The following is a 57,671-nucleotide window of genomic DNA, read 5'->3' as shown; positions in this document are numbered from 1 at the left end:
CACCGCGCCGGTGTCCGCCTCCGCGCCCTCGGCGGCGGGCGGTCCGGCCTCCGGAGCGGACCCCCGGTCGGGGGTGGAGGTCTGCACGGCGGAGCCGCCGACCGTGTCGCCGGGGTCGGGCATGGTGGGGGCGCGCAGGTCGGGCTGGACCTCCGGGACATAGCCGGTGTCGGGGGCGGTGTCGGTGACGGGGGAGCCGCCACCCTCCCCGCCCGCCGGCACCGACTGGCCGCTCCCGGTGTCGCCGCCGGCCTGTCCACCCGCCTGCCCGCCGGCCTGGGCGCCGGACTGCGCCTGCCCGGAGAGGGCGGGGGACACCGGCTCGCCGCCCGCCATGACGTCCAGGGACACCGGGCCCCCGCCGGTGCCGGTCACCACGGCGAAGGGCGCCGCGACCAGGATCAGCCCGGCGATGGCGGCGCCCGCCAGCATCGGCGCCCCGGGCCGGTCCAGCGCGGGCTCCGCCTCGGCGGCGGCCTCGCGGTCGGCGCCGACCACCGAGCCCACCCGGCGGGCGGGGCCCTCGGGGCCGGGGTCCTCCTGCTCCCGGGGGGCCTCCGGGGCCGGGGCCGCCGCGGCGGCCTGTCCGGCCGCCCTCTCGGCGGCCTGCTCGGCGGCGGGGGCCCCGCCGTTGAGGGCCGCGCCGAAGTCCTCCGCGGCGGACGCCGCGGAGGCCGGGGCGGGCCGGGCGGCCGCGCCCGGCGCCTCCTCGGGGACGGGGGCCCCGGAGGCGGGGTTCGGGCTCATCTGCGTCCTCCGGGGGTGAAGGTCCCGCCGAGGTCGATGTTGGCGTCCTCGGTCCCCTGGAAGCTGCCGCCCATGTCGAGGGTCCCGTCCGCGGCCTGGCGCTGGGCCACGGCGATGAGGTCCAGCAGGGTGTACAGGACCTCCTCCGCCTCGCCGATGTTCTTCTGCATCTGCTCCGCGTACTCGCCCTTGGTCCCCCACGGGACGCCGAGCGGTTCGCGCGCGGCGCGGGTGTGGGCGATGAGCTCGTCCGTGTAGTCGGCCGCGTCGTAGATCCGCGAGCCGTTCCTCCTGATGCCCTCAGGGAAGGCCGACAGGCCTCGTCCCGGTGCTGTCATCGGTTCCTCCTTCGAATCCGTGTCCGGCGGCGCCGGGCCCTCACCCGAGGTCGTCCAGGGAGACGCCCATGCGGCGCAGCGTCTCCTCGGGGTCGAGGTCGCCCCGCATCGCCGCCTGCGTGTCGATGCCCTCGGGCATGAAGGCCTCGTAGGCCTGTGCGACGCGGTCCGCCATCTGCTTCTGCGCGCGGCCGACGACCTCGACGATCGCCGCGGACAGCTCCGCCGGGGCCATGGTCCGGTACCCCTCGGTGTGGAACTTCAGCTCAGTCAGACGACCCGTCCCGTCCACCGTCGCGGCCACCAGCCTGTTCTTGGCCACGGCCTCTTCGGTTGCCGACTCCAGGCTTGCGCTTGCGTCCGAGAGTTCCCTCATCGTCGTGTGAAGCCGTTCCAGTTCGGCCTCCATCTGCTCCCGCATCGATGAGCTCATGGCGCTGGGCCCCCTTCTTCTGCTGTCCGGGCACGGGCCGTCCGAGCGTGGCCCGCTGCCGGTTCTTGTCGGTCCCCCAGACCTTCTCGTCCTCGGAGAGCCAGGTGGTCCGGTTGCGGTCGCGGTTCTCGGCACCGCCGCCACCGCCCATACCGCCCATCGGCGGCATCATGGGCGGCATCATCGGCGAGCCCATCCCGTTCATGTTCTGCTGACCTGCGGCGCCTCCGGGGCCGCCCGCGCCCGCGGCGCCCGGACCCCCGCCCCCCTCGGCCTGGACCTGGGGCCCGCCCGCGCCGGTGGGCGCGGCGAACATCTGGGTGCGGTCCGAGGAGTCGGAGCCGTTCCCGCCCCCGCCGCCGGAGGAGTCGTTGCCGCTGCCGTAGCCGCCGTAGTTGAGGCCCTCGGGCCCGCCGCTCTCGAAGCGCGGCGGCGGGTACTCCACCTCCTCCGACGGTCCCTCGAACCCGCCCTTGATCGCCTCGCCCGTGTCGGGGTCGACGGGGTAGGGCAGCCCGGTGACCGGGTCGACCTCCGCGGGCTCCCCGGTGACGGGGTTGATCGGGACGTCCTCCCCGCCGCCGGGGAAGTTGGTGTCCAGGCCCGGGTCGATCGGCGGCGGGGTGAAGGAGTCGGGCGGCAGCGGCTGCCCGGTGACGGGGTCGACGGGGGCCGGGAGGCCGGTCACCGGGTCGTAGTCGATGGGCATCCCCGTGTCGGGGTTGTAGGGGAGCCCGGTGTCGGGGTCGACCGGGAACGGCCTCCCCGTCTCGGGGTCGATGGGCAGCCCCGTCGCCGGGTCCATGTCCAGCCGCGTCCCGCCGTCGCCGGTGACCGGTTCGCCGGTGACGGGGTCGAGCGGCAGGGGGAGGCCGGTCTCGGGGTCGTAGGTGATCGGCAGTCCGGGGTCGGGGGACACCGGCCCCCCGGTGACCGGGTCCACGGGGTGGACCTGCCCGGTCTCCGGGTCGTAGTCGATGGGCAGGCCGGTGTCGGGGTTGTAGGGCAGGCCGGTCTCGGGATCGACCGGGAAGGGCCGCCCGGTGTCCGGGTCGATCGGCAGGCCGGTCTCGGGGTCGAGTTCGAGGCGGCTGCCCCCGTCCGGGGACACGGGCTCGCCGGTGACCGGGTCGATCGGTGTGACCCGGCCCGTCTCCGGGTCGAAGTTGATGGGCAGGCCGGTGTCGGGGTCGAAGGGCCGCCCCGTCGCGGGGTCGACGGGGAAGGGCCGCCCGGTGTCCGGGTCGATCGGCAGGCCCGTCGCCGGGTCCACCGCCAGGCCGGTGGGCGGCGGGAGGTTCGCCCCGCCGTTGCGGCGGCCGGTGCCGCCGCCCGAACCGGGGCCGTTGAGGCCCAGCGGCGGGGGAGGCGGGATCACGCCGCCCGGGACGGGACCGCCCCCCTGGGGGAAGTCGGTGCCCAGGCCGGGGGGCGGCGGGACGGTGCCGCCGGGTCCCCCCGGGCCGTTGACGTCGCTCGGACCGTTGACGCCGACGGGGCCGTTGACGTCGCCCGGGCCGTTGAGACCCAGCGGGGGAGGGGGTGCCACGCTCCCGGGAGGGGGCACCACACCGCCCGGCGGCACCTCGCCGCCGGGGCCGGTGCCGTCGCCCCCGGGGTAGTCGCTGCCCGGGTCGGGCGGCCCCTCCAGGCGGACGGTCTCGGGCCCCGGCCCTCCGCTGCCGTAGTTCCCGCCGTTGTCGGGGCCGCCCTCGTAGTCGGGCGGGCCCTCCCCGGGACCCTCGTAGTTGAGGTCGTCCGGGCCCCCGTAGCCGGGGGGCGGCTCCTCCATCCAGTCGGGGATGTCGGGACCCTCGCCCCCGGGCGGGCCGTCGCCCCAGTCGATCTTGATCTCCGGGGGACCCTCCCCCTCACCGTTGCCGTCGCCGAACATGTCGTCGTACGGGTTGTCGGTGTCGTTGATGTCGGGGATCATGCTCAGCGGCAGGCCGCCCTTGGGGTCCTCGATGATGTTGAGGTCGGTGTGCGCCCTCTTGTACATCTCCTCCATCTTGTTGTACAGCTCGGACGCGGCCGTGAAGACGCCCTCGAACTGCTCGCGCCACCGGTTCTTCAGCTCGTTGTTGACGTTGCTGTCCGTGATGTCGTCGCCGACGATCCCGTAGACCGGCGGGTCCGCGTGGATGGGGATCTGGAACTGTCCGCGGGCGCTGTTCCACTGCTCGCGACCGGTGGTCACGTTGAAGTACCAGTCGTCCAGGATCCGCCGCATGCCGCTGTGCGGGTTGTTCAGCGCCTTCGTCACCGCGTCCTGGAGCGCGACCGCCTTGCGGCGGATCGGGTCCATGACGTCCTTGAGCGCTTCGTGGTTGTTGTCGACCTGGCGCCTCAGGTCCCGCAGGCGCAGGGCGAAGTCGTAGAGCCGGGCCGCGTAGGCGGACGCCGCCGAACCCGTCATCGGCCCGTCGGGCACGTCGAGCTCGTTGTACGCCGTGCGCATCTTCTCGCTCTGCGTGTCCAGCATGGTGCTCAGCTCGGACAGGTGCGTGACGAGGTCCTTGACCGGCTGGCCGTGGAAGGTGGTGGAACCGGTCCCGGGCATGGAGTTGGGGATGACGCCGGCGAGGTTCGCCAGAGCCGTGCGGAACTTGGACTCGGCCGACTCGGGGCCGGTCCACAGCTCCTCGATCATCGTGTAGCCGGCGTAGTCCCAGCCGTTGGGCATCTGGTACGTGTAGTAGCCGGTCGAGTAGGTCTGGTAGCCGGGCTTGCGCATGCGCCACCAGCGGTTCATCTCGTGGCCGCCGTAGTCGAACTCGAAGCCGACGAACGGCTTGGTGTCCTTGGCGAAGTGGTACCGGCCGTGGTCCACCCAGTTGACACCGCTGCCGATGATCGTGTCCACGCTCGGCATCGGGGGGTGGTTCCCCCCGTCCTCGGCGTCGGCGACGATGTTCATGATCTCGTGCAGTGCGGGCACTCTTCCTCCGACCTCCTCGGGGTCTCGGCGGGTCTCGGCGGCGCTGTCAGGGGGTCGTGGTGGTGGTGCCGCCGCTGCCGGTCGCGCCGGGCGGGCTTCCGATCAGGTAGACCACCTGGCTCGCGTTGAGCTCCTGGTCCTCTTCCAGCTGCTCGAACTCGATGATGTTGACCTCGAGGCGGTCGCTGATGTCGTCGAGCTCCTTGCGGATGTCCTTGATGATCCTGAAGAGGTTGCCTATGGACTGGTCGATGCTGCCGGCGAGGAGGCCCGCGCTGGCGAGCCCGGACGGGTTGCCGAGGAGGGTGACGCCGGTGGTCTGGCCCTCGGTGCCGCTGCCGCCGTAGACGGAGTAGTTGTCATCGTGCGCGTTCAGGGCGGTGTCGAGCCCGCCCACGTACTCCGTCTGGAAGGTCCGCAGGCGGTCGACGTCGATCTTGGTGCCCTGGCCCTCCTTGGGGCCGTCGCCGTTGCCCCCGGTGCCCTCGCCGTCACCGCTCCCGCCGGAGCCCTCGCCGTCCTCTCCGTCCTCGTCCTCCTCTTCTTCCTCGTCCTCGCCGTCCTCCTCTTCGTCCTCTCCCTCTCCTTCGCCGTCCTCTCCGTCCTCGTCCTCCTCCTCGTCCTCCTCCGGTTCCTCCTCCTCGTCCTCCTCCGGCTCCTCTTCCTCGTCCTCGGAACCGGTGCCGGTCACGCCGCCGGACGGCTGGGGGGTCGGGTCCGGAGCCGGCCCGTACAGGCCCTCGCCCCCGATCGGGTCCGGGATGCTGTCCGGGTCGAGGTGGGAGAGCCCTTCCGTGGTCTCCGTTCCGGGACCGGAGGTCTCCCCGCCCGTCGTGGAGTCGTCCTCCCCGCCCGGGACCTCGGTGACGAACCCGGTGCTCTCGGTGGGGTCGAGCGTCGCCGGGTCGGAGGCGTGCTCCCCGGTGATCTCCTCCCGGGGGATGCGCTCGCCCACCACGACCGGTTCGTCCCCGGTCCCGGCGGGGGTGTCCGGAGCGGGCCCGTACATGCCCTCGGTGACGATCGGGTCGGGGACACTCTCCGGGTTCTCGCCGGAGTCCCCCTCCGGGTCGGATCCCGGGTCCGTGGACCCGTACCCCCCGGTCCGGTCACCGGACTGTTCGCCGGGCGTGGGACCGCCGACCAGGACGGGGGTGTCGTCGGCGACGGGGGTTTCCGGGGCGGGTCCGTACATGCCCTCGGGGTCGATGTGGTCGGGGACGCCTTCCCCGTCGTCCTCGCCGTGGTCCCCGCCGGGGTGCGAGCCCACGGGGGTGACCGAGCCGGGCGCCCCGCCCGAGGTGCCGGGGTCCTGGCCGGGGCGGCCGTGCACGCCCTCGTGCCCCTCCTCACTCCCGGGCCGGTCCTCGCCGCCGGGACGGTCCCGGTCGCCGCCGGGCTCGTGGTCGTCCTCGTCGGTGACGCCCTCCTCGTCGCCGCCGGGGCGGCCGCCGTGCTCCTCCTCGGAGCCCTCGCCGTCCCCGCCGTCCCCGGCGGGGCGGTCCTCGTCGCCGTCCTCGGAGCCCCCGTCCTCCGCGTCGTCTTCGCCCTCGTCCTCTCCCACCGGCTCGATGGTGACCAGGCCGGTCTCCGGGTCGACCGAGACGGTGCCGTCGCCGGGGTCGACCGAGACCTCGCCGGTCTCGCCGTCCATGACGATGCGCAGGTCGCCGATCTCGACGGTGACGTCCGCGAACTCGCCCTTGACCGGGTCGACCGCGAGGGTCCCCGTCGCCGGGTCGATCGTCATGACGAGGCCGCCGGCCTCCACGGTGACCGGAGGGGAGTCGGGACCCAGCGGGACGTTCTCGTCCGACGGCTCGATCCTGACCGCGCCGTCCTCGGGGCCGACCGTGATCCGCAGGTCCTCGGCGAGGATGACGGTCTCACCGGTCTCGGGGTCCACGGTGACCACCGGGCCGACGGCGTCGGAGGCCCCGTCCCCAGAGGCCCCGTCCCCGGAGCCGTCGTCCCCGGGGGCGCTGATGGGGACGGCTTCGACGGGGGCGGACACCGGCTCGGCCTCGACCGCGGGGATGCCCGCCATGACGGGCTCCAGGCGGGCCTGCTCGACCATGGGCAGGCCCGCGGACACCGGCTCCGCCTCCAGAGCGGGCGTCGCCTCCACCAGGTCCGACTGCTCGGGCGCACGGACGGACACCACGTGCACCGGTTCCTCCAGCGGTGCGGACAGCGGTTCGGTGACCGCGCCCTCGGTGGTCCCCTCCATGGAGGCGGGGACGCCCTGGGTCATCGGTTCGAGCCGCTGGCCCTCCACGAGGCGGCCGGCCATGAGCGGCGACGCCTCCGCGGTGGCGCCCAGCACGAGGTCCCCGTTCCGCTCCACGACGGAGGAGGACTCGGGGTCGATCACCACGCTCTGGTCCGCCGTGTCCACCTCGACCGTGCCCGACCGGTTGGTCATCATGAGCAGGCCGGTGGCCAGGTTCAGGCTGAGCGGAGCCCCGCCCGTCCCCGAACCGGACCCGGTCTGCTGGGAGGACAGGGTGGTGAGGAGTTCGGCCTGCTCCTCCTCGCCCTCGACGGGCGTCTCCGGCTCACCGGAGAGGGCGGCGCGAAAGTCGTACAGCGATTCGGACACGTTCTCGGTCTCCTTGCCGCCCGTACGGGGGCGTCATCCGAACTAGGGGAGGTGCGGGCCGGACCCGTGGACGGTCGGGTCCGGCCCCGGGAGGCCGGGCGGCGCGATCGCGCGCGCCGCCCGGACCGGTTCGGCTTCCGGGCGGATCAGAGGAGGGAGGCCCAGTTCATGGCCTCGCGGCGGTCCGTGCCGGAGTAGTTGTTGCGGATGTCGTTCAGGGCGTTCTGGGCCTTGCCCAGCAGGGTGCGCATGTCGGCGACGTTGAGCCGCCAGGACTTCACCTTCGCCTCGTAGTTCTCCTTGGTCTCACCTTCGAGGTCGGCCAGGAGCTTCTGCATCTTGGCGTCGAGTTCCTCGATCTGCCGTGCGACCGCTTCGGTCTGCTGGCCCAGACGCATCGTCGCGTCGTCGACATGGCCGTAGCTGACGTCGAATCCGTTCATGGGTTCCGCCTTGCCGTCGTAGGGGTGCGTGGAGGGGGCTCCGGGGACCGCCGCCCGGGGTCAGCCCGACTGGTTCGGGTTCAGGTCGTCCATCCACCGGGAGCCGGTCAGGATGGCCTGGTCCTCGGTGGCGTTCATGGCCTGCACCGTGCCGCCGAAGGTGCCGATCATCTGGTTCATGTCGTTGGTGATGAGCCGCAGCTCCTCCAGCCAGCCCACCAGCGCCTCGCTGTAGCGGTTGGAGGCCGCGCCCTGCCAGGACCCGCGCAGGCCGTCGCGGGTGTCGTCGACGTTCTGGTAGATGTTGTTGCACTGCGTGTAGGCCTCCTGCATCGCCTCCTGGGCGAGCCGGTTGGCCTCATCGGTACTCCGCGTTCTCGACATGTGCATCTCCTCTGGTGTTGGGCGCTAGGGGCAGGTGGTGCCCCCGCCTCGGGGGGAGGACGCCAAGGGGAGCGAGGCGGCCTCCTGGCTCAGCAGCGGCCCGGTGGGCAGGACCCGGAGCAGCGACGTCGGCAGCGGTACCGCCTCGTCCTCCGTGTAGCCCAGGGCCGTCAGCGCGGCGGTGTCGGCGACCGGGTACTTGGCCGCGGCGTCCGTCACCACGTAGTAGGTCGGGGCCGCGTCGGTGCCCGCCACGGGCCGCGCGCGGACCACGCCGCCCTGCCCGGCGGGGATGCCGACGAGGGCGGGGGTGGGGCACCCGGGTTCCACGAACGGGCGCTCCTGGACCGGCCACGCCCGGATGCCGGAGGGCGCGTCCATGGTCATGGCCATCGACCCGTCCGCCTCCCAGCGCAGGCAGGGCACCCCGGCGCCCACCTCCAGCGCGGTGGGCGGGACGGGGGGCAGGCCCTGGGCCGCGGCCGGGGTGGCGGGGTCGGCGGCGAGATTGGCGTGCACCTCGGCCGACGCGAGCGGCACGGGCTCGGGGGAGGCGTCGCCGTAGGCGGGGCCGGAGACCGCGGTGTCGCCGAGCAGCAGCAGCGCCTGGGTGAGCGTCAGGGGGGCCAGCCCGTCCCGGGTGAGCAGGTAGTGCTGGTCCTCCTGGCCGGGCGCGGAGACCGCGAACACCTGGCCCACCGACCGGGTGGAGCCCGCCAGCTCGCGGCCCTCCTCCCCGGCCCCGGCCACCTCGGGGGCGACCAGGTCCGGGCCCTCGGGGACCGTGTTGAGGAAGGCGGAGTCCACCGGCAGCGCGGGGGTCGTCCCGTAGCCGAGGGCCTGCACGCCCCCGGCCTCCTCGTCCATGCGCAGCCGGGTGCCCTGCCACAGCAGGTACGGGGTGCCGTCCGGGCCGGAGACGAGGACGCCGTCGCCGGACCCGACGACCCAGGGGTCGGGCGCCTCGCCGACCACCAGGGCGGTCCTGCCGCGCGGCGCGTCCTCCTCGCCGACGGGCGCCACGGCGCACAGGCGCCAGGTGCCCCGGGTGCCCGCCTCGGGGAGCCCGTCGGGCGCCCCGGCGATGCCCACCGGGCCGCCCATCGTCTCCCCCTCCAGGGACCGCTGGGAGACGAGGGAGGTGGCGGCGCCCTCGCCCACGGCCAGCCTGGCCGACGCCAGGTTGGCGACGGGGCGCAGCACACCGCCCGAGTACAGGTACGTGGCCCCGCCGTCGCGGTCGATGACGATCCGCCCCTCCTGGCGCCAGGAGGTGGCCCCGCCGGGGAAGATCAGGCCGAAGACCAGGAAGCCGATGCAGATCAGCGCCCCGATCGCCATGCCGACGTAGGTGCCGGTGCGCGTGCGGCGCATGGGCGCGTCGACGGCGTCGGGGTCGGCCTCCAGCATCGCCGTCCCCAGCCGGCCCACGGTGAAGTTGTGGGCCATCACCCGGTCGCGTCGTGACTGCACGTCAGCCCCCGATCCCGCGCAGGAGGCCGAACACCCCGAACTGCGCCAGTACCAGGGGCACCAGGGCCACGCACAGGATCAGCTGGATGATCTCCGCGGCCCGCCCCCAGTGCGGCAGGGCCCGCCGCCCCGGCAGGCTCCACGAGACCACCGCGAGGATCGTCGTGGCCGCGAACAGGCCCAGCACGGCCAGGAGGCGGCCCAGGGGCTCCGCACCCCAGGCCAGCGCGATGGCGAGCACGCCCAGGGCGGCCCAGGGCGGGCCCACCATCAGCGCGCGCTGCCAGGCGCTGCCGAGCCCGCGCGACTGGAGCAGCATCACCAGGCACAGGATCAGCACGAACGTCTTGGGGATCCAGCCCGGGGTGAGGGCCAGGACGCACGCGCACACCGTGATCACGGCGCCGGTGGAGGCGTACAGGGCGGTCTGGAACCGGTCGGCCAGGTGCGTCCGGTCCAGCACCCGCCGGGCCGGGAGCGGGTCGATCTCCTCCTGGAGCTGCTTGGGGTTGGCCGGCAGCGCCGGGAGCTTCAGGCCGGAGAGCCGGAAGGCCAGCTGGGGGGCGTAGGTGCCGGTGAACAGCGCCAGCATCGCCACCAGGGCGGCGGCGTCCGGGACGGAGGTGCCCGGCAGGAACATCAGGAGCAGCCCCGCGACGGCGCCCAGCACCTCGACGACGAACAGCCCGGCGAAGAAGGGGATGGAGCCCGCCACCGCGGCGACCCCGAGCACGCTGGCGCCCGCCGCCGTCACCGAGGCGGTCAGGAGCACCGCGCCCGTGAACAGCGTCCCCGGCTCCCCGGTGGGGACCAGCGCCCCCGCCAGCCCCATGGCCAGGGTGGCGCACCCGGCCAGGCCGGTGGACGCGGAGAGGTCGGCCATGGCGCGCGAGGCGGCCCAGGCCGACAGCAGCATGAGGAGCGCCGAGGCGGTCGCGCCCAGGACGGTGAACAGGTTCCGGCCCCCGGCGGTGAGCACGCCGAGCCCGATCAGCAGCACCACCAGCCCCATGACCTGGAGCAGGACGCGGGTGTGGGCGGGCGACCAGCGGTCGGGCCGCTCCGCCATGCCCGTGGCGACCCCGTCGACGATGTCGTCGAAGTGGACCGGGGGCAGCTGCTCGCGCCGGGGCCGCAGGTACAGGGTCTCCCCGTGGCACAGGCCCAGGGACGCCAGGGTCTCGTCCTCGTCCAGGGGCTCGTCGCCCAGCTGCTGGAGGACCCATCCGTCGTGTTCGAGGCCGCTCTCGTCCAGGTCCTCGCCGTCGTCGCCCTCGGCGTACAGCACGAGGGTGGGGATGATCTCGGACAAGGGGACCTCGACCGGGGCCGCGATCTCGAACGCGCGCCCGGGGGCGCGGATCAGGAGGCGGCAGGGGTCGGCGGCGGAGGAATCGGACATCCGGCGGCCGTTCGACGGGGGGCTACGGAACGGCACAGACACTAACACTCAGATATCGGTTTCTGGTGTTGTGTTGGTTTATGTATCCGAATTTGTGACCTTGTTTCGTAACGGTAGCTTTTCCCGTGGCCTGTCGCTCACTCTGCCGTGGTCTCCTCGTTCCGGCATCCGCGAGCGGCCCCGACCGGCCCCACCAAGGAGGACCCACCCCCGTGAGCACCATCCGCGTACGGCGCCCGCCGAGGCGCCCCGGCCCCGACCTGCCCTCGGGGGAGATCACCCTCCAGGAGCCGCCGGAGCTGACCGAGCAGCAGTCCAGCATGTCCTCGGTCTTCATGTACATGCCGATGGCGTTCACTTCACTCGCGATGCTCATGATGTTCATCCGGCCGGGGAGCATGGGCAACAGCGTGATGCCCTTCATCGCGGGCGGCATGATGCTGGCCGGTGCCGTCCTGATGCTCGGCGGGCAGTACCTGCGCGCGGTCCTGGAGCGCCGCACCAAGCTCAACGACGACCGGCGGGACTACCTGCGCTACCTGCGGCAGATGCGCACCCGGCTGCGCCAGGTCGTCACCGAGCAGCGCGACGCCATGCTCTGGCGCGCCCCCGACCCCGACGCCCTGTGGTCCATCGTCCGCACCTCGCGCTTGTGGGAGCGCCGGGCCGACGACGAGGACTTCGGCGAGGTCCGCGTCGCGGTCGGCGAGCAGGCGCTGTCCATGAAGATCTCCCCGGTCGCGTCCAAGCCGGTGGAGGACCTCGAACCCCTCAGCGCGCACGCCCTGCGCCGCTTCATCCGCGCCTACGGCACGGTCGAGGACCAGCCCGTGCAGGTCTACCTGCGCGGCTACGCCCGGGTGACCATGCGCGGCGACCTGGCCGCCTCCCGGGCGCTGACCCGCGCGCTCCTGGGCCAGCTCGCCGTCTTCCACTCCCACGATGAGCTGCGCATCGCCGTGTGCGCCTCGGCGGCGGCCCTGCCCAACTGGTCCTGGGTGAAGTGGCTGCCGCACAACCAGCACCCCACCGTCCGCGACGGCGCCGGGCCGGCCCGCCTGCTCTGCACCGACGCGATCGAGCTGGAACAGCTCCTCGGGGAGGGGCTCGCCGACCGGCCCCGCTTCGACCCCGCCGCGACCCCCGGGCGAGAGGAGCCCTTCGTGGTCGTGGTCGTGGACGGCGGGAGCATCCCGCCCGGCTCCCGGCTGCTCGGCGGCGGGTACCGCAACGCCGTGGTCGTGGACGTCGCCGACCCCATGCCGCCCGAGGACGACCCCTACACCCTCGCGCTGCGGGTGGAGCCCGCCCGGCTGGTCATGCTGGGCAGCGACAACACCGGCCGGGACACCGAGGAGGACCTCGGCCGCCCCGACTCCCTCAGCCTGTCCCGCGCCGGCTCCCTGGCGCGGCTGCTCGCCCCCTACCGGGCCAGCGGCGCCGCCGTGGAGGTGACGGAGCCGCTGACGACCGACTTCGAGCTGACCACGCTGCTGGGCATCCGGGACCTGCGGTCCCACGACCCGGAGCGGATGTGGGGGGAGCTGCACCCCAAGAACCGGCTGCGGGTCCCCATCGGCATGACCTCGGAGGGGGCGCCCCTGGAACTGGACCTGAAGGAGTCGGCGCTGGGCGGCATGGGCCCGCACGGCATGCTGATCGGCGCCACCGGCTCGGGCAAGAGCGAGCTGCTGCGCACCCTCGTGCTCGGGCTGGCGCTCACGCACACCCCCGAGACGCTCAACTTCATCCTCGTGGACTTCAAGGGCGGCGCGACCTTCATCGGCCTGGACGGGCTGCGGCACACCTCGGCGCTGATCACGAACCTGGCCGACGAGGCGATCCTGGTGGAGCGCATGCAGGACGCGCTGCACGGCGAGCTGGTCCGCCGCCAGGAGCACCTGCGGGCGTCGGGCGGCTACAGCTCGGTGCACGAGTACGAGCGGGCGCGCGAGTCCGACCCGTCCATGGAGCCGCTGCCGACCCTGTTCGTGGTGGTGGACGAGTTCAGCGAGCTGCTGGCCGCGCACCGGGACTTCATGGACCTGTTCGTGATGATCGGCCGGCTCGGGCGGAGCCTGGGCGTCCACCTGCTGCTGGCGTCCCAGCGGCTGGACGAGGGGCGGATGCACCAGCTGGAGAGCCACCTCTCCTACCGGATCGCGCTGCGGACGTTCTCCGCGATCGAGAGCCGGGGCGTGCTGGGGGTGCCCGACGCGCACCGGCTGCCGTCGGCGCCGGGCAACGGGTTCCTCAAGACCGACACCGAGACGCTGACCCGCTTCAAGGCCGCCTACGTGTCGGGGGCCTACCGGGTGAGCCCGCGCGCCGTCCGCGTCAGCGGCGCGGCGGAGGCCGACACGGTCCTGTTCACGGACGCGCCCGTCCGGATGTCGGAGACCGTCGCCGAACAGGTCGTGGAGGAGCAGCCGCAGGACGCGCAGACCCCCCTGCTGGAGGTCGCCCTGGACCGCCTGTCGGGGCACGGGCCCGCCGCCCGCGAGGTGTGGCTGCCCCCGCTGGGCGTGCCGCCGCTGCTGGACGAGCTGCACCTCATGACCGGGAGCGCCATCCCCGAGGGCGGGGTGCTCTGGGACGACCGGGGCTCGCTGCGGATCGCCGTCGGAGTCGTGGACCGGCCCTTCGAGCACCAGCGCAAGCCCCTGGTCGCCGACCTCACCGGCGCGGGCGGCCACATCGGCATCGCGGGCGGGCCCCAGAGCGGCAAGAGCACACTGCTGGCGTCGTTCATCCTGGGGCTGGCGCTGCGCAACACCCCCGCCCAGGTGCAGTTCTACGGCATCGACTGCGGCGGCGGCCTGCTCCAGGCGCTCAAGGGCCTGCCCCACATGGGCAGCGTCGCCGCGCGCACCGACGAGCGGCGCATCGTGCGGACCGTCATGGAGATGCACGAGATCCTCACCCACCGCGAGACGCTCTTCGCGGAGCAGGGGATCGACTCCATGGCCACCTACCGGGCCCGGCGCGCGGCGGGCGAGTTCGCGGACGAGCGGCACGGCGACGTGTTCCTGATCGTGGACGGCTGGGGAACCATCCGGCAGGACAACATGGACCTGGTCGCCTCGATCGTCCAGCTGGTGCAGCGCGGCCTCAACTACGGCATCCACGTCATGGTGGCCTCGCCCCGGTGGGCGGACTTCAACACCAGCGTCCGCGACCTCATGGGCAGCCGCTTCGAGCTGCGGCTGGGAGACCCGGTCGACTCGCTCGTCCACATGCGCGCCGCCCAGACCGTGCCCCGCATCCCGGGCCGCGGCATCACCGACGACAAGCACCACTTCCTGACCGGCCTGCCCCGCGCCGACGGGATCCCGGAGGCGGTGACGGTGGCCGCGGGCATGGGCGAGCTGGTCACCAGGGTGAAGGACGCCTGGGACGGCCCGGTCGCCCCGCCCGTGCGCACCCTGCCCGCCGTGCTCCGGGCCGCCGAGCTGCCCGGCTCCGACCTGGAGGGGACCGGCGGCGTCCTGCGGGTGCCGCTGGGCTTGGAGAGCCGGCGCATGCAGCCCTTCTGGCACGACTTCGGGGCCACGCCCCACCTGCTGGTGGTGGGCGACACCGAGTCGGGCAAGACCAACCTCGTCCGGCACATCACCAACGCGATCCGGAGCCACTACGGGCCCTCGGAGGCCCGGGTCGTCCTGGGCGACCAGAGGCGCAGGCTCTACGACGCCGTCCCCAAGGAGATGCAGCTGGGGTACGCGGTGACGGGCGACAGCGTGCGGGAGATGATGCAGGCCGCCGCGCAGGCGATGCAGGTGCGCATGCCCGGGCCCGAGATCACGCCCGACCGCATCCGGCTCCGCGACTGGTGGAACGGGCCGGAGCTGTTCGTCATCGTGGACGACTTCGAGCTGGTGGCGGGCAGCGGATCCAGCCCCATGGCCCCGCTGGCGCCCATGCTGGCGCAGGGGGCGGAGATCGGCATGCACGTCATCCTGGTGCACGCGGCGGGCGGGTTCGGCCGGGCGAGCGGCGAGCCGTTCATCCGGTCGCTGATCGACCTGAACACGCCCAGCATCATGCTGTCCTCGCCGCCGTCGGAGGGGATGCTGTTCGGCAGCATCCGGGCCCGCAGGATGCCGCCGGGGAGGGCCCTGTGGATCTCCCGCCGGGACCCGGTGGAGGTGCAGCTGGCCCTGGTGGAGGAAGAGGACGCCTGAGCGTGGGCGCGGCCCCGCCCCGGGTGCTCCCGGGGCGGGGCCGTTGGCCACGGCCGGAGCACGAACCGCCCCCTGCGGTGCAGGAGGCGGTTCGCCTTCCGGCTGTGGCCGGGGTTCCCGGTCGGGCGGACGACCCCCGGGGACCGGAGCCCGTAGGTATCCGCGGCCTTCACCCCCGTGTGGCCGGGGCCGTGGGGGCGGCCGCCCCGCCCCCTGGGGTCGGAGGAGATGGTGTGCCCCCGGTTGTGGCTCGGCCCCGGCAGGTCCGCCGTCACCCGTTACAGCGTTGAAAGGGCACGGGGGCGGCCACGGGGCGGGGTCAGGGGACCGGTTCGCCCGGGGTGGCGGGGCGCCAGTCGCGGGCGCGGCCGTTGCGTACGACGGCGGCGGCCAGCACGCACATCACGATCAGGAGCCCGGCACCGCCCACCACCGCCCAGGTCGGGAGGGCGTCCAGTGAGCCCAGGGGCGAGGGGTCGGGGACGAACCGTCCGCCCGCGGACAGGGCCGATTCACCCGCGGGCCCGGTGGTCAGCGCCGCGACGGGGTCGACCCGGCCGCCCCCGCCCACCGGGTCGCCCGAGCCCGACGGGGAGGAGTAGGCGGTCGAGATGAGCCGCTGCCGCAGCTCGCCCGGGGTGAGCTCCGGTTCGCGGGCGGCGAGCAGGGACGCCGTCCCCGCCGCGAAGGCCGCCGCGACCCCCGGTCCCGAGCCGATCACGTGCCCGCCGCCGGGCCCCGGTCCCACGGTCAGGTCGCCCGGAGCCAGGAGGTCGACCCGCACCAGTTCGCCGTCGGCCCGCAGCACCGGTGCGGCCACCACGGGCAGCCCCTCGGGGTCGTGGGCCGCCACGCTCAGCGCGTCGGGGTGCTGGGACGGGTGCCCGGCCATCGGGCCGCGCACCGTGTTCACCGTCGCCGGGGCCACCACCAGGGAGCCCGCCTCCGTCGCGGCCGCCACGGCGTCGTCCAGGGCGGTGCTGTTCTCCCAGGCCGCCGTGCCCACGAGGATGACGTCGGAGCCCGCGGCGGTCGCCTCGGTGATGCCGGAGGCGATCTGGCCGGGCGGGGTCACCCCGGTGTTGGGATCCCCCGCCGGGATGAATCTGAGGGAGACGCCGGGCGCCACCCCCAGGGTCCCGCTGTCCTCCACTGCCCGGCCGCCCGCGACCCCCGCCAGGAACGTCCCGTGGCCCAGGCAGTCCTGGGAGCCCCCGCCCTCCACGGCGCCCTCCAGCGCCGGGCCCGCGGCGTCGAGTTCCGGGGCCAGGACGGCGATCTCCGTGCCGGAGCCCGTGCTCAGCCGGTGCGCCCGGTCCAGGCCGAGGAAGGCGCGGGTCCAGGGTTCCTGTTCGACCACCTCGGTGCCCATGACGGAGCAGGGCTGCCGTTCGCCCTTGAACTCGAAGACCTGGGGGAGGGGCGGCGGGGGCTCGTCGCCCGCCGTGTCCGCCGCCGCTGCGGCCGGGGCGGCCAGGGGGGTCAGGGCGAGGAGCAGCGCGGCCGCCGCGCGGCCGACCGCTGCGCCGGGAGCCGGGGTGGATCTCAACGGGCTCTCCTGTCGAAGGGGGGTGGGGAGGCGGGGCGCCGCGGAAGGGGAGGAAGGGCGCGGTCGGCGCCGGGGCTCCGCCGTGTCGGGGGCCGCGCCGGGCGCGCAACACACCCTAACGGCTGCGCATCGCTCCGGGGAGTGGCGTCGGTCTCGCCGGGGCCGGTGTTCACTCCTCCTCTCCGCTGTCCGGGACCACTTCGGCGTACAGGACGTAGCCGCGGCCCCAGGGTTCGTAGGAGGTGATGCGGTAGGCGGTGCCGCGGGCGAGGATGATCTCGCGTTCGTGGGGGTGGAGGCTGCGGTCGCCGACCCACAGGCCCCGGGTGCCGGGCGGGAGGGTGAGGCGGATGAGGTCGGTGGGGGAGCCTCCGGCGGCGCTGGGGCGGGGGCCCAGGGACGCGGACATGAACCCGGGGTCGGTGAAGGTGCGGCCGATGAGGGTGGAGGGGTCGGCGGTGCCCCCGGGGGCCAGGTGGTCGAAGCCGTACACGCCGCGCACCGCTTCGACGCCTTCGGGTAGGGGTGCGTCGGTGGCGTGGTCCAGGCGCTCGATGATGTCGAGGACGTCCTGCGCGTCGGGGTACATGCCCCGCCCCCTCTTGTCGGGGAGTGTTTCGGCGATCCGGCCGGCGGGTCCGGCGTCGCGGTAGAGGTTCTCCAGGGCGGCCTCGGGGTGGCGGGCGTCGAGGACGCTCCGGACGGCCGCCTCCTGTTCGGGGGTGAGCCTGCCGCTGTTGAGGAGGTGGGGCAGGGTGTGCAGGGCGGGCCACCGGCCGTTGTTGGCCTCGTACAACTGCCAGCCGGGATGGGAGCGGCTCTGTTCGCGGCGGCGGTCGAGTTCGGCCTGGACGGTGTCCTCGTCCAGGGGCTGGAGTCGGGAGAACTCGCCGATCCAGCCGTCGGCGGTGTAGGCGTGCACGTACCGGCGGGTGCGGGGCGGGAGCGCGTCGTGGGTGTTGGGGTTGAAGTCGGGGTCGTGGAGGAGGTCGCCGTAGTCCAGGAGGCCCGCCTCGCCGGGGAACCGGCGGATGCCGTCGGAGCCCAGGACCCCCGGCCCCTCGGCCGGCGCCGTGTACTCGGGGGCCCCGACGACGAACACCGGGACGTCGGGACGCAGCAGGGGCGGCACCGCGGCCGTGGCGTCGAACAGCCAGGACAGGTCGCCCGCTCCCGGTGCGGGGAGGGCGGCCGCCTTGGCGGCGCCCGGGTTGAGCTCGGCGTCGAAGAGCCGGAACAGGGCGTCCTCCGCGCCGCCGGTCTCCGTGGCGGAGGTCTTCTCCTTCCCGTCGCGCAGGCGGTCGAGCAGCTCGGAGTAGGGGTAGTGGGGCGGGGACTCCTCGTCGCCGTAGGCGGGCAGGGGCTCCTCGCGCACGCCGTCGGCGTCCCGGGGCGATCCGTCGTAGGCGGGCGGCAGGCCGCGGCCGGAGTCCGAGGCGTCGGCGGGACCGCCCTCCCCGCGGCGGCGCGGCCCCTCCGGGGCGCTCCCTCCCGGGGTCGGCGGCCCGTGGCGGCCGTCCCGGCCCGCCGGGGCGGGCCCGCCGCCGTGACCGGTGCCGGGCGCCGGAGGAGCGCCCTCGTCGCCGGAGGCGTCCGAGTCGTCCGAATCATCGGAGTCGTCGCCCGTGTCCGGTGTCGCCTCGGGGACGTCCAGGTCCTGGAGGCGGGTGTTCAGGGCGTCCAGGTCGTTGTGCAGTCCGCGGAGGCCGGTCTCCAGTCCGCGCAGGCGGGGGAGTTCGGTGTCCGTGAGGTCGCGGACCCGGGTGTCCAGGTCTCCCAGGCGCGTCTCCAGGCCGGTCCGGTCGGTCAGCAGGGTGTCCAGGGTCGTCCGTACCCCGTCCAGGGCGGTGCGCAGGTCCGGGCGCGCGTCGAGGAAGGGGGCGTGCTCCCCGGCGATCCGGTCGGTCCGCGCGCGCAGGTCCGCCAGGTGCCCCCCGGACCGGTCCACCAGGGACCGGACGTCGCGGGTCCCCTCGTTCACCCGGGTGACCGCAGCCTCGGTGGCCCGGCGCTCGGCCGAGACCGTCCGGCCCCGCTCCGCCACGGGCCGGTCGAGCCGCCCGGTCTCCTCGATGAGGGCGTCGAGCCGGTCCCGCATCCGCTGGACCTCGGCCCCGCCGCGTTCGGGCCGGCCGGCGAAGGCGGACAGCTCGGCCTCGAAGGCCGTGATCCGCCGGGTCAGGTCGTCGACCTGCGCGCGGGTGGTGAGGTCGGGGGCGGGCGGGGGCACCCGCGCGGCGTCGGCGCCGCGGGCGTCCAGCACCCCGTCCGCCCGGTCCAGGGCGGCCGCGGCCTGATCGAAGGCCCGCCGGCCCTGGTCGCCCTCGGTGCGCACGTCGCCGATCACGTCGGCCACCAGCGGCCCGCCCAGGCGGGCGAGGTCGGCGGCCAGGTCCTGCTGGACCCGCGCGCGCTCCTCGAACCGGGGCAGGTTCCGGCGGGCCGCCGCGTCCGTGTCGCCGAGGACCCGGTCGATCTCCGTGCGGACCGCGCGGTTGCGCGCGGCCAGCTCCCTCTCCTGGTCGTACAGGGTGTCCAGGTCGCCGCCCAGGCGGCGGACGTCGTCGCCCGCCGCGTCCTCCCGGGTCAGGGGCCGGTGCCGCGCCTGCGTGTTCAGGGTCTCGGTGCGCATCCGGCCCACGCGGTCGCCGACGGACTCCGCCAGGGCCCGGCCGCGGCTCAACCGGCGCGCGATCCTGTCCTGTGCCGCCCGGGTGGCGCGGGCCTGCTCCCGTGCCCGGTCGCGGTGTTCCTCGGCCCGGTCGAGGAGGGCGCGCGCCTCCGCCAGCAGGGCGTCCCGCCGGGCGTCGAGCGCGTCGATGTCGGCGGAGGACTCCTCCCCCGTCAGCGCGGCGCGGTCGCGCTCGAAGGCGTCGATCCCGTTGCGCAGGTCCGTCACGGCGGCCGGGGCGGGGTCGGCGGTACCCGTCGGGACCGGGAGGGCAGCCAGCAGGTCGTCCGCGCTCCTGACCAGGGACGCGGCGCGTTCCACGTCCGCACGGGCCCGCTGCTCGCGCTGCCGCAGGTCGGTGACGGTGTCGCCGATCGCCTCGGTCTTCCCGCGCAGGTCGGCCGCGGGGTCCTGCGGGGCCCCGGCCCGGGGGTCGAGTTCGGTGTCCAGGGTCTCGCGCAGGGTGGTCCCGGACAGCCCCGGAGCCGCCGGGACGGCACCCGGCGCGGGCGCGGCCGACGCGGACGGGCCCATGTCCCGGCGCGCGGCGTTGAGGGCGTCCACCCAGGCGCGGGTGCTCGCCTCGTACCGGCGCAGGCTCTGCCGGTACCTGTCCTCCTGGGCGCGGTAGGCGTCCCGGGCCTCCTGGAGGCGTTCCGCCGCCCACTCTGAGGTCTGCGAGGACCCGTCCCGGGGCTCGCGCGGCGGCCGGACGGCCCGCTCCTCCTCCGTCCGCCGGTGGACCTCGTGGGCGCGCAGGTAGTCGCGGACGGGCTCCTCCAGGCGGCCGCGCTCGCGGCCGTAGGAGCCCTCGTCGTCGCCCATGGTCTCGGCGGCGCCGTGGACGCGCTCGGCCCCCGCGGCGAGTTCGGCGGCCCGCTCGGGGGTGACGATGCCCAGCCGCACGGCGTCGTCCTGGGAGACCCACACGCTCACGGTGTCCCGGGTCAGCCCCGTGTAGGAGTCCTTGCCCGAGGAGGCGCCGACGATCCAGGTGGTGTCGAGCTCGACGAGGTAGGCGGGGCCCAGGCGCTGGACCTCGGCGGTCGGCGGGCCCGCCGTGGCGATCCCGCGCCCGTCGGCGGCGGTCGTCGACGTGGCTCCCAGCTGGGTGTTGAGCGCCCCCGCCAGGACGCCGGTGTGCTTGTCGTAGACGTCCTTGTCGGTGGTCAGGCCGGCGGGGCGGAACGAGGGGTCCAGCGCCGTCCCCGAGTCGTGCTCGGAGGAGTCGGACGTCCCGCTCTTGCCGCTGCTCGTGGTGCTCAGGCGGGCCCCGGCCACCACGTCCAGGATCCGGGCCCCGGACAGGTCGGGCAGGGCGGTCAGGCTCCACCGGGTCGAGCCCAGGTCCATGAGGGCGACGCCGTCCCCGTGGCCGGCGGTGCGGGAGAACAGCGCCTTGAGGGCGACGGACTCCAGCCCGCTGTCGAGGGGGGAGTGGCGGCGGTCCAGGTGCAGGGCGTCGGCGACGTGCTCACGGGCGTGGCGCAGCCCGGCGGGGGTGAGGTTCCCGCCGGCGTCCCGGTCGCCGTCCCCGGGCTTCCAGCCCAGGGACCGCGCGACCACGACGGCGGCGGTGTCGCGGACGTCGCGCCCGCCGTCCTGCACGGCGGTCGGCATCATGACGAGGTCGTCGGGCAGGCGGGTCGCGCGTCCGCCGGTGAACTCGGCCCCGGAGCGGTCGGCCAGGGCCTGTCCCAGGTCCCGGCCGCGGGCCCGGGACACCGTGTCGCGCAGGCCGCTCCGCCGGCCGGAGCCGCCCGAGGACTCCGTGGACCGGGGCGAGAAGTCCAGGTAGGAGGCGGGGTAGTAGGTGTGGATGCGCCCGGACTCCCCCCGGCCCGTGGCCTCCAGGTCGTCGGGTCCGCTCAGGCGCAGCACCAGCTCGCTGTCCTGCTCGACCTTGGCGTAGGGGCCGGAGATCTCCAGCTGCACGGTGTGGGTGACCTCGTCGGAGCTCCCGCGGGTGCGCGTGTCGGAGGCGGAGGCGCCGCCCGAGACGGCCGGCGAGGTGAACAGCGGCCGGCTGCCCGGCTCCTGCCCGGGCGGGTTCGCGTCCCCGTCGAAGCGGGTGGGCTGGAGCGGGACGAGTTCGCCGCCGACCGTGTCGCCGGTTCCGCGGGAGTGGCTGCTCCCGGTGGCGGCCGTCCAGGTGTGGGACTCGATGATCGCGTCGCTGGAGGCCAGGTACTCGACCTTGCGCTCCCGGGTGCGCAGGTCCAGGTGCACCCGGGCGTCCTGGGCGGACCCGCCGTGGTTGGGGCCGTCGCCGGAGATCCTGCGCACGCGCACCGACACCGGCTCGCTCGTGCCGGACGTGGTGCCCAGCCGGGTGGTGAGCGCCTCCAGCAGCCGCTCGCGGCTTCCGTCGGTGAGCTCGTACTTCTGGCGGCGCAGGTCCCCGACCAGGCTCTCCAGCGCCGCGGTGGGGTCGGCGGGGCGGATGCGCCGGCCGGAGTCCTCGAAACCGGGCCGGACCCGGACGTCGGTGATGTCGGCCGGGTCGTCCTGGGGGGACAGGGAGAGGGTGCCGTCCCCGTTCTCGGTGACCCGGTCCAGGACGATGCCCGCCTCCTGGGCGTCCCGGGCCGGGATGTAGCCCGACATCAGGTCCTGGAAGCGGGCCGTCCACCCGCGGAAGTACTCCTTGGCGAGCCCCGGGCCCCGTTCGTGCAGCAGCGCCACGGCCTGGGTCGCCCGGCCCGCCAGCCGGTACGCGTAGCCCAGGGCGGCCTTGGGGACGATGGTCGTGGAGGCGGTGAAGGACGCCTTGGCGGAGGTGCCGTCCACGGACCGGAAGAAGTTCCAGGCGTTGTTGAGCCCGCCCACGGGGATCGGCCGGGTGGCGTCCCTGGGCGGAACGGCCGTGTCCGGGTCCTTCTGGCCGGCCTCGTCGACGATCCGGTTGCCCGTCCCGCCGCCTGTGGCGCCCACGCGGAAGGTGCCGCTCTTGGTGACGGTGTCGGAGGCGCCGATCTCCACGCTGGTCTCGCCGTGGGCGATCGTCTGCATCTCGACCTGCTGGAACTCCGCGACCCGGTCGGGCTCCACCCGGGTCGCCGTGGTGACGCGCAGGTCGCGGGGCGACAGGACGCCGCCGCTCATCTCCGGGCGCGAGCGCCGCCCGGTCGGGGCCGTGGTGGAGGGGTCGTCGGCCATGCCGGTGGGGGAGAGCAGCTCCTGGAAGTGGGTGCGCCCGCCGGTGGTGTTGAGGTAGGTGCGCAGTTTGCGCTCGAAGCCCTGGAACAGGCCGCGCCGGAAGCCGGAGAACAGCTCGAAGGTGCGGCTCGCGGAGCCGATGCCGACCCTCTCGACGGAGCCGCCGACCCGGACGAGGTCCTCGGCGCGGCGGCGCTCGCGCGCCTGCTCGGCGGTCTCCCGCGGGGTCCGCCCGGACCCCTCGGCCCCGTCGCCGGCCGACCGGTCCCCGTCGCGGTCCGTCGCGGCCCCGTCCGTGCCGCGTCGGGAAGCGTCGCCGTCCGTCGCGGCTGTCCGCGCCGAGAAGGGGCCCTCGATCAGGGCGCGCGCCTGGGCCTCGGTGAGGTCCCGGTGGTCCTCGCCGCCCTCCCGGGGAGGCGGGGACGCCGTCTCGGTGAGGACCCGGGGCGTGATCACCGTGTACTCCGCGCGGATCGGCCCGGCGAACAGGTCCGTGCCCTGGTCGGTGCCGCGGGCCTGGTCGGAGCCCTCGTAGTCGCTCATGCGCGCCGTGAACGCGACGGGTCCCCGCCAGACGTCGGAGCCGCCGGGGAAGAAGACGGTCTCGTCGGCCGCGTGGGTGACGGCGCGCGAGGTGTCCGAGGAGTGGGCGCGGGAGCCGCTCAGGGTGCCGCTCACCCCGCCCATTCGGCGGCCCATGCCGCGGGCGTCGGCCTCCCGGGAGCGCAGCAGGCCCGCTCCCGCCGTCAGGTTGACCGTGTGCGAGGAGCCCTTGCCGCGCGAGTCGCCGCTCCTGGCGTTGCCGCCCAGCCGCACGCCGGTCTCGGTGGGCGTGCGCCCGTCGAAGGACAGCGCCCCGAACTCCGCGTGGACGTGCACGGTGACGCTGTCCGGGCGCACCACCTCCTTGCCCTTGACCGTCAGCGCCGGGTCGACGACGGCGTTCTCGGCGAGGTGGATCATCAGGCCCGGGTCCGACGTCAGCTCGCCGGTGCGGCCGTGCAGCGCGTCGGGGGTGAGGGCGTCCAGGACGCGCAGGGTGTTCTCGCGCGCCACGTCGTAGTTGCGGCGCGTACCGTACCTCTCGCGCCAGGTGCGCTCGCCGCGCGGGGCCCGCTCGTTGCCGGGGCGCCGCGCGTAGTCGCGGCGGTTGCGGGCCATGTCCGGGATGACCATGCCGGGGTGCTCGCGGGCGACGGACTCCAGCACCTGCCGCTGGAGGCGCTCGTACACCGTGGAGCCGTCGTCCGCGGTGCCGTCCGTGCCGTCCGCCTCGTCCCGGGCCGCCGGGGCGCCGTCCCCGCCCTCCGTGCCGGGGGCCCGCTCTGGCGGGTCGAAGCCGAGCAGGGTCGTGCCGCTGAGGTCGGTGACGGTGTCCCCGCGCAGGTGGGCCATGGGCGGCCGGGGGGACTCGCCGTGGTCGCGCCCGCGCGGCCCGCCCCCGGCGGCGTCGTGGAGGGCCTCCGCGTCGCGGCGGGAGAGGATCTCGACCGTCTCGCCGGTGAAGGCGTGCGGGCTCTGCTCCCCCTCGATCCGCACGAAGATGTCGCGTTCGACGCGGTAGGCGAGGAAGTCCTCGGTGTCGGCGATGTCGCGGGCGATGGTGCGGCGGGAGCCGGTCCGGGAGGAGGAGTGCCCCTCGGAGTCCAGGGTGCGCGAGTAGACGTACTCCAGGGTGGGCACGTCGATGCGGGTCATGCCGCCGCCGGGCAGCGACAGCTCGATGTTCACGCCGCCGCCGAAGCTGAACCCGAAGCTCCTGCTGCGGCTGCCGGAGGAGGTGACGGTGTGCTCGGAGCCGTCGTGGCGGGTGAGCTCGCCCAGGTGCGGGGCGTGCCCGAAGGCGCGGTACTCGGTGGCGGAGGACGCCAGGCGCACCATCCGGGACGAGCCGTCCTGCCCGAAGAGCTTGAAGGTGATCGGCCCCCGGTCCAGGTGGGGCAGGTACTCCTGGAGGGAGTCGTTGTCGAGGACGGTCCGGATCGCTTTGTGCAGGTCGCGCGCGGCCCTGCCCCGGGACCCCCGGGTGCCCTTGCCGGTGGCGCCCTCGGCGCCGTCCGGCGCGAGGCGGTCCGCGAGCCAGGTGCCGAGGTCGGTGTGGGCGGGGGCGGCCCCGTCCTCTCCGCCGTGGGGGACGATCCGCTCGACCTTGACGGGCAGGCCGCCGTGCAGGGTGCGGGGGTTGCGGCGGGGCGCGGGCCCCTCGGAGCCGGAGGAGGCGCCATCAGCGCCCTCCCCGGCGGGCGGCCGGGGGATGCTGATGTGCTCGGGGGCGCCCTCGGGGCGCTTCTCGGCCTTGCCGGACAGGATCAGGGCCAGGCCGTCGCGCACCACCGCGGGGCGGGGAGCCCGGGCCGTCGGCCCGGCGGGCGGGGTGGCGTCCAGGTCCACGCGCAGGTCGGTGGCGTAGACCTCGGCCGGCCCGCTGTTGTCCATCGCCTGCACGGCGGTGGACTTCGAGGAGCCGCCGCTCGCTCCGCCGCGCAGCCGGGTGCCGCCACTGGCGCCCACGGTGAGGCTGGGGCCGATCGGGTCGCCCAGGAACGTCGGGCCGAAGTACAGCGGGTTGGCGGTGAACTTGACGCTGACGCCCCGGCGGGCGCCGCGCGTGAGGGTGTCGCCGGAGGAGACCGTGCGGGTGCGCTCCTGGCCGCCGATGATCGCGGCGTCGGTGCCCTCGCCGTCGCGGATGGGCACGTGCCGGTAGGCGGGCGGGACGCCGCCGCCGGGCCGGTCGGAGGACAGCCTGACGTGTACCGTCCACCGGTCCCCGGCGGGGCCGACGGTGATCTCCGGGCCGGTCCCGGTGAAGAACGGGTCCATGCCCTCCTCGCGCGCGATGCGGTCGACCTCGGCCAGCACCTCCTCACGCCGGGCCCGGGGCATGCGCGGGCGCATGCCGCGCAGGGACCGCTCGACCGCGTCGGGGACGCCGTCGGTGCGCAGTCGGCCGGGCCCGACCATGCGCGATCCGATGAGGTAGTCGAGGTCGTGGGCCTCGCCGTCGCGGTCCACGGCGAGCGAGCCGTCCAGCGTGTACGGCGCGGGGTCCCCGCCGTCCCCGTCATCGGTGGTCCCGGTCCCGGAGCCGTCGTCGTCCGGGGCGCCGGGGTCGTCGTCGGGCGAGTGGTCCTCCCCGGGGGCGCGGCGCGACCCGGAGCCCTCGCCGGTCTCCGCGGGGACGCGGTGCGTCGTCCCCGAGTCCTCGCCCGTCTCACCGGTGCGGGAGCGCCCGTCCGGCCCCAGGGTGTCCAGGGCGTGGTCCAGGAGGGCGAACACCCGGACATCGGTGGAGCCGGGCACGGGCAGGGGGGAGTGGTCGCCGTACGGCGACTTCGGGCCGAGCGGGTCGGGCAGGCCCTTGGGGCCCTTGGCGTTCAGGGCCTCCAGTAGCTCGGTGTAGGGGTAGGGGGGAGGGGACTCCTCGTCGTCGTAGGCGGGCAGGGGCTCCTCGCGTACGCCGTCCGTGTCCTGGGTGTCCTGGGACTCCTGGGCGTCCAGGGCCGGGCCGTCGTAGGCGGGCGGCAGCCCGCGGTCGTCGGCGGTGCGGTCGGGGACGCCGGTCCCCTCAGGGGAGGAGTCGTCGGAGCGCGGGCCGGACGCACCGTCGGCGTCCGGCACCGTCGAGGCGTTGTCGTCCGAGGGTGTGGACCGGGTGTCGGACGTGCCGTCTGCCTCTGTGTCCCGGGACGAGGTCTCCGGGGCCCGGCCCGTGCCGGTGTCCCGCCCGTCCTCCCGCCCGTCCTCCCGGCCGCCGTCGCGGTCGTCGGACGGCGGCGGGCCGCGGTGCCCGTCCGAGCGGTCCCCCTCGGGGTCCGGCCGCCGCGTCGATCCGCCCCCCTCACGGCGGCCGTCCCCGGGCGGGGGAGCGCCGCCGTCGTCGGAGCCGTCGTCCCCGCGCGTCACCGGGCCCGGGACCTCGGCGCCGTCCAGCCGTGCGCGCAGCCCCTCCAGGTCGCCCCGCAGGCCGCGCAGGGCGGTCTCCTCCCTTTCGAGGACGGGGATCTCGGTCTCGGTGAGGGTCCGGTGGCGGGACTCGGGGCCGTCCAGGCGGTCGGCCAGGCCGTCCCTGAGGTTCCGCAGGCGTGCGACGGCGTCCCGGGCAGCGGTCAGGGCGGCCCGCTCCGGGGCGCCGGGGAAGAGCGCGTCGGACCGCCCGGCGATCCCCTCGATCCGGGTGTCCATGTCCCCGAGCCGGGCGTCCGCGTCGTCCACCGCCGCGCGGACGGGGCCCAGCCGTTCGGCCGCGCCCTCCGCCGCGGCGCGGCCGGAGTCCAGGCGGGTGCCGACCTCGGCCTCGCGCCCGGTCACCGGAGCGGTGAGCCGGTCCGTTTCGGCGATCAGCTCCTGCCGCCGCCGCTCCATGGCCTCGACGTCGGCCGTGCCGCGCTCGGGGAGCGCGGAGAACTCCTCTAGATCCCGGGCGAACCCCTCGATCCGCCGCTCCAGGTCCGCCACCTGCTCGGGCGTCGTGAAGCCGTCCCCGCGCGGCGGCAGCGGGGTGTGGGCGTTCGCGTGCCCGTCCAGCAGGCCGGCCGCCTCGTCCACCGCGGTCCCGTGCTCCGGCCGGCCCAGCCGGGTGCCCGGCGGGGCGGTGTCCCGTTCGACCCCGGCCGCGGCCGTGTCGACCAGCCTCTCGCCCAGGCCGGTGAGGATCCCCTCCAGTTCCGCGTGGAAGCGCTGCTGCTCCTGGAGGCGGAACAGTTCGGTGCGGGCCAGGGTGTCGGTGCGGGCCAGCAGGCCGTCCAGGCGGGGTTTCAGCGCGTCGGCGGCCGCGGTCCGGTCGCGCAGCTCGCGGTCGAGCGCCTCCAGGGTCCGCCCGGAGTCCTCCAGCCGCGCGGCGGGCGCGGGGGCCTCCGGTGCGGGCGCCCCCTCGGGGGCCGGGGCGGGGGTCCGGAGGCGCGCGTCCTCCACCAGGCGGTCGTGCTCGGCCGCCGCCCGGTCCCGCTCGGCCCGCAGCTCGGCGAGGTCGCCGAGCGCCCGCTCGGCCCCGGTCCGGGAGGAGTCGACCAGGTCCAGGACGCCCCCGATCTCCGCCCGGGTCCGGTCGGCGGCGTCCGCCAGGTGCGCGCGCAGGTCGCGGGCCTGGGAGAGGAGGGTGTCCACTTGGTCCAGCAGGGCGTCGCGCCGGGCGGTCTCCGCCGCCGCGTCCCGGGGGGCGCCGGTGTCGGAGGAGAGCCCCTCGACGGCCGTGCGCAGGTCCAGCACGTTCCGCAGGCGGGCGTCGATGCCGTCGGCGTCGAGCAGGCGGTCCCCGCGCGGTACACGCGTGTCGAGGGTGCGCTCCGCCTGCCCGGCGCCGTCCTCGGCCTGCCCGACCCGCTCCCGGGCCCGGTCGCCGCGCTCGTTCAGCGCGTCCGCCGTCGTGCGGTCCTGCGCGACCCGGGACTCGAAGAGCGCCTCCGGCGCGTCGTACGCCCGGCGGGAGGCGGCCACCGACTCGGCCCAGGACCGGGCGCTCTCCTCGTAGGACTCCTTCGCCCTCTCCACCTCCGCCTCCTGGGCGAGGTAGGCGCTCCGGGCCCGGGCCAGCCGGTCGGCCGCCGCGGGGGACGCCTCCGTCCCGTCGGCGGTGCGCTCGGCATGGTAGGCGGCGTGCGCCTCCCGGTAGGCGGTGACCGGGTCGGTGAGCCCGCCCCGGGCCTCGTCGTAGGACAGCTCCTCGCGGCCCATGGCCTGGGCGGCCCGGCGGGTCTCCTCCGCCCGGGCGGCCAGGTCGCCCGCGTGCGCCTCGGTGACGACGCCGAGCCGGATCGCGTCCTCCTGGGACACCCAGGCGCTCACCTTGCCGCTGACCCGGCCGATGTGCTGGTGGTGGGAGTCCTTCAGGAACGGCAGGCCGCTCTCGGAGCGCGCCCCCAGCAGCCAGGTGGTGTCGAACTCGATGAGGTAGACCGGGCCCCGCTTCTCGTTCTGGGCGGTCGGGGGCGTGTCCGTCCTGGGACCGCCCCCGTCGGAGGAGGCGCCGACCGGGCTCGTGGCCGACACGTTGGGCGCCCCGGTCATCACGGCGGCGTGGTCCTTGAAGTCCGGGTGCCCGGTGTTGATGCCGGTCGGCCGGAACCCGCCCTCGGCGGTCGCCCCAGCGCTGTGGGAGAGCCCGTCCTCGGAGGCGTGCTCCTCGGTGTCGCTCCAGTTCAGCCGCGAGTCGGGGAGCACGTCCAGGACCCGGGCCCCGCGCAGGTCGGGGGCCACGCCCAGCCGCCAGTCCAGGGAGCCGATCCTCATCAGGGGCACGCCCTCGTCCGCCCCGAGCGCCTCGGAGAACAGGGACTTCAGGGCGATGGACTCCAGGACGCTGTCGATGGGCGTGTACCGGGGGTCCAGGTCCAGCTCGTCGGCGAGGAAGTCGCGGGCGGAGTCGATCTCCTGCGCCGAGTAGACCCGGTCCGCCGCGCCGGCCGCGTCCCCGGGGCCGGGCGTCCAGCCCAGGGAGCGGGCGATGGTGACGATCGCCGTGTCGCGGACGTCGGCCCCGTGGCCGCCGACGGCCGTCGGCATGACGATGCCGTCGCCGAGGCCGGCGGCCCCGCCCGCGGTGTACTGCCGGGCCAGCCGGTCCCGCATCGCGTCCGCCAGGTCGGGGCGGTCGTCGGCCGGCCCGCCCCCGATCCGGGGGCCGCCGCCGGAGCCGGTCTCCGTCCGCGGGGCGTCCGTCCCGGAGAAGTCCAGGTAGGAGGCGGGGTACAGGGTCCGGATCCGGCCCGCGTCGCCGTCGACGTCGAAGCCGACGACCTCCCTGTCGGTGAAGGGGACGTGCACCCTGCCCCTGCCGACGTCGGTCGGCCTGTCGAACTCGATGCTCAGCTCGAGCGTGCCCTGCTGGGCGACCTTGGCGTAGGGGCCGGAGGTCTCCAGCTGCACCGTGCGGGTCCGCTCCACCGTGTCGGAGTGGGTCCGGTCCTGCGAGGTCGTGTGGCCCGCGCCCCCGGCGGGGGTCAGGAACAGGGGCCGGTGGTCGGGCTGGTCGTCCGGCCCCCGGTCCTGGCCCTCGAAGGGTGCGGGGATCAGGTGCGTGTGGTCGGCGCCCACGGAGTTGCCGCCGCCGCGTGAACGGCTCCGGACCTCCTCGGACTTCCAGGTGTGCGACTCCACCATCTCGTCGGCCGAGCCCAGGTACTCCACCTCGGGCGCGGTCGTGCGCAGGTTGACCCGCACCACGCCCGAGGACGACGCGTGGCCGAACGGGGCGCCCTTGGGCCGCACCTTGACGGCGACCGGGACGTTCGTGCCCGAGGACTTGCCCAGCTGCGTGGTCAGCCTGTCGAACAGCCGCTTCCTGCTGCGGCCGGTGAGCTCGTACCCCCGCCTGTCGAGCTCGCGGGCCAGGGACTCCAGCGCCGCGGTGGGGTCGCCCGGGCGGATCCGCTGCCCGGTGTGCTCGAACCCCTCGCGGATCCTGACGTTCCCGGCGTCGTCGGGCTCGGGCTGGGCGCCCTCCTCCAGCGTCCCGTCCGCGTTCTCCCGCAGGCGGTCCACGATGACCCCGGCCCGGCGCGCGTCGCGCGCGGAGATGTAGCCGGACGCCAGGTCGGAGAGCGACGCCTTCCAGCCCCGGTAGTGCGTCGACCACAGGCCCGGGACGGCCAGGCCCCAGCCCTTCATGAGTTGGACCGCCTGGGTGACCGTGCCGCCGACCTGGAAGGCGTAGCCCAGTGCGGCCTTCGGAACGATGGTCAGCGACGAGGTGAAGGTGCCGGCCTCCCCGGTGGTCCGGCCCGACCGGAAGAAGTTCCAGGTGTCGGAGAGCCCGGTGAGGGGGATGGGGCCGCGGGCGGCCGCCGGGGTGAGGTCGTCGGGGCCGTCGGCGTGGGCCTTGTCCGGGTTGGTCGAGCCGCCCGCGTTGGCGCCGATCCGGGCGCTGCCGCTGGTGGTGACGTTGTGCGAGGCCCCGGCGTTCACCGAGGTCTCGGCGTGCAGGACCGGCTGCATCCGGGTGAGCTGCATCCGGGTCACCTGGTCGGGGTCGGCCCTGGTGACGAGGTCGGCGCGCCCGTCGTTGGGCGAGAACAGGCCGCCGGTCATGTCCATGGCGTCGCGCTGGCCGCCGGGGGAGAAGGTGGCGGGGTCCCCGGCCATGCCGGTCGGGGAGAACAGGCGCTCGAAGAACGACCGGCCCCCGCGGGTGTCCAGGAAGTGCAGGAGTTTGCGGCCGGCCGCGAACTGGAGGGGCGACACGGGGGCGGACAGCAGGCCGCGGGCCCGCCCGCCGAGGTCGCCGCGGGTGCCCCCCAGGTCGTTGTTGACGCGTTCCAGCACGCCGTCGTCGACCAGGGCCCGCGCCCGGCGGGCGTCCTCCCGCGCGGCCTGCTCACGGCCCTCCCGGCCGGGGTCGCGGGTGTCGTCCCCGCGGTCCCCGTCGCGGTGGTCCCCGGTCCGGTCGGCGTCGCGGCCCCCACGTCCTTCGTCGGTGCCGTCGCCCCGGTCCCCGTCGGTGCGGTCGCCGCCCTCCGTCCGGCCAACCCCGCCGGACTCGGTCGGCGCGGCGGGGGCGGGCGGCGGGGGCGGTGCCAGGGCGCCCTGGACCAGGGCGCGCGCCTCGTCCGCGGTCAGGGTCTCGACCTCGCCGTCCGTCGCCCGCGGCGGGGCGGTCACCGGCTCGGAGAGCATCTTGGGCGTGGTCAGGGAGTACCGCGCGTCGATCGGCGCGCTCAGCAGCGGCACGCTCTCGTCCCTGCCCGTGACCTGCTCCGAGGCGTCGTACTCGTGCAGGCGCGCGGTGAAGCGGACGTCGCCGCTCCAGTCGTCGGAGCCCTCGGGGAAGAGCAGGAGCTGGTCGGACTTGTGCTCCGAGCCGTGGGAGCGGTCCTTGCTCCAGGCCCGCGCGATGGTCGCGGCCACGCTCCCGCTGCCCATGGTCTTGGCCATGCCGCGGGCGTCCTCGGGGTTGCCGCGGGCCAGGCCCGGGCCCGCCGTCAGGGTCCCGGAGTGCGAGGCGCCCTTGCCCCGGCCCGACTCCTGCTTGGCGGCGCCGCCGACGTGGATGCCGGTCCTGCCGTCCTTGGATTCCTGGTGGGTGAGCGCGCCGAACTCGGCCTTCACCCGGACGGTGACCAGCCCGGGGCGGTGGAACTCCCTGCCGGTGAAGGTCCTCCCGAGGTCGATGACCGCCTTCTCGTCGAGGTGGATGGCCAGGCCGTCGCGGGAGGCCAGCGCCTCGCCGTTGTTGTTGAGGAACTCCTCCCGCAGCATCCGCTCGACCTTCTCGGTGTTCTGCCGCGCCACCCTGCGGTTGCGGCGCAGGCCCCAGTGCTCGCGCGGGGAGCGGGAGAAGTACGGGGCCCTCTCCCGGCCCGGCCTGCGCGCGTAGTCGGTGTGCGTCCGGGACAGCTCCGGGACCACGATGCCGGGGAGCTTCTCGGCCAGCCCCGTCAGGATCTGCCGGATGAGGTGCTCGGTGACCTGGTCGGGGCGCCCATCCGGGGCGGTGCCCCCCTCCGTCGCGCCCCCGTTCTCGGTGCCCGGCGTCCGCGGCCAGGAGAAGCCGCCCAGGCGGGTCCCGTCGAACCGGGTGATCCGGTCCCCGCGCAGGTGGTCGAAGGGCGGCCGGGTGTCCGGCCGGGGCGCTGCGTGCGGGTCGGGCAGGCCCCGCGCGGCGGCGTCCAGGGTCCGGGCGTCGCGCACGGAGAGGAGTTCGACGGTCTCGCCGGTGAACGTGTGCCGCTCGGTCTCGCCGTCCACCTGCACCACCAGGTCGCGGTCGACCGCGTAGGCGGCGAAGTCGTCGGTGTCCGAGGTCGCCATGGCGAAGGTGTCGCGCAGGCCGGTCTTGGAGGAGTTCTGCGTCTCCGAGGACCACGTCCTGGTGTAGCCGTACTCTCCGACCGGGGCGTCCAGGCGCACCCGGCCCCCGGGCAGGCGCATCTCGACGCCGAAGCCGCCCCCCACGGTGAAGCCCGCCTTGGACGCGCGCCCCTGCGTGTCGGAGCGCGTCTGCTCGGTGCCGTCGTGGCGGACGAACTCGTCCACGCGCGGGGTGTGCCCCTTGGCCCGGTAGTCCGCGGCCGGGGACGAGATGTGCACGACCCGCTCGGTCCCGTCGGGCAGCACCGCCGTGAGCCGGACCGGGCCCTGGTCCATGGCGGGGAAGTACTGCCGGATCGAGTCGTTGTCGAGCTTCCCGGCGAACTCCTCGCGCCAGGCGCGCTCGGCGTCGGCCCGCTTCCCCGTGGCGGGCTTGCCCTCGGAGTCGGTGCGCGGCGGCAGCAGCCTGTCGGCCAGCCAGGTGCCCAGGTCGGTGTAGGCCCTGCCGCCCTTGGGGCGAGGCCCGGTGGGGACGACGGAGGACACGCTGACCGGCAGTCCGCCGTGCTCCAGGCGCGGCCTGCGGGGCGGCGCGCCGGGGCCGCCCGTGGTCTCCCCGTCCGGCCGCGGCCGGAAGCGCATGACGGTCGGGGCCCCCTCGGGCCGGGGCCTGACCTCGCCGGGGACGACGAGGGCGACGCCGCGGGGCACCACGGCCGGGCCGCGGTCCGGCGGCGGGGCGCCCCCGTCGGTGCCGGGGGGCGGGCCGGGCGTGCGGACGCCGCCCGGGGGAGCGGCGACGTCCACGAGGACGCGCAGGTCGGACGTGTAGACCTCCGGGGCGCCCTTGCCCTTCACCTCCAGGGCGGTGGAGCCCTTCTCGGAGCCGCCGAACGTCATCGTCCGCAGCCCCAGGCCGGCGCTGCCGCCCGCGGACAGGACGGGGCCGAAGGCCCACCCGTCGGGGGTGGCGGACAGGAAGAGCGGGTTCACGTTGAACTTGGCGCTGAGGCCCTTCTTGGTCCCCTGCGAGGAGGACCCGCCGGCCTTGCCCTCGTGGGAGGCCCCGTCGGTGCGCATGGTCGCCGTCCGCACCTCGCCGTCGTCCGCGACGGTCGCGCGGTGGTACCCGTCGGTCCCGTCCCCGCCGTCGCCGCGCAGCCGCACCTGGAAGTGCCACCGGTCGGAGCCGCGCCGCACGGTGTGGGAGACCCCGTCGCGGCCGAAGAACGCGGTGGCGCCGGAGCGGCTCCGCATCTCCTTCTCGAAGTGGTCCAGGGCCTCCTTGCGCACGTCCGGGGGGACGAGGAAGCCCTGGGCGTCCACGGAGTCGGAGATCGCCGTGCGCACGAGATCGGCCTCGACGTGCACGCCGTCGAGGTCGATGAAGCGGGTGGCGACGAGGTAGTCCAGGTCGACGGGGGACGCGGTGCGCTCGGGCGTCCGGTCGCCGTCCCCCGGCGGCGGGGACGGCGGGGCGTCCTCGGAGGTGTCCGCGGTGCGGTCGCCCTCGGCGGTGTGCGGGAGCGGTGCGGGAACCTCGTCGTCGGACCCGTCGCGGGCGCGGTCGTCCCGCGTGGTGCGGTCGCCCCCGGGCGGCGGGGGCGCGGACGTGTCGTCGTCGTAGAGGTCGTCGAAGGCGCGGTCGCGTTCGGCGTCGCGGTCGACGGTGTGCGGCGGGGCGTCGTCCCCGGAACCGGGGAGGGTGCGGCCGTCCGTGCCGACGGGATCGCCGGACCCGGTCACGGGCACACCGGCCTCGTCCCGCGGCGGCGCGGCGGGGGGCTCCCCGCCGGCGACGGTCGGCGTCGGCTCCTCGGGGGTCTCCTCGGAGGGGACGGAGCGGTCCTCGGGCGTGCGCTCCACACCGCCGGAGCCGCCCTCGGGCTCCGCCCCGGGCGGGATCGGTCGGCCGCTCTTGTCGAGCCGGACCAGCGGGATCTCGGCGGTGAAGACCTGGACCGTGGTCGGCGGCGGGGCCAGGAGGGGGACCGGCCCCAGCAGCCACTCGAGGTCCCCGGCGAACGACGACGGGGCCACCGGCGCCTTGGCGTCCTTGGTCCCGGGGGCGCCGACGAGGTCGCTGTACGGGTACGCGGGCGGGGACGACCGCTCGTCCTCGTAGGCGGGCGGCGCCTCGTCCCGTTCGGTGTCGTCGGACGGGCTGGTCGCGTCGGTGGCCACCGACTCCGCGTCGTCGCTGAAAACGCCGTCGGCCTCGCTCACGGCGTCGTCGTCGGACTCCGGGGCGTCGCGCTCCGCGACCGGGGCCTCCGGGACCGGGGGCGCCGCCGCTTCGCCGGGACGGCCGCCCGGGTTGAGCTGGTCCTCGAACGAGTACGCCGGGGGAGGGGTGTCCGGCACGGCCGGGCCGTCCGGTCCGCGCTCCGGGGCCCCACCGTCCGCGGTGGTGTCGCGCGCGTCGTCCGACAGCGCATCCTCGCGCGGCCGCGGGTCCCGTGGGTCCTCGTCCTCGGCCTTCGGCGGCTCGGGCGCCTCCTCCGGCCGCCCGTCCTCGTGCGGACGCGGGTCCCGAGGGTCTTCGTCCTCGGTCCGCGGCGGCGCGGGTGCCTCCTCCGCGGCGGCCTCGCGGGACTCGGTGCCCTCGACGGGCGGCGGGGGAGCCTCGCCGGTCGACGGCTCCCCGGTGGAGGTCGGCGGCACCTCGAAGCGCCCGCCGCCCTCCGTCCCGGGGGGAGGCGGCGCGGACTCCCGGCCCTCGCCCTCGCCCCAACCGGGCGTGCTGGAGTCCTGCCCGTGGGGGGCCGACGGGCCGGATTCCGTCGGCACGGGGGTGTTCGGGTCGACCGGGGCCGGGCCGTGCCCCTCCCCGTTCGCGCGCGCCCCGTCCCCGGTGCGCTGCGTGCGGGTGTCGCCGCCCTGGCCGCCCGTACCGCCCTGCTGCTGGCCGGGCTGGGGCGCGCCGCGGTCGCCCCCCGCCACCACGGGCGGCGGGGCGGCGGCCGGACCCCCGGCCTGCTCCTGGCCCGGCCGGTCGGTGCGCACGGCGCCGTCCGTTCCGGGAGGCGGCGCGGACTCCCGGCCCTCGCCCTCGCCGGAACCGGGCGTGCGGACGTCGTACCCGAGAGGGTCCGAAGGGTACTCCGGGGCATCCCCGAACTCCTCCCGGCCGTCGATCCCGACCGGGGCGGGCGGGCCGTCCGGGGACGGTGCGGGAGCCCCATCGGCCTCCCCGCCCCGGCCCGGCGCGGGCGGGCGCTCCTGGTGGCCCCGGGTGTCCTGCGACGCCTCCGGGGCGCCGTCCCCGGAGCGCTCCGGGGACGGCGGCTGCTCCAGCGCACGCGCGGGACCGCCGGTCTCGGGCGGCGCGACCGGCCCGTCCTGGGGCCGGGGCGGCCGGACGCGGCCGTCCTCGTCGTCCGTGCGCGCGCCGTCCTCACTCCGGACGGGCGTGCCGCCGTCGGAGTCCGGGTCGTCGTTCCGGTCGCCGCGGCCGAGGTCCACGACGATGTCCGTCCCGCCGCGCCCCGAACCGGATCCGGGCCCCGGCGGTTGGTCGGAGCCCGCGCCGTCGGCGGTCTGCGTCGGCACCCGGTTCCGCGTCGGGTCGGCGACCGGCTCCGGGCCGGGGCGGGTGTCCTCCCCGGGCGGCGGCACCGTCTGCGTGTCCGGGGCCGGGGAGCCGCTCAGGGCGTCGATGCCGGCCAGCGCCGAGTCGGTCGACACCTGCTGGACGGTGTTCATGCTCGCGCCGGACGTGGCGGAGTACACCGACGCCTTGAAGCCCTCGCCCATGGCGGCGTTGCCCAGGCCCTCGCCCAGGTAGCCCTCGGCGGCCCCCGAGCCCGCGCCGACCCCGAGCTGGGTGAACCACATCCCCTTGCTCCGGAAGTGCTGGTACACCGGGTCGAGCATGTCCTGGGGCAGCCGTGACAGGTGCTCGCGCACCGGCGGCGGCAGGTGGTCGCCCAGGGTGCGCGATAGCTGCGCCCCAGCGTCCGGGGTGTTCCAGGTGCGCACCAGCGTGTCCGCGTAGTCGGAGCCCAGGCGGCGCGCCTGGTCGGCCCCCAGCGAGGCGCCGAAGTTGCGCTCGAACACCCCCGCCATGTCCTCGCGGAACCGGGCCCGGTTGGCGGCGTTGTTCCAGGCGGTCGCCCCGGGCGGGGCGTTGGAGCCGAACGGCACCGCCATCTCGTCCCGGTGCCGGGAGAACACGTCGGCGAGGTCGCGGTTGAGCCCGCGCCCGGAGGTCCCGGCCCCGGGAACGGGGACCGGGCCGCCGACCGGCGCCGGATCGGGGCGCGGCGTCGGCGACGGGTCGGGCCGGGGGACCGGGTCGGGGTCGGGGCGCCCCCCGCCCGGGGGAGGGGGCGGGACGTCGGCGTCCGGACCGGTCGGGGGGACGTCCGGCCGCGGCGGCGGGGGGTCCGGCTGCGCCGACGGCACGGGGTCGGGCCGTCCGGAACCCGCGGGCGGCGGCGCCACGTCGTCGATGTCGCGCAGGGGCGGGGGCGTGGGCAGGGGTTCGGGCACGCCCCTGCCCACCGGCGGCACGGGCACGGGGTCGGGCAGGCCCCCCAGCACGTCGATCCGGTTGTTGATCAGGTTGACGATCTGCCTGTCGAACACGGCGCCGACCAGCCCGGACAGCCCGGCCGAGACCAGTCCCTCCATCACCGCGCCGACGTGGGCCCCCTTGGTGAGGTCGTGGTCCCAGGTGTCGCGGGTGCCGTTGGCGATCTGGATGCGCTGGATGACGCTGTCCATGCTCGCGAAGAGCTGGCTGATGATCTGGTGGCCGGGCACGGTGAGGAGGAACCAGGCCAGGACCCGCTGCATGGCCAGGCTGCGGATCATCTTGAAGATGGGGATGTACTTCAGCGTCGCGCCGAAGGTGAACTTGGCCATGGCGATCGCCCAGGCGATCTCCACGAGGAGCTGGGCGAACTGCACCATCACCATCGCGGACATGTACTCCGCGTTGGCCGCGCCCTTGCGCAGCTCCACGGACAGGGTCCGGGAGATCTCCGCCGCCGACCCCAGGTAGTCGTTCTCGCCCTGGGTGAACTGGTTGATGGACCGGTCGTAGTAATCCGACGCCCGGCCGCCGAAGTTCCGGCGAACACGGCCGCGCACGGTGTTCATCAGATCTTTGAGGTCCTGGGAGAGCCTCGACCAGAGGCCGTCGTAGATCTCGGCCGCCGCGCGCATCGCCGGAGGGTCGGCGGTGGGCACCTCGATGCCGGTCAGGACCTGGATGGCCTTGCGGCTGGAGTCGGACATGTTGGGATCCAGCGGCACGCCCGATCCCCTCCCCTTCGACCCGCCCGCGGAGTGGGGTCACGTTAGCACCACGAACCGTGCATGTGGAAGTGGTGGTTCTTCCCTTTCTGTTCATGTTGGTGTGTCACGGAAACGTTGGACTTCGTTCGAGCGCCGCGTTCGTGCCGGTCGGGAGGCCGAGACTTCGCCGGGTGATCCCCCGGGGTTCATTCCGTGCCGGTCTCCCCGTGGGGCAGGTGTTCCACCCTGGATCCGGGGGTAGGCCAGAGGAACGGGCGCGGGCCGTCCGCACCGCCGCGCCGGAGCGCGGAGGTGCCGCGACACCGGCCCACGCAGCCATTCGGCTGCCCGTTTCTGTGCGATCCACCGGGCCTTCGGTTTTCGGTTGCGTCGAATCCCCCCTGTGTAGGGCCTATTTCTTGTTCTGGGGGGTTGTTGTGTACTGTGCGCTCTCGGTACTCTCACGCTGAGAGAGCGTGAAACACACGCAAACCCACATCGGTCGGTGTCGGCCCGTCCCCCCGCGGACCCGCCCCACCTGCCGCTTCCCCACCCCCCACCCCCGTCCCGCCCGGGCGGAGCACACCGAAGGGAACAGGCCGCGATGCGATCCGGCTCGACCCGCCTGGCGCTCACCGTCTGCGCGCTCCTCGCCGCCGCCGGGTGCTCCGCACCCGCCGCGGAGACGGACGGCGCCGGAACGGAACCGCGGCCCGCGCCCACCGCCGCCGCCGGCGGTGACGAGGAGGCCGCGCTGGCGGCCTACACCGGGATGTGGGACGCGGTGGTCGCGGCCTCCCACGGAGACGAGGAGGCCTCGCGCGCCCTCGACGACCACGCGGTCGGGGCCGCCCGGGAGATCATGCGGACCGCGCTCGACGAGGCGGCCGCGGGCGGGAACGCCGAGGGCGAGCCCGTCCTCGACCCGGCCGTCACCGTCGAGAGCCCCGAACTCGCGGTCGTCGCCGACTGCGTGGACGACTCCGCCTGGCGGACCGGCGGCTCCGCGGGGACGGCGGGCCCCCGCAAGGTCGACGCCACGCTCATCCACGACGGACTCGCCTGGCGCGTGTCCGAACTGCGCATCTGGGAGGCCGGATCATGTTGAGACCCCTACCCCCCGCCGCTGCCGCGGCCGCCGCCGCCCTGGTGCTGGCGACCCTGAGCGCCGCACCCGCGCACGCCGACGACGGCTCCTTCCTCGGCAGCGTCGAGTGCGGCACCTCCGGCGGCAACGGCTGCCAGATCCTGCTGCGCTGGCTCTTGGAGCACGGCGGCGTCCCGGGCACCCCCGGCACCGGCGGCTCCGGGGGGACCGGCGGCGCGGGCGGCTCCGACGAGTACGCCGACGTCGACTGGGACGCCATCGACTGGGAGTCCATGGACTGGGAGAACATGGTCGACTGGGATTCCATGGACTGGGACCGCATCTTCGAGGAGGCCGCCCGGGGCGAGGAGGGCACCGACCCCCTCACCAGCATCGAGGAGGCCATGGCCTCCTTCCAGCTCCCCGAGCCCACCATCGCCACCTCCCCGGGCACCGACTCCCTCATCCTGGTCAACACCCCCCTGTGGCTGTGGGTCGACCCCCAGAGCTGGGGCGCCGAGTCCACCTCCGCCGAACTGGGCGACTCCTCCCTCACCGTGACCGCCACCCCCGCCCGCACCCTGTGGACCATGGGCGACGGCTCCACCGTGGAGTGCGAGGGCCCCGGCACCCCCTTCGACCCCGCCGTCCACGACGCCGACTCCGCCTCCCCCGACTGCGGGCACGTCTACACCTCGGCCTCGGACACGGCCCCCGAAGGCGTCCGCACCGTCACCGTCCGCGTGCTCTGGGACACCGAGTGGAGCTTCTCCGGCGGCGGTGGCGGAGCCCTCGACCAGCTCACCAGCACCTCCGAGGTCGACCTCACCGTCCGCGAGTCCCACGGGCTCGTCACGGACACCCACTGACACCGAGAAGAACTGAGACAGACGTGGTCGAGACGACGACGGCCCCGCCCCCCGGGGCGGGGCGGCAGACGCAGCAGCCCCCCGCCGTGCGGCTCTCCGGCGGCGGCGCCCGGCGCTGGCGGTGGCTGGTGCTGGCCCTCACCCTGACGACGGCGGGCGCGCTCAGCGGCGTCATCGCCCTGGAACGCCTCGACGACCGCACCGGGGTGGTCGTCGCCGACACCGACCTCCCCGCGGGCCACGTCCTCACCATGGACGACCTGCGCGTCTCGGAGATGTCGGTGTCCTCCGACCTGTCCTTCGTGGACGCCGCCCGCTTGGAGGAGGTCGTGGGCCTGACCCTCACCCTCCCCGTGGTCGAGGGCGGGGTCCTGCCCGAGTCCGCCCTGGGCGCCGACGCCGCCTTCCCCGAGTCCGACCGGGCCCTGGTCGGCGCCACCCTCCAGCCCGGGCGCTTCCCCGCCTCCCTGGGCGCGGGCGCCAGCGTGTCCGTGGTCGTGAGCGGCGGCGAGCAGCAGGAGGACGGCGCCCCCCAGGCCTACCTCGCCCTGGTCCGCACCCTCGTCCCCGACCCGGGGGTCGAGGGCGCCGTCAACGTCGAGCTGCTGGTCTCCTCCGCCGACGCCGCCCGCATCGCCGCGGCCGCCTCCGCCGGACAGGTCAGCCTCGTGCAGGTCCACCCGCGCGGAGGGGCGTGATGACGACGACGGTCGCCGTCTTCTCCCTGGGCGGCGCCCCGGGCGTGACCAGCCTGGGCATGGCCCTGGCCGCGGTCTGGCCCGGGGACGCGCCCGGAGTGCTGGTGGAGGCCGACCCCTCCGGCGGAGCGGTCGCCGTCTGGCGCCGCCTGCCCACCGAGCCCGGGCTGACCGGCCTGGCCGCCGCCATGCGCCGCGGCGGCGGCGCCGACCCCGAGGCCCACACCCAGGCCCTGCCCGGCGGGCTCCGGGTCTGCCCCGCGCCGATCACCGCCGACCCCGCCGAGGGCGCGGTGCGGCTCCTGGGCCAGCACCCCCTGCCGTTCAGCGCGATGGCGGCGCCGGTCGCCGTCCTCGACCTCGGCCGCCTCACCCCCTCCTCCCCGGCCCGCGCCCTCGTCGCCCGGGTCGACCACGCCGTCCTCGTCGTCTCGGAGCGCCTCACCGAGCTGCGCCGCGCCCGCGAGCACCTCCTCGCCCCGTCCTTCCCCGCCCGCCACCTCACGGTCGTGGTCTGCGGCGGCCGCGGCGGCGTCGGCGAGATCACCGGCGCCCTCGGCTCCGCCGTCTGGGGGCGCGTGCCCGACGACCCCCGCTCCGCCCGGTTCCTGCGCGGCGAACAGGACATCGCCCGGCCCCAGAAGCGCCCCCTGTTCCGGGCCGCCGACCGGCTGGCGCGCGCACTGGCCGCCGCCCGGACCGAGCCCGTCGTCTACGCGCCGCTGCCCCCGGGGGTGAACGCATGACCCCGCCCGACGAGTTCGCGGACCGCGCCGCCGAGCGCTTCCTCGACCCCGGCGCCGACCGGGTGGAGGCCCAGTGGGTCGCCTACGTGTCCGCCGAGGCGGGCCGCAGGATCAGCGAGGAGACCCGCGGCGAGGACCCGGACACCCCGCAGGAGCACCGCGCCCGCGCCGACCGGGTCATCGCCAACATCCTCGACGAGGCCGCCCGCACCGCCCTGGCCGAGGGCCGCCCCCTGCTGGCCCCCGCCACCGAGGCCGCCATCGCCGCCGCCTCGCTCGCCCAGGTCACCGGTGTCGGGCCGCTCCAGCCCCTGCTCGACGACCCCGAGATCGAGAACATCAACATCAACGGCGTGGACGCCTGGGTGCGGCTCGCCGACGGCAGCCGCCGCCTGCACGCCGGGCTGTTCGCCGACACCGACGACGTCATCGCCCTGGTCCGCCGCCTGGCCGCCGAGTCGGCCAGCGGCGAGCGCCGCTTCGACCCCGGGGCGCCCATCCTCGACCTCCAGCTCCCCGGCGGGGAGCGCCTCAACGCGGTCATGGAGGTCTCCCGACAGCCCTCGGTGTCGATCCGCCGCCACCGGTACACCCACTCGTCGCTGCGCCGGCTGGAGAAGCTCGGCACGCTCGACCCGGCCCTGGTCTCCCTCTTCCGGGCCGCCGTGCGCGCCCGCCGCAACATGGTCGTCACCGGGGGCACCGGCGCGGGCAAGACCACCCTGCTGCGCGCCCTGGCCTCGGAGATCCCCCCGACCGAGCGCCTGGTCACCATCGAGGACGTCTTCGAGCTCGGCCTGGACCGCGACCGCGAGGCCCACCCCGACTGCGTCGCCCTCCAGGCCCGCCCCGCCAACATCGAGGGCGTCGGCGAGATCACCATCGCCGACCTGGTCCGCACCGCGCTGCGCATGTCGCCCGACCGCGTCATCGTGGGGGAGACCCGCGGCAGCGAGACCGTCCCCCTGCTCAACGCCATGAGCCAGGGCAACGACGGCAGCCTCACCACCCTGCACGCGGCCGGCTCCGCCGGGGCGTTCACCAAGCTGGGCGCCTACGCCGCCCAGTCCGCCGAGCGGCTGCCGCTGGAGGCGACCGCGTCGCTGGTGGCCTCCGCCGTCCACCTGGTCGTCCACGTCTCCGCGCTGCCCACCGGCGAACGCCGCGTCACCAGCGTGCGCGAGGTCGTGGGCGCGGAGGGGCAGAACGTGGTCTCCAACGAGATCTACCGCTACTCGCCGCGCCAGGGCCGCCTCGCCGCGGCCCCGCCCAGCCCGGACACCCTCGACGTGCTCGCCGACCACGGCTTCGACCCCCTCTCGCTCCAGGCGGAGACGGCGGGGTGGGGCCGGTGAACACGAACACGCTCCTGCTCGCCACCGCCGGGGGCGTCGCCGGGCTCGGCGTCTTCCTCCTGTTCGTCTGGGCCGCCCCGCTGCTCTCCGAACGCCTCCGCCGGGGCCGGTCCCGGCCGCTCCCGCGCCCGGGCAGGGTCGCCTTCGCGACCGCCGCCGGCGTCGGCGCCTGGCTCCTGACCGGCTGGCCGGTGGCCGGAGCGCTGGCCGCCGCCGCGGTCTGGTGGGCCCCGCAGGTCCTGGGCAGCGACGCCGAGCACAAGCAGCAGGTCGAGGGGGTCGAGGCGGTCGCCGCCTGGACCGAGATGCTGCGCGACCTCATGGCCGGGTCCTCAGGTCTGCACCAGGCGGTCGCCGCCACCGCGCCCATCGCCCCCGAACCGCTGCGCGGGGCCGTGCAGCGGCTGGCCGACGACATGCGCCGCGGCCGCGAGCCGCGCGACGCGCTGCACACCTTCGCCCGCACCGTCGACAACCCCACCGGCGACCTGGTCGCCTCCGCCCTGGCGATGGCCGCCACCCGGCACGCCACCGACCTCGGCGTCCTGCTCGGCGCCCTGGCCGAGTCCGCCCGCGACCAGGCCGCCATGCTGGTCAAGGTGGCGGCCGGCCGGGCGCGGCTGCGCACCTCCTCGCGCATCATCATGGGCGCGACGCTGGGGATGGCGGCGTTCATGCTCCTGTTCAACCCCGAGTACCTGGCACCGTTCGACGGCCTGCTGGGCCAGATCGTCCTCGCGGCCATCGGCGGCATCTGGGCCACCGCCGTGGTGTGGATGACCCGGATGTCCCGCTTCTCCCTCGGGCCGCGCGTCCTGGCCCCCGACCCGCTCAAGGAGGCCGCGCTGTGAACCCCACGACCGCGGCGGCCCTGGCCGGCGCCGCCCTGGGCCTGGCCCTGTGGGCGCTGGCGGCGGCCCGCTGGGCCCGCCCGACCCTGGCCGAGCGCCTGTCCGGCCCCCGCCCCCCGGCACGGCTCGCACTGCGCCCCTCCGAGGGCGGCCTCCTGACCCGGCTCGGCCGGGTCGGCGTCCCCCTGCTGCACGCCGCCGGCCTGCCCGGCAAGCGCGCCGCGCGCAACCTCAGGATCTGCGACCGCGACCCGGGCGGCTACCTGGCGGAGAAGGCGGCGGGGGTGGTGGTGGGGGTGCTGTTCCCGCCGGTGATGGGGTTGCTGCTGTCCTCCTTCGGAGCGCTGCCTCCGGGGTTCGTCTCCCCCGTGCTGTGGGCGGGTTTCGCGGTGCTCATGTGGTTCGCCCCGGACCTGTCCCTCAACGACGAGGCGGCCAAGCGCAAGGAGGAGATGCGCCGCACCCTGTCCGGCTTCGCCGACCTGGTCGTGGTCTCCCTGGCCGGGGGAGCGGGCGTCAGCGGCGCCCTCACCGACGCCTCCGCCAACGGCGGCGGCTGGGCGATGGCCGCGATCCGCGACGCCCTCCGGGAGGCGTCCCTCACCCGGGTCCCCGTCTGGCAGGTGCTCCGCGAACTGGGAGAACGCTACGACACCCCGGAGTTCGCGGAACTGTCCGCCAGCCTGCACCTGGCCGGGGCCGACGGCGCCCGGGTCCGGAGCTCCCTCTCCGCCAAGGCCAAGACCCTGCGCGTGCAGTTCCTCGCCGAGACCGAGGCCAAGGCGCAGTCCGCGACCGAACGGATGAGCCTGCCCGTCGTCCTGCTGTTCGCCGGATTCCTGATCCTGCTGGGCTACCCGGCCATGAGCCTCATCCTCTTCAGCACTTGAACCCCGTCACCGGAGAACCGACATGAAGAACCTGTACGCCCGCATCATCGCCGAGCTGACCCTGCCCAAGGGCGACGGCGGCTACTCGACCGAGACGGTGATCATCACCGCAGTACTCGTCGGCATCGCCATCACCGCGGGCGGCGTGATCTACGGAGTCGCCACCGAGCAGATCGCCTTGATCGGCGGCGAGTAGGAGAACCCCTTGCGACAGCAGAAAGACGACCGGGGCAGTACCGAGCTGGCGGTCGCGGCCCCCGCGCTCCTCCTCCTGGTCATGCTGGTCGTCCAGACCGCCCTGTGGATGCACGGCGAGCACGTCGCCGCCGACCTCGCACGCCGCACGGCCGAGCAGTCGCGCACCGTGGAGGGCACGGCCGCCCCGGCGGCCGCGCCCTCCGGCTCCGTCCTGTCCGACATCGACATCGCCGTCGAACGCGGGGCCGAGGAGGTCACCGTCACCGTGACCGGCTCCGTCCCCAGCCTCGTCCCCGGGGTCACCTGGAACGTGCGGCACGTGTCCGTGGCCCCCGTCGAGCGCTTCGTCCCCGGAGGTGAGACACCGTGAGGCACCGCGACCGCGGCTCGGCCTCGGTGGAGCTGGCCCTGCTGGCACCCGCCCTGCTGACCTTCGCCATGCTCATGGTCTTCGCCGGCCGCGTCGTGGACGCGCGGGCCACGGTCGGGGAGGTCGCCCACTCCGCCGCCCGCGCGGCCTCGCTGGAGCGCACCCCCACGGCCGCCTCCTCCACGGCGACCGCCATCGCCGCCGCCGGGCTCCAGGAGCAGGGCATGGCCTGCACCGACCACACCACCACCGTCGACCACGGCGGCCTGGCCGCCGGGGGAGCGGTCTCCGTCACCGTCCACTGCACGGTGGACTTCTCCGACCTGTACGGGGTCGCCTTTCCCGGCGGCCAGACCATCGAGGGCGGCGCCACCGTCGCCGTGGACACCTTCCGGGGGCAGCCGTGACCGCCGCCGCGCGGGACGACCGCGGACAGGTCAGCGCCTTCGTCGCGGTGATGGCGGTCGCCTTCATCGCGTGCCTGGGCCTGGTCTACGAGGGCGGGGAACTCCTCCAGGCCCGGCGCCAGACCGCCACGCTCGCCCAGGAGGCCGCCCGGGTCGGCGCCCAGCAGCTCGACTGGAACGCCTACCGCGAGGGCGCCGACGAGGTCCCGCTGGACCCGGCCGCCGCGTCCGCCGCCGCCCAGGCCTTCCTCTCCTCCGCCGGGGCCACCGGGACCGTCAGCGTCTCCGGCGACACCGTCACCGTCACCTGCACGATGTCCTACTCCTTCACCCTCGTCCCGGCCGGATCGACCACCGTCGAGACGACCGCCACGGCACGTCCCTACACACAGACGACGACCCCCTGAGCACCTTTGTGAGGCGGACATGCATCCACTGAACAGGCTCGGCGCGGCCGTGTTCGCGCTCGCCTTCCTCGTCGGCGTCCCCTACGTCCTGCTGTGGCACGCCGCCTGGCCCGACACGCTCCCCTCCTGGGACGTCGCCCTCGCCCACCTGCGCGGCTGGCGGCTGCCCCCGGGCGTGCCCGCCGCCGTGCTGATCACCGCGCTGTGGGCGCTGTGGGGGATGTTCGCCCTGGCGCTCGCCGCCGAGGCCGTGGCCCGCCTGCGGGGCGTGCCCCTGCGCCTGCGCCCGTTCGGACCGCTCCAGGCGATCGCCGCCACCGCCGTCGCGGCCACCGCGGTCAGCCCCGCCGCCGCCTTCGCCGACACCGTCGCCCAGGACGAGGAGTCGCCGGACCGGGAGGAGGGCGCCCCCGCGGCCCCGCAGGAGACCGCGGAGCAGGGGCCGGTTGAGCGCACCCGCACCATCAGCGGGTTCGCGGTCGGATCGGCCGAGCTCACCGAGCGGATGCGGGAGGACCTCGCCCCCACCGTCGAGATGCTGGGGGACCACTGGGACGAGAACGTCCCCGTCGCGATCACCGGGCACGCCGACCCCAGCGGCAACGCCGACCGCAACCGGGAGCTGTCCCGGGAGCGGGCCCAGGCGGTGGCCGACTACCTGGAGGAGGAGCTCGGGGAGGACGCCCCGGACACCGAGGTCACGGGCAGGGGGGCCGAGCAGCCGGTGGAGGGGCCCGCCGAGAGCCAGCGCCGCGTCGAGATCGCCTACACCCTCGCCCCCGCGCCCGCTCCCGCCTCCACTCCGGCCCCGCAGGAGGAGGCCGGCACGGACACGGCCCCGGAGGAGACCGGCGACGGTGTCGCCGCAGCGGAGGAGGAGGCCGACCGGTCCCTCATCACCGTCGAGAACGCCGCCGCCGTCGAGGAGGACGGACCCCGCGTCGTCGTCCTGGAGATCCCCGACGGCGCGGTCGCCGGGTTCGTGGGGTTCGCCGGCCTCGCCGGGGGCTACCTCCTGGGCAAGCGCGGCTCCTTCGTCCCCAGGATGGCGCTCAGCCTGCCCCGGCGCCTCACCGGCCGCCCGCGCCGCCTGGCGCTGCCGCCGGTCCCGCCGCGCCCCGAGCCCGGCGACGAGATCGACGAGCGGGTCACCGTCGAACTCGACCACGTCCCCGGCCTGGGCCTCACCGGCAAGGGGGCGGACGGGGCGGCCCGGCGCCTGATCGCCAACGCCCTCGACCCGACCGAACCTCTCGCGGTGCGGATCCTCATCACCGAGGACGAGGCCGTCCGGCTGCTCGGCGAGACCGGCCGCGACCTGCTGCGCGACCGTCCGTGCGAGCCGGTCACCCTGGTCCCCGGAACGGAGGACGCGCTGGCGGTGCTCGCCACCGAACTCCACGCCATGGCCGAGGAGGACCGGGCCCCGCTCGCCCTGATCATCTCCGCGCCCGAGGCCCAGCACGAGCACGCCCTGTCCGGCCTCCTGCTGCACGGGCAGCACCGAGGCGTCACCGCCGTCATCCTCGGGAGCTGGCCGCTGGGCGGCAACTGCACGATCGACGCGGACGGGCTCATCTCGCAGACCAGCCAGCCGCTGGCCACCCTGTTCCACTGCTCCTGGCCGGGCTCGACGGCCGAGGAGGTCCACGCGGCCGTGCACGCCCACCACGCGGCGGACCACTCGGGGTCGGAACGGCCGGTACGGCCGTCCTTCCGGAACCGGGGGGCCGCCGAGCCGCGCCCGGTGCTGGTCGCGGAGGACTGGGACGATGACGACGCCTTCGTGCGGGTGGGCGACGACGCCGCCTGGGAACGGCTCACCCGCGCCTGGGAGGAGGAGGCCGCGGCCGGCTCCGCGGCCGACGACGACGGGGAGAGCATCGCCGCCGCCCCGGAGCCCGAAACCGCTCTGGACCCCGAACCCGTCCCGGACGACGGGGCCACCGTGGACGCCGCCTTCCGGGCGCTCCGCGAGGGGGAGTACGCCGAGACCGGCACGGACACGCCCGCGCGCCGGCCGACGACGGACACGACCACCGCGGCGGACACGACCACCGCGGCGGACACGACCACCGCGGCGGACGCGACCACCACGGCTGACGCCGAGGACGACTCCTGGTGGGACGAGACCCCAGCCCAGGAAGAGCCCGCCCGCGAACCGGCCCCGCACGACTCCGCCACCCCGCCCGCCGAGGCCCCCGGCACACCGGAGCCCGACGACGCCCCTGCCCCTACCGGGAACACGACCGACGAAGCCCCGACCGTCCCGCCCGCCGAGGCCGACACCCCCGCCGGGCAGGAGGACGCCGACGCGTCCCCGACCGGCCGACGGAGCTCACGCGACACCCCCGCTGAGCAGGAGGACGCCTTCGCCGCCCTCAACGGGGCGACCCCGGCACCGGAGAGCCCCGCAGCCGCCCCCGCGCCCGCTCCGGCCGAAACCCCGGAGCCCGTGCGGGACACTCCCGCCGTCACACCCCCCGACACGGACGGCGCCGAGACCGGGGGAGAGGCACCCCAGGCCGCCGCCCCGGCCCCGCCCGCACCTCCGTCCCCACCCGTCGCTCCCGCGGCTCCCATGGTGCCCGCCGCTCCCGCGGCCCCTGCGGCTCCCGCCCCGAAGGAGGAGCAGAGGACCCGGGTCCGCCACGAGCGCGCCCCAGGCCGCAAGGCCGGCCGGGTCCGCGTGGTCCGGGTGGACCGTCCGGAGGTCCCGGAACAGCAGGCCGCCGAGCCCGTGTCCGTACCGGTCCCGGCAGGCTCCGCGGCATCTTCCCCCGGAACCCGACCGGAACGGGCCCCGGCGGCGGCCGCAGTCCGTCCGCGCCGCAAGGCGGCCGTCCGCGACCGGGCGGAGCCGCGCGACCCGGAGCCCGCCCCGGTGGCCGAGGAGGAGGCTTCCCCGGCCTACCGCCCCCAGCCCGCCAAGCCCCGCAAGGCGGGCCGGGGACGCACCTGGAAGCCGCGCGACGACGGCTGACCCGCACCTGCCCCACGACGCCGCGGAGCGTCCCCCTCCAGGGGGCCGCTCCGCGGCGTCACAGGCCTCACCCGGACCGTCAGCCGTTGCGGCCGCCACCACCCCCGCCGTAGCCCGACCCGGAGCCCAGGTCGCTGCTGACGTCGAAGGCGTAGTCCTCGCTGACCTCGTAGTTGCGGGCCATCTGGAGCGTCCGGTCGGCCGCCTGGTCGAAGGCCGTGGGCAGCGCCTCGCCGTACTCGTCCAGCGTCTCGATCATGGGGGTGAGGTTCTTCGTCAGGGAGTCCGAGATGTCATCGCCCGACCCCCAGACCGCCCCGAGGGACTGCCGGGCCGTCCGCAGCCGGGCGAAGGCCTCGCGCACGAGCCGACCGGGTTCGCGCAGGTCCTCGCCGGCCCGCGCCATATCTTCCGGCAGCACTGTCAGGTGGTCGTCGGACATCGGCGTTCCTTCCCGTGCGGGGGCGCGGCCCCGCCTGACCGGAACCGCATGCGTCCCCCGGCCACGTTCTAGCCCCGCCGGGTGATCGGCACCCATGCTTCCGGCAACGCGCGGGTGTACACGGGGAGTCGCCTCCCGGGGAGCCGTCCCCCAGCCCCTCAACCCAACCCGGAAGACACCAAACCCGCAGTCCAGGGGGTTTCCCACCCGACCGGAGTGGCCAGCCACAGCCGGAGGGCGTCGCAGTACCTCTGCCGCAGGGGGTGACGGCGGCAGGGGGCCTCCGGCCCCGACCCCGGGGGGTGTGGGTAGAGCGGGACTGGGTCCGGGCCCCTGGGGGTGAAACAGCAAGAGCAGGTTTCCAAGTGGCCTGCCATCTGGGAAGGGCGGCGTTCGGGAGTCTGGGGAAGGAACCGTTGGTCTCCTCGGGTCACCCCGTGGGAACGTACAGACCCGGGCTGGGCGTCGACCCGTCCCCACGCAGTCGGCGCACGGCAGAGCACCGGGCGGTTGCGTTGGGCTCACGTCCTGAGTGGTGGGGGTGCGCTTTCAGGGGACGGGTCGGGGTCCAGCGCACATCCCCGGCCACAGGTCCACGTAACGACGCGCCGACTGCAAACCCGCGGTTGCACAGACCTCGCTTGAAAGCCCGACCACAACCGGGGTGACCCCCGCCGTCAGCGCCCTCCCGCACCGAAGGGGGTGAGGGGGAGGAAAAACCACGGCCTGCACGCCAGGGGGTGGAGGCCGCGCCCACCCCGGGGCCTTGGCCCCGGCTCGGAAGGAAAAACCGCCACCCGCGCTCCAAGGGGGTGCAGGCGGCAGGCACCCGCGCCCCCCGGCCCCAGCCCGGAGGGAGAACCGCGACCTGCGCCCCAGACCGGAGGAAGGACCGCGCCCCCCGCTCCCGAGGGTGGACCGGCACATGCACGCGGCCCCAGACCCAGCGGGGTGAAGCGGCACGGTCCCGCACACCTTCCCCCCGAGTAGTGAAGGCCGGCGGGCACTCCTCTCCCTGCCCCCTCTCGGGCCAGGGCCGCGTGGACGCTCTACCTTCGCTCCCGGAAGCGGAGGTCCCGGTCCTCCCTCCGGTCTGTGTCCGGGGCCGTGGGTATGCGCGGGTTTCACCCTCTGGGGTCGGGGAGGGCGATCGGGGCCGGGGTCACTACCGCAGGCGGCTGAGGTGACAAGCGAGGTCTGAGCAACAGCCTGTTTCCAGTCGGAGCGTTCTTTCCCTGGACCTGTGGCTGAGCGTGCCGCCTGGCACCGACCCGTCCCCTGAGAAAACCCCCACCACCCCGGGCGCGCAGGAAACGCGACCGCCCGGCAATCTGCCGGACCCCGTACGCGGGGACGGATCGACGCCCGGCCCGGGTCTGTACCTTCCCAAACGGTGACCGGTGGAGCACAACACTTCTGAGCCAGCGCCCGCACACCGCCGTTTCCAGATGGTGACCGTCCTGGAAAAACCTCACAGTCCGCCTCACCCCCTGCGGCCGGGGTCGCGTTCCGCTCTACCGACACCCCCTGCGGCCGGGGCCGGAGGCCTCCTGCGGCCTCCACCCCCTGTGGCCGGGGCCGAGCGTCGCCCTCCGGCTGTGGCTGGGGCCCCGGGGACAGGGAGCAACCCCCTGGAGTCGGGGCGGGAAGGCCACCGCGGCCTCCACCCCCTGTGGCCGGGGCCGAGCGTCGCCCTCCGGCTGTGGCTGAGGCTCCGGGACCGGCAGCAACCCCTTGTGGTCGGGGCGAGAGGGTCACCGCGGCCGTCACCCCCTGTGGCCCGGGCCCAGCAATGCCCTCCGGCCGTGGTGCGGTGGACCTTCTGCACTCGGGTGCGGAACTCCTCGTGTCGCGCGATATCGGTCGGACTGCTCGCGCCGACGCGCAGTTCGCCGAGACCGACCGACGCGTCTTCGCCCGATTCACCCGAGGAGGGAGCCGACCGCACTGACCATGCGGCGGAAGGAACGGCTCCGTTCCATGGCCAGGTCCATGTCCATGAGGGCGGAGAATTTCGCCTGGTGAAGGGTCTCCTTGTAGGACTCGTTCATGATGGTCCGCAGCACTCCCTTCGCGTCCCGCTTCCCTTCGGGATCCGGTGGTGCCGTCGCGTCATCGAGGACGCAAGGATGTGAGCGGAGTGACTCGGCCGCAGCCAGGAACCACGCTTCGTACTCATGCCGGGCGATCACCACCTCCACGGGAACCGGCACCGTCCCCGGCGCCGGAGCCATGGAGACTGCGAGCTCGACAGGGCACGTGGTGTCGGCGTCGTCACCGTCGCGCAGCACGAGAACACCACCTGCCGCCCCCGGTACACGCGCCGCCTGCACACGGAGTGCCTTGGCCAGTTCCTCGGGTTTGCGCATCTTCGCGGAATCAAGGCGGAAAGGAGGCGTCACTTCCGCGTAGGTTCCGTGGACTTCCAGGCAGGTACGGGTGATGAGAGCGCGGACGGCGGGCATTTCGCCGTGCCCCTCCACGATGGGCGCCACGGTCGGATGCGGCATCAGTCCTCCCTCCGCGCGGTGGAAGGCTCTTCGAGTACGGGAAGCAGCTGGTCGGTGCGGAGCAGTTCGCCGGGTGTGTAGAGGTGTTCGCGGAGCGCCATGGTGCCGGCGGCGTCCAGCGGCCCGATCCGCACCTGCGCGCCCATCGAACGAACCGCGCACAGCTCCTCGGGCAGGAGGTCGTCCCGGTCCAGCAGGTCCGGGCTGTGGCTGGTGATGATGACCTGGCGCCGTTCGGCGGCGTCGCGCAGTGCGTCCAGCAGTACCCCGGACGCGGCGGGATGCAGGGCGTTCTCCGGTTCCTCGATACCGATGGTGCTGCGGGTGCGACCGGTGTCGGAGAAGAGGGCGACCAGGACTCCGAGAGCGCGCAGGGTGCCGTCGGACATGGACTGTGCGGGGAAGCGCTGGGGGCCGTCGGAGGCATGGACGTCCTGGAGGAATTCCAGGGTCTCCCAGGTGCCGAGATCCTTGCGGGATACGCCCAGTAGACCGGGCACGATACCGGCCAGGTACTCCGTCATCCTCTCCCGGGCACCGGGGGCCATGCGGTGCAGGACGCTGGCGAGGTTGGAACCGTCGGGCAGCAGGAAGGCTCCGGAATCCGGGGTCCGCGGCTCGCGCATGGTCCCCGGGACGATGTTGAAGACGCTGATACCGGACAGGCCTTCGAACACCGCCCGGAAGTCGTCGATCCCTGCCGCGGAGACCAGGTACAGCCGCTGGTCGTCGACCGGCGGCATGACCGGCTCGGACTGCTCGGCCAGCTCTCCGTTGCGGACGTCGAACCAGGCCCGGTTCGTGTCGTGGTCGGCATCGCGCACGTTGCAGTACTCGTGTGCGATGCGGAACCCTCCTCCGCCCGTCGCCGCGATCTCGACCCCGTAGTCGCCGGTGAGGTCTCCTGCGGTGAAACCCAGCTCGATACGGACGTTCATGGGACGCCGACGACCGGGGAATCGCCTGCTGACCTCGGCGGTCCCGCCCCGGGTGCGCAGGGCCTGATCCAGGGAGGTGCGCAGCCCTTCGGCGACCAGGGACAGCGCGTCGAGGAAGTTGCTCTTGCCCGACCCGTTGGGGCCGACCAGGATGAGCAGCCCGCCGGGTTCCACATCCACTCTGGCGAGGTTCTTGTAATTCCACAGGCTCACACGGGTGAGCGAGAAGCGGTTGTCCTGCATGCGCTCAGTCTTCCAGTGTCGCGGGTTCGATGCGTCCGGATCGCCATGGGAGACGGCCGGCATGGGGGTCGGACACGGGTTGCGTGTGAGCCGGGCTCCGGGGAGGATCCTGTGCCGACGCGACCCGCCCCGGCACAGGTGGAAGCCTCTTCATCCGTGGAGGATGAAGAGGTGGTGGGCGAGGGCGCCGGCCAGGGTGTAGGCGGTCAGGCGCCAGGGGGTACGGCCGCGCTTTCGGGGCCTGCGATGGCTGTGCGGACGGTTCGGGCGACGTCCTGTGGCAGGTCTCGTGGTGGGCGCCGCGGACCGCGGCCGCTATCAGACCCCCGCACGGGCGGCGCACAGTTCGGCGCGGACCACTTCCAGCAGCCGTCCCGCCCAGTTGCGGCCTTCGGCTCCGGTTCGCCCCCAGTACCGGGGCGAGCCGAAATCGTCATACAGGATCGTCCGGTCACCGGTGGACAGCAGGACCTCGGCCAGGTCGGGGTGCTGCTCGAACTTGGCGCGCAGCAACCGGAGCATCACGGCGGTACGCGCCACGGCCCAGTCCGGTCGACGGGGTGCCTCCCGAGCCAGGAGTCCGACCTGTCCGAGGTTCTCGGCCGTGCGGATCGCCTCCTGCGCGGCGGGATCGGTGACGGACGCCGCCCGGTAGGCGTGCAGCACGGTGGGGTACACGGCCCCGTCGACGTTCACCGCTGCCGGGAAGTCGTTGCGCAGCGCCAGGATCGGCGGCTCGGGCCGGGTGCCGTCGTTCCTGAAGTAGCGTTGTTCCAGGACGACGCTCTCGGCCCGGGGTTCCCAACGGCCGTCGAGCCCTGTGTCGGCGCGGGTGCTCTCCCGCTGCGCGGTCCATCGGGCGAAGTACTCCAGGGCCTGCCCGTGTTGCCGCTCAGTGACGGTCATGCCCTCGAACATGCCGGTCAGGGTGCCGCCGGGGCCGAAGGCCAGGACCTGGACCGGCCAGTCCTTGGAGTCCATGTCCCCCAGCAGGTAGACCCGTTGCGTCCAGGGGATCTCCAGGTAGGCGGCGCGCAGTGCGGCCCGGCGGGCCTCATCGGGGTCGGCGAGGTAGGCGTCCAACGCGGCCAGGCAGCGGTCGGAGGAGGTGGGACGTCCGTTGAGCTCCTCGACGGTGTCCCGGACCTCGGCCAGCAGGCAGTCGGCGTCGGTGTAGGAGACCGGGTCGGCGAACCGCCACTCACCGAGTCCGTGCACCGACGCCTCGGCCCCCGCCTCGAACTCGGTGGCCACCCATCCCGAGGCGAGCTTGTCGGCGAACCCCGCCAGGTCCACGAGGCCCCAGCAGTCCACCAACCCGTCGGCGTAGATCTTCAGCGAGGTCAGAAAATAGGTGCCGCCGTTGCGGATGAACGCCGGGCGGCTCTCGCCGGGGATCCGTTCACCGTCGGACTCGCGGAAGACGGGGTGCATGATCGCCATGCCCGGCAGCTTAGCGATCCGTCCCGAACGCCCGCGGTCGTGCTCCCGGCGGGGTGGTGGTCGCCCGCGTTCTGTGTGGGACGGCCGACCCCGCCCGACCCCTACCGGGGTTCACGTATCCGGGAGGCCGGAAGACCGACCTCGGCCCCACCGCCGGAACGGTTCCGCGGACCTGTTCCCGCGGGTTCCGCGGGTCACGCCGGCCGGAAGACCTTCTCCTCCACCAGCCGCCCGTCCCTGTCCCACCGGCGCACGGTGTCGAGTTCCCCGTCCTCGCCGAACGACTTCTCCGAGACCAGCCGACCGCTCGCGTCCCACTCCCGCCAGACCCCCACCGCACCGTGCCGCAGGTCGCTGCGGCCCTCGGTCCGGAGCGTGCCGTTGCGGTGCCATTCCCGGTACGGCCCGTCCTCCACACCGTCCCGGTAGGTCGTCAGCGACTGCACCGTCCCGTCGGGCCAGTGGTCGACGACCTCACCCGTGAAGGGCGCCCCCTCGAAGAGAACGGTGCCGTCCGCGTTCCCGTCGACGTCGTCGTAGTCGATGCGCATCATCGTTCCGTCGGCTCCGTGGACGAGGGGTTCCAGGTCGGCCGACCGCCCGTTCGGGTCGCCCGGAACGTGGTGGTTCCACCCGGCGGCGCTGTGCGCCCCCAAGAGTATCGTCGTGCAGTTCATGCAGCGCCGGGAGACGAGCATCCCGGATTTGAACAGCGGGAACACGTTGAATATCAGGAAGTCCCGGAGGGCCTCCTCCGTGGCGTCCGCCCCCGGGCCCAGAGCAGCTCATTCACGGCCTTCGCCAAGCCCGATATCGAGCGGATGAGCGGGGAGCCCGCCGGGCTGCGAGCGGTCCCGGACGAGTCCACCGCCCACGCACAGGCGATTCCGCCCGCCGGGGCGCTCACGCACCCGGCGACGCCGTTCCACCCTGCGGTTCATGTCGCTCTCCTCTGGTCGAGCTGCTGGAGTTGCCCCGCGTGGATGTCAGCCACCCACTCCCAGCCGGGCTCGGGCGAGTCGATCCGCGGGTCGTGGGGGACACCGCCGTCACGCAGGGCGTGTACGTACGCCCGGTCCTGTTCGATCCGTGCGTGTACCTGATCGGCCCCGCAGACGGACCCGTGTCCGGGGATGAGGACATCGACGTCGTCCGCCACGTCCTCGAGCCGCCGCAGCCCGATGAGGTAGTCCTCGACCGGGTCACCGGCGCCGTTGAAGTCGTCGAGCATCGGAACGAAGACGTCGGACAGCATGTCGCCGGCCACCAGCACCCCGCGCTCCTCGATCAGCAGCGCCGCATGGCCCGGGGAATGCGCCGGATGCTCGATGATCCGGACTTCGGGGCCGTCCCAGGGGATCCGCGCGGTTCCGGCGGGCAGACCGGTGATGAGGCCGTACAGGTCCAGCGGTGTCTCCTCGGCGATCTCCGGCGGCAGCCCCTCGGCGGCGCGGGCCTTCCAGTCCGCTTCCGACCGCACGGCCCGCATGGCGGCCGCGCAGCGGGCCGTGCCGTAACGGGGAACGTCGCCGAGGTCGGCGTGCCAGAGCACGTGATCCCAATCAGGGTGCGTGGAGAAGCCCGCCACGACGGGTCGGCCCGTCTCGGACAGGTCGTTCGCAAGGCAGGTCAGTTCGTCGCCGGTGAGCCCGGGGTCGATGAGGAGCACACCCGCCCGGCCTTGCACGACAACGGTGTTGTTCCGGAGCAACTCGCTTCGGTGGATCAGTACACCCTCCGCGACCTGTGTCAGCATGGCGGCCCTGCCCTTCTTCGTGGGTTGATCGAGTCATGCGTGACAGCTCGGTGAGGTCGGTGATCGCCGTCGGCGTGCGCCTGCCGGAGTTCGGCCTGACCGCTCGGGGTCGAGTTCGGGCTGTTCGTCGCAGATTATCGACGGCCGGAGACAAGAATCCGGCGGCGCGTCGGCCGGAGGGTGCGAGATGCACGCTCGGCGGCTGCGTGCCGAGGTCGTTCGCTCCTTCCAGCCCTCCCCGGTGCCCGGTCTCCGTCATCGTCGAGACCTTCACGCGGGAACTGGTGATCACCGAGCCCGAAGAGGTCGGCCGGTACCGTGACATCCACGCGGTCCTCACCGAGCACGCCCTGGACGAGGCCGCCAGTCGTGATCACCTCAGGGAGCTCGCTGCCTCCCTGTGATCCCGGCGGACCCGGGCGGGGTCTGCGGGGGCCGCTATCCGCGCGGTCCCTCCCCAGCCGTGGAATCGGTGTGCTCCGTGCCGCCCGGGAGCGGGGGCGGCGGGGTCAGGGCGTCGGAGAACATGCTGTTCAGCGTTTCCTGGCGCTCCTGGTCGGACTGCGTCGGCGAGGACCCGGGCGGGCCGACGGACACGACCGTGGGCGCACCCTCTCCGCCGGCCGGTTCCTCGGCGTCCGCCTCCTCCGCCGTCTCGGTCGGAGGCGGCGCGGTGTGCTCCGGCGGCAGGACCTCGGCGTACAGGATGTGCCCTCGGCCCCAGGGTTCGTAGGAGACGATGCGGTAGGCGGTGCCGCGGGCGAGGATGACCTCGCGCTCGTTCGGGTGGAGGCTGCGGTCGCCGACCCACAGGCCCCGGGTCCCCGACGGGAGGACGAGGTGAATGAGGTCGGTGGGTGAGCCCCCGGCGGCGCTGGGGCGGGAGCCCAGGGACGCGGACATGAACCCGGGGCTGGTGAAGGTGCGGCCGATGAGAAGGGCCGGATTGACGGTGCTGCCGGGAACGAGGTGGTCGAAGCCGTACACGCCGCGTACCGCTTCGACGCCTTCGGGCAGGGGCGCGTCGGTGGCGTCGTCCAGGTGCTCGATGATGTCGAGGACGTGCTGCGCGTCGGGGTAGAAGCCCTGTCCTCTTTTGTCGGGGAGTGTTTCGGCGATCTCGCCCGCGGGTCCGGCGTCGCGGTAGAGGTTCTCCAGGGCGGCCTCGGGGTGGCGGGAGTCGAGGACGTCGCGGACGATCTCCTCCTGTTCGGGGGTGAGCCTGCCGCTGTTGAGGAGGTGGGGCAGGGTGTGCAGGGCGGGCCACCGGCCGTTGTTGGCCTCGTACAACTGCCAGCCGGGGCGGGAACGGCTCTGTTCGCGGCGGCGGTCGAGTTCGGCCCGGACGGTCGCTTCGTTGAGGGGTTCGAGGCGGGAGAACTGGCTGATCCAGCTGCTGGCGGTGTACGCGTGCACGTACCGGCGGGTGCGGGGCGGGAGCGCGTCGTGGGTGTTGGGGTTGAAGTCCGGATCGTGCAGCAGCTCGCCGTATTCCAGAAGGCCCGCCTCACCGGGGAACCGGCGGATGCCGTCGGAGCCCAGGACCCCCGGCCCCTCGGCCGGTGCGGTCACCTCGGCCGGGTCCGTGCCGCGCCCGCTCTCGTCCGGCCCGAGGCCCGTCCGGTCGGCGGTGTCCGTGGTCGGTGAGGTGCCGGTCTCGTGGGGGAGGGGGAGAGCCGGGGACTCGGGTGCACGGCTCTCCGGTTCGGTGGTCTCCGCAGCCGTGGTGGTGTGCGGCTCCGGCGCGGGGAGGGCGGACTCCTCCTCCCCGCCCTCGGTTCGGGTGGTGCCCTCCTCCGAGGCCGTTACCGTGACCTCCGGTTCGAGCGGTGGGAGTTCTCCTTCAGCGGGTTTCGTGGTCCCGATGCCCTCCGGCTCCGGTTCGGGGTCGGTGACGGCAGGGTCGACCGGCGGGTCCGGCAGGGGGACGTGAACGGGGGTGCCCCGGGGGGAGCCGGGCGGGGTGGCGTCGTAGAGGTCGCTCTCGGCGTCACCCTCCTCTGCCTTCTCCGTCTCCCGGGGGCCGTGTTCCTCCTCGTGGCGGGTGAGGGGGTTTTCGGTGGTCTCCACCGACGGATCGACCACCGTGGTCTCCGCCGGGTCCGCGACCGTCTCCTCCGCCGGGGGCACGGTGGTCTCCTCGTCGGGAGCGACCGCGGTCTCC

General features: G+C 74.8%; 32 protein-coding genes (2 of these 32 cut by a window edge). 14 read left to right on the top strand and 18 right to left on the bottom strand.

All coding sequences use genetic code 11. The features are described 5' to 3' along the window. The 9 genes from ACFVNO_RS24035 to eccD form a co-directional block, all read right to left on the bottom strand. A protein-coding gene (locus tag ACFVNO_RS24035) for a hypothetical protein (protein ID WP_378895870.1) crosses the window boundary here: on the bottom strand, nucleotides 1-747 show its beginning. Its footprint begins 963 nt before the window's first position; the window shows 747 of its 1,710 coding nt (coding positions 1-747); its start codon is at nucleotides 745-747; its stop codon lies beyond the left edge, outside the window. Continuing rightward, nucleotides 744-1,085, bottom strand: a complete 342-nt coding sequence (locus ACFVNO_RS24030; RefSeq protein ID WP_355264928.1) for a hypothetical protein — start codon at nucleotides 1,083-1,085, stop codon at nucleotides 744-746. Before ACFVNO_RS24030 ends, ACFVNO_RS24035 begins: the two co-directional genes overlap by 4 nt. Before the next feature lie 40 nt (nucleotides 1,086-1,125). Beyond that, complete coding sequence (locus ACFVNO_RS24025; RefSeq protein ID WP_355264925.1) at nucleotides 1,126-1,407, bottom strand: YbaB/EbfC family nucleoid-associated protein; 282 nt, start codon at nucleotides 1,405-1,407, stop codon at nucleotides 1,126-1,128. Beyond that, nucleotides 1,352-4,459 (bottom strand): hypothetical protein, encoded by a 3,108-nt coding sequence (locus tag ACFVNO_RS24020; RefSeq protein WP_378895868.1) that lies wholly within the window; start codon nucleotides 4,457-4,459, stop codon nucleotides 1,352-1,354. Before ACFVNO_RS24020 ends, ACFVNO_RS24025 begins: the two co-directional genes overlap by 56 nt. A 46-nt stretch (nucleotides 4,460-4,505) precedes the next feature. Next, nucleotides 4,506-7,061, bottom strand: coding sequence for a hypothetical protein (locus ACFVNO_RS24015; RefSeq protein ID WP_378895866.1), 2,556 nt, complete (start codon nucleotides 7,059-7,061; stop codon nucleotides 4,506-4,508). A 146-nt stretch (nucleotides 7,062-7,207) separates the two neighbouring features. Continuing rightward, nucleotides 7,208-7,504: a WXG100 family type VII secretion target gene (locus tag ACFVNO_RS24010; RefSeq protein ID WP_220562005.1), complete on the bottom strand. Its 297-nt coding sequence runs from the start codon at nucleotides 7,502-7,504 to the stop codon at nucleotides 7,208-7,210. A gap of 60 nt (nucleotides 7,505-7,564) precedes the next feature. Continuing rightward, nucleotides 7,565-7,888, bottom strand: a complete 324-nt coding sequence (locus tag ACFVNO_RS24005; RefSeq protein ID WP_220562004.1) for a WXG100 family type VII secretion target — start codon at nucleotides 7,886-7,888, stop codon at nucleotides 7,565-7,567. A gap of 24 nt (nucleotides 7,889-7,912) precedes the next feature. Further along, nucleotides 7,913-9,361 carry a type VII secretion protein EccB gene (gene eccB / locus ACFVNO_RS24000; RefSeq protein WP_355264915.1) on the bottom strand — a complete coding sequence of 483 codons (1,449 nt, stop codon included), beginning with the start codon at nucleotides 9,359-9,361 and terminating at the stop codon, nucleotides 7,913-7,915. A 1-nt stretch (nucleotide 9,362) separates the two neighbouring features. Next, complete coding sequence (gene eccD, locus ACFVNO_RS23995; RefSeq protein WP_220562002.1) at nucleotides 9,363-10,763, bottom strand: type VII secretion integral membrane protein EccD; 1,401 nt, start codon at nucleotides 10,761-10,763, stop codon at nucleotides 9,363-9,365. 212 nt (nucleotides 10,764-10,975) lie between these two features. Here eccD and eccCa point away from each other — a divergent pair, with 212 nt between their 5' ends. Then, nucleotides 10,976-14,947 carry a type VII secretion protein EccCa gene (gene eccCa / locus ACFVNO_RS23990; RefSeq protein ID WP_378895862.1) on the top strand — a complete coding sequence of 1,324 codons (3,972 nt, stop codon included), beginning with the start codon at nucleotides 10,976-10,978 and terminating at the stop codon, nucleotides 14,945-14,947. Nucleotides 14,948-15,266: 319 nt separating this feature from the next. On the opposite strand, the gene ACFVNO_RS23985 is transcribed toward eccCa, so the two are convergent. Next, nucleotides 15,267-16,496, bottom strand: a complete 1,230-nt coding sequence (locus ACFVNO_RS23985) for a S8 family serine peptidase (protein WP_378895860.1) — start codon at nucleotides 16,494-16,496, stop codon at nucleotides 15,267-15,269. Between the two features lie 169 nt (nucleotides 16,497-16,665). Beyond that, entirely contained in the window at nucleotides 16,666-37,314 is a 20,649-nt protein-coding gene (locus ACFVNO_RS23980; RefSeq protein ID WP_378895857.1) for an ADP-ribosyltransferase, read from the bottom strand. A gap of 604 nt (nucleotides 37,315-37,918) precedes the next feature. On the opposite strand from ACFVNO_RS23980, the gene ACFVNO_RS23975 reads away from it, so the two are divergent. From ACFVNO_RS23975 to ACFVNO_RS23920, 12 genes are read left to right on the top strand one after another with little or no spacing between them, the layout of a single operon-like run. Beyond that, a complete protein-coding gene (locus ACFVNO_RS23975) occupies nucleotides 37,919-38,422 on the top strand; it encodes a hypothetical protein (RefSeq protein ID WP_220561998.1) in 504 nt (167 codons plus the stop codon). Beyond that, nucleotides 38,416-39,270, top strand: a complete 855-nt coding sequence (locus tag ACFVNO_RS23970) for a hypothetical protein (RefSeq protein ID WP_355264899.1) — start codon at nucleotides 38,416-38,418, stop codon at nucleotides 39,268-39,270. The genes ACFVNO_RS23975 and ACFVNO_RS23970 overlap by 7 nt, the downstream gene beginning before the upstream one ends. A gap of 23 nt (nucleotides 39,271-39,293) precedes the next feature. Then, a complete protein-coding gene (locus ACFVNO_RS23965) occupies nucleotides 39,294-39,968 on the top strand; it encodes an SAF domain-containing protein (protein ID WP_355264896.1) in 675 nt (224 codons plus the stop codon). After that, a complete protein-coding gene (locus ACFVNO_RS23960; RefSeq protein WP_378895854.1) occupies nucleotides 39,968-40,714 on the top strand; it encodes a hypothetical protein in 747 nt (248 codons plus the stop codon). The genes ACFVNO_RS23965 and ACFVNO_RS23960 overlap by 1 nt, the downstream gene beginning before the upstream one ends. Next, nucleotides 40,711-42,069, top strand: coding sequence for a CpaF family protein (locus tag ACFVNO_RS23955; RefSeq protein ID WP_378895852.1), 1,359 nt, complete (start codon nucleotides 40,711-40,713; stop codon nucleotides 42,067-42,069). The genes ACFVNO_RS23960 and ACFVNO_RS23955 overlap by 4 nt, the downstream gene beginning before the upstream one ends. Then, on the top strand, nucleotides 42,057-42,920 hold the full coding sequence (locus ACFVNO_RS23950) for a type II secretion system F family protein (RefSeq protein ID WP_378895850.1): 864 nt from the start codon (nucleotides 42,057-42,059) through the stop codon (nucleotides 42,918-42,920). Before ACFVNO_RS23955 ends, ACFVNO_RS23950 begins: the two co-directional genes overlap by 13 nt. Next, nucleotides 42,917-43,810, top strand: a complete 894-nt coding sequence (locus tag ACFVNO_RS23945; RefSeq protein WP_378895848.1) for a type II secretion system F family protein — start codon at nucleotides 42,917-42,919, stop codon at nucleotides 43,808-43,810. Before ACFVNO_RS23950 ends, ACFVNO_RS23945 begins: the two co-directional genes overlap by 4 nt. A gap of 22 nt (nucleotides 43,811-43,832) precedes the next feature. Further along, entirely contained in the window at nucleotides 43,833-44,006 is a 174-nt protein-coding gene (locus ACFVNO_RS23940; RefSeq protein ID WP_378895846.1) for a hypothetical protein, read from the top strand. 9 nt (nucleotides 44,007-44,015) lie between these two features. Continuing rightward, on the top strand, nucleotides 44,016-44,378 hold the full coding sequence (locus tag ACFVNO_RS23935) for a TadE/TadG family type IV pilus assembly protein (protein WP_378895844.1): 363 nt from the start codon (nucleotides 44,016-44,018) through the stop codon (nucleotides 44,376-44,378). Continuing rightward, the gene (locus ACFVNO_RS23930) at nucleotides 44,375-44,785 is read left to right on the top strand and encodes a TadE/TadG family type IV pilus assembly protein (protein WP_355264875.1); all 411 of its coding nucleotides are present in this window, start codon (nucleotides 44,375-44,377) and stop codon (nucleotides 44,783-44,785) included. The genes ACFVNO_RS23935 and ACFVNO_RS23930 overlap by 4 nt, the downstream gene beginning before the upstream one ends. Continuing rightward, nucleotides 44,782-45,192 carry a TadE/TadG family type IV pilus assembly protein gene (locus tag ACFVNO_RS23925; protein ID WP_378895841.1) on the top strand — a complete coding sequence of 137 codons (411 nt, stop codon included), beginning with the start codon at nucleotides 44,782-44,784 and terminating at the stop codon, nucleotides 45,190-45,192. Before ACFVNO_RS23930 ends, ACFVNO_RS23925 begins: the two co-directional genes overlap by 4 nt. A gap of 19 nt (nucleotides 45,193-45,211) precedes the next feature. Next, complete coding sequence (locus ACFVNO_RS23920) at nucleotides 45,212-48,175, top strand: OmpA family protein (RefSeq protein WP_378895839.1); 2,964 nt, start codon at nucleotides 45,212-45,214, stop codon at nucleotides 48,173-48,175. 79 nt (nucleotides 48,176-48,254) lie between these two features. Here ACFVNO_RS23920 and ACFVNO_RS23915 read toward each other — a convergent pair whose 3' ends face one another. From ACFVNO_RS23915 to ACFVNO_RS23890, 6 genes are all read right to left on the bottom strand, one after another. Further along, the gene (locus tag ACFVNO_RS23915; RefSeq protein ID WP_355264866.1) at nucleotides 48,255-48,617 is read right to left on the bottom strand and encodes a hypothetical protein; all 363 of its coding nucleotides are present in this window, start codon (nucleotides 48,615-48,617) and stop codon (nucleotides 48,255-48,257) included. A 1,922-nt stretch (nucleotides 48,618-50,539) separates the two neighbouring features. Beyond that, complete coding sequence (locus ACFVNO_RS23910; protein WP_378895837.1) at nucleotides 50,540-51,127, bottom strand: DUF4276 family protein; 588 nt, start codon at nucleotides 51,125-51,127, stop codon at nucleotides 50,540-50,542. Then, complete coding sequence (locus ACFVNO_RS23905; protein WP_378895835.1) at nucleotides 51,127-52,308, bottom strand: AAA family ATPase; 1,182 nt, start codon at nucleotides 52,306-52,308, stop codon at nucleotides 51,127-51,129. The genes ACFVNO_RS23910 and ACFVNO_RS23905 overlap by 1 nt, the downstream gene beginning before the upstream one ends. A 318-nt stretch (nucleotides 52,309-52,626) precedes the next feature. Further along, nucleotides 52,627-53,751, bottom strand: a complete 1,125-nt coding sequence (locus tag ACFVNO_RS23900; RefSeq protein WP_378895833.1) for an NADAR family protein — start codon at nucleotides 53,749-53,751, stop codon at nucleotides 52,627-52,629. 194 nt (nucleotides 53,752-53,945) lie between these two features. Beyond that, nucleotides 53,946-54,473 carry a toxin-antitoxin system YwqK family antitoxin gene (locus ACFVNO_RS23895; protein WP_378895831.1) on the bottom strand — a complete coding sequence of 176 codons (528 nt, stop codon included), beginning with the start codon at nucleotides 54,471-54,473 and terminating at the stop codon, nucleotides 53,946-53,948. Nucleotides 54,474-54,688: 215 nt separating this feature from the next. Continuing rightward, nucleotides 54,689-55,507 (bottom strand): MBL fold metallo-hydrolase, encoded by an 819-nt coding sequence (locus ACFVNO_RS23890; RefSeq protein ID WP_378895829.1) that lies wholly within the window; start codon nucleotides 55,505-55,507, stop codon nucleotides 54,689-54,691. 206 nt (nucleotides 55,508-55,713) lie between these two features. Between ACFVNO_RS23890 and ACFVNO_RS23885 the strand changes: the two genes are divergently transcribed. Then, nucleotides 55,714-55,911 (top strand): Scr1 family TA system antitoxin-like transcriptional regulator, encoded by a 198-nt coding sequence (locus tag ACFVNO_RS23885; RefSeq protein ID WP_355264849.1) that lies wholly within the window; start codon nucleotides 55,714-55,716, stop codon nucleotides 55,909-55,911. A gap of 34 nt (nucleotides 55,912-55,945) precedes the next feature. Here ACFVNO_RS23885 and ACFVNO_RS23880 read toward each other — a convergent pair whose 3' ends face one another. Continuing rightward, nucleotides 55,946-57,671, bottom strand: the 3' end of a protein-coding gene (locus tag ACFVNO_RS23880) for an ADP-ribosyltransferase (RefSeq protein WP_378895826.1). The gene runs 9,737 nt beyond the window's last position; the window shows 1,726 of its 11,463 coding nt (coding positions 9,738-11,463); the start codon falls outside the window, past its right edge — the gene reads right to left on this strand; its stop codon occupies nucleotides 55,946-55,948.

The organism is Nocardiopsis sp. NPDC057823 (assembly GCF_042797335.1).
Taxonomy (GTDB): domain Bacteria; phylum Actinomycetota; class Actinomycetes; order Streptosporangiales; family Streptosporangiaceae; genus Nocardiopsis; species Nocardiopsis changdeensis.
Note: the sequence above shows the minus strand (reverse complement) of the source record. Positions and strands in the feature narration are given on the sequence as shown.

Excerpts from the sequence above, each read along its gene's own strand:
- ACFVNO_RS24010 (WP_220562005.1), bottom strand. The coding sequence starts at position 7,504 with ATGAACGGATTCGACGTCAGCTACGGCCATGTCGACGACGCGACGATG.
- ACFVNO_RS23910 (WP_378895837.1), bottom strand. The coding sequence starts at position 51,127 with ATGCCGCATCCGACCGTGGCGCCCATCGTGGAGGGGCACGGCGAAATG.
- eccD (WP_220562002.1), bottom strand. The coding sequence starts at position 10,763 with ATGTCCGATTCCTCCGCCGCCGACCCCTGCCGCCTCCTGATCCGCGCC.
- ACFVNO_RS23915 (WP_355264866.1), bottom strand. The coding sequence starts at position 48,617 with ATGTCCGACGACCACCTGACAGTGCTGCCGGAAGATATGGCGCGGGCC.
- ACFVNO_RS23905 (WP_378895835.1), bottom strand. The coding sequence starts at position 52,308 with ATGCAGGACAACCGCTTCTCGCTCACCCGTGTGAGCCTGTGGAATTAC.
- ACFVNO_RS23940 (WP_378895846.1), top strand. The coding sequence starts at position 43,833 with ATGAAGAACCTGTACGCCCGCATCATCGCCGAGCTGACCCTGCCCAAG.
- ACFVNO_RS23980 (WP_378895857.1), bottom strand. The coding sequence starts at position 37,314 with ATGTCCGACTCCAGCCGCAAGGCCATCCAGGTCCTGACCGGCATCGAG.
- ACFVNO_RS23920 (WP_378895839.1), top strand. The coding sequence starts at position 45,212 with ATGCATCCACTGAACAGGCTCGGCGCGGCCGTGTTCGCGCTCGCCTTC.
- ACFVNO_RS23955 (WP_378895852.1), top strand. The coding sequence starts at position 40,711 with ATGACCCCGCCCGACGAGTTCGCGGACCGCGCCGCCGAGCGCTTCCTC.
- ACFVNO_RS23960 (WP_378895854.1), top strand. The coding sequence starts at position 39,968 with ATGACGACGACGGTCGCCGTCTTCTCCCTGGGCGGCGCCCCGGGCGTG.
- ACFVNO_RS24030 (WP_355264928.1), bottom strand. The coding sequence starts at position 1,085 with ATGACAGCACCGGGACGAGGCCTGTCGGCCTTCCCTGAGGGCATCAGG.
- ACFVNO_RS23970 (WP_355264899.1), top strand. The coding sequence starts at position 38,416 with ATGTTGAGACCCCTACCCCCCGCCGCTGCCGCGGCCGCCGCCGCCCTG.
- ACFVNO_RS23900 (WP_378895833.1), bottom strand. The coding sequence starts at position 53,751 with ATGGCGATCATGCACCCCGTCTTCCGCGAGTCCGACGGTGAACGGATC.
- ACFVNO_RS23975 (WP_220561998.1), top strand. The coding sequence starts at position 37,919 with ATGCGATCCGGCTCGACCCGCCTGGCGCTCACCGTCTGCGCGCTCCTC.
- ACFVNO_RS24005 (WP_220562004.1), bottom strand. The coding sequence starts at position 7,888 with ATGTCGAGAACGCGGAGTACCGATGAGGCCAACCGGCTCGCCCAGGAG.
- ACFVNO_RS23890 (WP_378895829.1), bottom strand. The coding sequence starts at position 55,507 with ATGCTGACACAGGTCGCGGAGGGTGTACTGATCCACCGAAGCGAGTTG.